The organism is Streptomyces sp. NPDC021100 (assembly GCF_044333095.1).
Taxonomy (GTDB): domain Bacteria; phylum Actinomycetota; class Actinomycetes; order Streptomycetales; family Streptomycetaceae; genus Streptomyces.
The window spans coordinates 548154-605824 of sequence record NZ_JBIRQH010000001.1; the positions used below are offsets into that span (position 1 = coordinate 548154).

Consider the following 57671-nt stretch of genomic DNA (forward strand, 5'->3'; position numbering starts at 1 on the left):
GCTCCCGGAGGGCCGGGCGGACGCGTTGGTGGAGCGGTTGTCCCGGGCCGGGGTGCTGGACGACGCGCGCGGCGGGGGCCGGGGAGGCGCCGCGCTGCGGAGCCGCGGCCCCGCCCTGGAGCGGCTGCGGCCCGACCTGGCCTCCCTGTCCGTACTGCATCCGGCGCCGGGGGCGGCGATGGGGCTGATGGCCGCGCGGCAGGCGAGACGGGTGCAGGTGCGGGGCGCGGGCCGGGTGGGTGCCGCGGTGGCCGCCCTGCTGTCGGCGTGCGGGGTGGGGCAGGTGGACGTGCTCGACGGCGGGTACGTCGAGCCCTGGGACGTGGGCCCCTGCGGGGTGGGCGCGGAGCGGACGGGCGAGCGGCGGGACGCGGCGGCCCGGCGGGCGGTGCGGGAGGCGGCGCCGGTACCCCGGCCGAGGACGCGGGCGCGGGCCGAAGGGGCTGAGGCCGGGGAGTTCGCGCCTCCACTGGCCCTGACGGTGTTCGCGCCCCGGGACGGGGTCGCGGTGTGGGCGCCCGATCCGGCGGGGGCCCGGGAGGCGATGGCGGCGGGGACGCCCCATCTGTACGCGGGGGTGGCGGAGGCCACGGGAGTGGTCGGTCCGTTGGTGCTGCCGGGGCGGTCGGCGTGCGCCGAGTGCCTGGCGCTGGGCCGGGCGGAGCGGGACGCGGCCTGGCCCCGGATGGTCGCCCAGTGGAAGTCCGGCCGACGGGCGGAGGTACCGTCTTGCGACATGGCACTGGCCACGGTCGTGGCGGGACTGACCGTGTCGTGGGCGCTCGCGTTCCTCGACGGTGGGTCCGCGGCGGGTGCGGGGGCGCGCCTGGAGCTGGCTCTGCCGGGTCCGGACTGGTCACCGCGTCCGATCGAGCCGCATCCGCGGTGTCCGTGCGGCGCGGCGCGGTCCCCCGAAGGGGGTGGCGCCCGGGCGGCGGGGGCCCCGCACGGGACAATGCCCGGGTAACCGCCGTCCGCGGCCTGGCCGTTCAGCTAGTTGGAGGGGCGCATGTCTGATCTACCGCGCAAGGCGGTCGCTCGTACCGCCAAGTTGGCCGCGCTGCCCTTGGGGTTCGCCGGACGCACCGCGCTCGGGCTCGGCAAACGCATCGGCGGGCGGCCGGCGGAGATGATCGCCGCGGAGTTGCAGCAGCGCACCGCCGAGCAGTTGTTCGCCACGCTGGGCCAGCTCAAGGGCGGGGCGATGAAGCTCGGCCAGGCGTTGTCCGTCTTCGAGTCGGCGCTTCCGGAGCAGGTCGCGGGCCCGTACCGGGCGGCGCTGACCAAGCTTCAGGAGGCGGCGCCCCCGATGCCGGTGAAGTCGGTGCACGCGGCCCTGGCGGAGCGGCTGGGCGATGACTGGCGCGACCTGTTCGAGGAGTTCGACGACAAGCCGGCCGCCGCGGCGTCGATCGGGCAGGTGCACCGGGCGGTCTGGCACGACGGGCGTGAGGTCGCGGTCAAGGTGCAGTACCCGGGGGCCGGGGAGGCGCTGCTGTCCGACCTCACCCAACTGGGCCGGTTCGCCCGGCTGCTGGGGCCGCTGGTCCCGGGCATGGACATCAAGCCCTTGATCACCGAGTTGCGGGACCGGGTCTCCGAGGAGCTGGACTACGGGCTGGAGGCGCGCGCCCAGGCCGCCCACGCCCGGGAGTTCACCGGGGACGCGGACGTCGTCGTCCCGGACGTGGTGCACCACACCGACCAAGTCCTGGTGACGGAGTGGCTGGAGGGGGTGCCGTTGTCCGAGGTGATAGCGGACGGCACCCGGGAGCAGCGTGACCGGGCCGGGCAGTTGCTGGCGCGCTTCCTGTTCTCCGGAGCGGCCCGTACCGGACTGCTGCACGCCGATCCGCACCCGGGGAACTTCCGGCTGCTGACCGGAGGCGCGCCCGGCGGTCCGGCCGAGAAGTGGCGGCTGGGCGTGCTGGACTTCGGCACGGTGGACCGGCTGCCGCAGGGGCTGCCGCCGGAGATCGGGACGGCGCTGCGGCTGACGCTGGAGGGCGACGCGGAGGCGGTCCACGAGCTGCTGCGGGACGAGGGGTTCGTCAAGCCGGGGATCGACCTCGACCCGGGCGCGGTGCTCGACTATCTGCTGCCGATCATCGAGCCGGCCCAGCTGGAGGAGTTCACCTTCACGCGGGACTGGATGCGCGCGCAGGCGACGCGGATCGCCGACCCGCGCTCCCCCGCCTACCAGTTGGCCCGTCAGCTCAATCTGCCGCCGGCGTATCTGCTGATCCACCGGGTCACCACCAGCACCATAGGAGTGCTCTGCCAACTGGGCGCGACCGTGCGGCTGCGTGACGAGATGGAGGCGTGGGTCCCGGGGTTCGCGGCCGGGAGCCGGAGCCAGGAGGCCCCCGCCTGATCGTACGAATCGGGGCGGGACGCCGGGGCCCGTGCGGCGCGGGCCCCGGGGTCACCACCAGGAGGAGTCGAGGCGGCCCTCGATCGCCCTGATGTTGGCCCGGGCGCAGTCGTCGCAGAAATAGCGGCGGGCGCCGTTCTCGACGGAGCAGGTCCAGGTCGGCGGGGGGCCGTCGGCGGTGGTGCCACAGCGGGCACACATGATGGGGCCGGGGTTCTCGGGGTCCAACTGCGCTGCGTCAGGCGTCTTCTGGTCCACTCCCAGACGATATCCCCGTGAACGGCCGGTGACCGTCCGACGCACCCCGACGCACCGAGGGGCCGGTCCGTTCGGACCGGCCCCTCGGCTCACCAAGCGTTGCCCGGCCGCCTACTGCATGACGGCCATGGCCAAGGCCCTGCGGGCACGCAGCGAGGCGCGCTCGGCACGGCGCTGCATCCGGCGGGCCGTGGCGAGCCGGACGGCGGTGCGTTCCGACTCGGCCTCGCGGAGACGCTCGTGCATATGCGCGCGGGCCAGGATTTCTGGGATGAGTTGCATTTCGAGGTTCCTGTTCTGACGCGAGACGATCGCGCCGGAGGTATCACGGACGGAGAGGGCGGAGCCGGCCGGCTCGGGGGACGGGCGCTGCATCGTCGGGTCCTGCTTCTTGGGGTCGTGCGTCACGGGGCGATCGATGGTGCCGTGGAGGTTCATGCGGCGACCGGGTTCTTGCGCGGGCGACCACGGGGACGCTTGCGGGCCACGACGACGCCCTGGACGAAGAGCTCTCCACCCCAGACGCCCCACGGCTCGCGGCGGTCCTTCGCCCCGGCGAGGCAGGCCTCACGCAGCGGGCAGGTCTGGCAGAGCGACTTGGCGTACTCGACGTCGGCCGGGGACTCGGCGAAGAAGACCTCGGGGTCGTAGGTGCGGCACGGCACGGGGGTGCCGAGGTTCTCGATCGCGTCGTCGAGGTCGGTGAGCGCGGTGAGCGGAGCGAGGGGGGTCAAGGAGTCCTCCGTGGGGACGGGCGGGGGGATCAGGTCGGTGGCTACTGACGGGGTGTGTGCCTTGATGTGCACGGTGTGTGTTCCTCGTCTGTGTTGTTCCGGCTGGTGGCCGGGCTGGTTCCCCCTGCCGGGGGGCAAACAAAAGGGCCGCGGATCCCGGTGTGGGTTCCGCGGCCCTGGAAGGTGCCGACCTGATCTGCCGATCAGGCTGGATCTCTCCAGGGTTCGAGCCCACGGAAGGCCCACATCGTGTGGTGCTGGTACTGCTTGGTCCGGGATCCGGCGCCGTCGGTCTCCGCAGCGATGGCACGGACCCGTGCCACTGCTGCCGCTTCCGCCACCTCAGGCGCCTTGGTCGGTCGCTCATTGCCCAGCACCGACTCGGAGAGCGGCAGCTTGGCGAGGGACAGACCGGTGCCCTGGACGGAACCGAACGACGGCGCGGCGATGATGCCGGCCTCAATGCCGAGGGAACGCGTGGCGAAGACCGGGCGATCGGTCATTTTGTTGCTGGTGATGAAGCTGATCATGGGTCTCGCCTCCTCTCGGCGTCTCGGGACGGGCCGTAGCCCGTCATGTTCGGTTTGAGTACAGCAGTACAGCACGGAACCAACGAATCCCGCGAGGGGCCGTTGCTTTCCTGCTCGGAAGGCTATGGGTAGGCCGTCCACGCACGCAAACTATTTTTCCGGAGATTTCTCGAGGCCCTCGTGCCGCTCCGGCTCACGGCCGGCGCAGAGGGCCAGGACGTCGGCCCCGAACCGGCCCAGCTTGCGGGCTCCCACGCCCGAGATGGCGGCGAGCTCCCCCTCCGTCTCCGGCACGGCCTCGGCGATGGCCAGCAGCGTCTTGTCGGTGAAGACGCAGAAGGCGGGCTGGCCGAGCCGCCGGGCCTGGTCGGCCCGCCAGTCGCGGAGCCGCTCGTGCAGCCCCTCGTCGAGGTCGCTGGGGCAGTCCTCGCAGCGCAGCAGTTTGATCTCGCCCGCGTCGGTCAGCGTCCGGCCGCAGACCCGGCAGCGGGCCGGCCGGCGCGCCCGTGATGGGGCGCCGCCGCGCGATCCGGCGGCCGACCGGCCGCGGCCGTCCTCGGAACCGTCCTCCGGACCGGCACCGAAGCCAGTCCCGAACGAGACGTGGCCGCGGGCGGACGGCGAGCTCGCGGCGGCCGGACCCTGCGCCGGGGAGCCGGGCCGCAGGCCGTTGAGGAAGCGGCTGGGACGCCGGGAGGGCCGGCCGCCGGGCGAGCGGGAGAGGGCCCACGACAGGGTCAGGTGCCGGCGGGCCCGGGTGACGCCGACGTAGAGGAGGCGGCGCTCCTCCTCCAGCTGCTCGTCCGTCTTGGCGTAGGTGATCGGCATCATGCCCTCGGTGAGGCCGACCAGGAAGACGGCGTCCCACTCCAGGCCCTTGGCGGCGTGCAGTGAGGCGAGCGTCACACCCTCGACCGTGGGGGCGTGCTGGGCCTCCGTCCGCTCCTGGAGCTCGGTGACCAGGTCGGCGAGGCCGGCGCCCGGGCGGGCGGCGGCGAAGTCCTCGGCGAGCCGCACCAGGGCGGCGAGGGATTCCCAGCGGTCGCGGACGGCGCCCGAACCGGCGGGCGGTTCCGTGGTCCAGCCCCGGGTGGAGAGGACGGCCCGCACCTGGGCGGGCAGGTCCTCGGCGCCGGCCAGCTGCGGATCGGTGCCGCCGCCCGCCCGGGCGGCGCCGCGCAGCAGGATCTGCGCCTCGCGCACCTCGGGCCGTTCGAAGAACCGCTCGGCGCCGCGCAGCTGGTAGGGCACGCCGACGTCCGCGAGGGCCTGCTCGTAGACCTCGGACTGGGCGTTGATCCGGTACAGCACGGCGATCTCGCTCGCGGGCACCCCGGAGGCGATGAGGTCGCGGACCCGGCGGGCGACGCCCTCCGCCTCGGCCGGCTCGTCGGCGTACTCGGCGTAGGCGGGCTCGGGGCCGCGCTCGCGCTGGGAGACGAGCTCCAGGCGGTGCTCCGCGGCCTTCCCGCGGGCCTGAGCGAGCAGCCCGTTGGCCAGGTGCACCACCTGCGGTGTGGACCGGTAGTCGCGGACGAGCCGGACGACCGTGGCCCGGGGGTGGCGGGAGCGGAAGTTCAGCAGGTGGTCCGGGGTGGCGCCGGTGAAGGAGTAGATGGTCTGGCTGGCGTCGCCGACCACGCAGAGGCTGTCCCTGTCCCCCAGCCACAGGTCCAGCAGGCGCTGCTGGAGGGGGCTGACGTCCTGGTACTCGTCGACCACGAAGTGCTGGTACTGCCGGCGGACGGTCTCGGCGATGTCCTGCCGGTCCTGGAGGACGGCCACGGTGAGCAGCAGGACGTCCTCGAAGTCGATCACGCCGCGCTCGCGTTTGAGCTGCTCGTAGATCCCGTAGATCTTGGCGGTCTCCCCCGGGTCGCGGGGGGCGTCGCGGCCGGCCTTGACGAGGGCGGCCGGATAGTCCTCGGGGACGGTCTGGGTGACCTTGGACCATTCGATCTCGGACGTCACGTCCCGCAGCTCGTTGCGGTCCAGCCGGATCCGGCAGCGGGCCGCCGCCTCCGCGACGATCTGCACCTTGCGCTCGGCCAGCCGGGGCAGCTCGCCGCCCACGGCCTTGGGCCAGAAGTACTGGAGCTGGCGCAGCGCGGCCGAGTGGAACGTCCTGGCCTGCACCCCCGCCGCGCCGAGCTGCCGCAGCCGGCCGCGCATCTCGCCGGCCGCCCGGTTGGTGAAGGTGACGGCGAGCACGCTCGTGGGCTGGAACACCCCGGCCCGCACGCCGTACGCGATCCGGTGGGTGATCGCGCGCGTCTTGCCCGTACCGGCACCCGCCAGCACGCACACCGGCCCGTCCAGCGCCGTCGCCACCGCGCGCTGCTCCGGGTCGAGCCCGTCGAGCACGGCGTCGGCGGTCTCCGGCACCTGGGGGAAGAGAGGGGAGTGCGTTGCTGCTGTCACGCAGCCATGCTGCCAGGTCCGCGGAGGTGACCGGGAACGTTGTCCACAGGTGAGGCCCTGCGGTCATACCATCACTCCGGTGACAGCCCGGTGCGGGCGCGCGGGCGGGGCGGGAATGGTAGGAGAGGGGCGCACGTTCTACCACCGGAGCTTCGCTCCCCCAGCTCGCCTGCAGAAGGAGTCCCGATGTCCGCCGTGACGATGTACAGCACCACCTGGTGCGGCTACTGCCGCCGTCTGAAGAGCCAGATGGACCGCGAGGGAATCGCGTACACCGAGGTGAACATCGAGCTCGACCCCGAGTCGGCCGCCTTCGTGGAGAAGGCCAACGACGGCAACCAGACGGTCCCGACCGTCCTGTTCTCCGACGGCTCGACGCTGACCAACCCCTCGCTGGCCCAGGTCAAGGCCAAGATCGGCGCCTGACGGCGGCCGGCTCGGTCCATGGGAAGGCCCCCGCCGCGGCGGGGGCCTTCCCATGCTCCGGACCGGTCCTACGGAAGCGGTTCGCCGTACCAGAGTTCGACGAGGCGGGCGGCGATGGAGATGCCGGTGGGGGGCAGGACCTCGCCGGAGGCGAAGGCGGCGCGGAGATCGTCGCGGGAGAACCAGCGGGCCTCGTGGATCTCCTCGCCGTCGACCTGGATCTCCGGGGAGGTGGCGCGGGCGAGGAAGCCGAGCATGAGGCTGGAGGGGAAGGGCCAGGGCTGGCTGGCGACGTACTCGACGTCGCCGACCACGACGCCGGCCTCCTCGGCGACCTCGCGGCGGACGGCCTGCTCGATGGACTCGCCCGGCTCGACGAAGCCGGCGAGGGTGGAGAAGCGGCCCTCCGGCCAGTGCATCTGGCGGCCGAGCAGGGCGCGGTCCTGGTCGTCGGTGACCAGCATGATGACCGCGGGGTCGGTGCGCGGGTAGTGCTCGGCGCCACAGGCCGGGCAGCGGCGGATGTGGCCGGCGGCGGCGATGACCGTGCGCTCGCCGCAGCGCGAGCAGAAGCGGTGGAGGCGCTGCCAGTTCTCCAGGGCGACGGCGTGGACCAGCAGCCCGGCGTCGCGCGGGGAGAGCAGCAGGCCCGCCTCGCGGAGTCCGGCGGGCCGTGCGGACTGGTCCATGCGGCCGGGCAGGCTGTCCTTCTGGAGGGCGAAGTAGGCCACCCCGTCCTCGTCCTGGCCGAGGAAGTAGCGGTGCGTCTCGGTGGGCGGCGCGTCGAACGCCGGCGTCATCACCAGTTCCGTACGGCCGTCCGGGGTGTCGTCGATCAGTGCCTGGCCGCCGGAGACCACGAACACGCGGGTCGACGGGTGACTCCACGCCGCCGACAGCCACGCCTCGTCCAGCCGGTGGTGCGCGGCGCGGTCGATGCCGCTCGATCCGCTGAGCGTGATGCGGTCGGCGGCGAATTCGGTCCTGGTGGTCACGGCTGCTTCCAACTCCCCCTGGTGGTGATGGCGGTGGTGCGTGTGGTGCGTCATGGGCCCGGGCCGGTTCAGCCGGCGCGGCGGGTCCAGGACGTGTCCCCCGTGGCGAGGTCGTCCCAGAGGTGGGCGGCGGTCTCCACGCCCTTCATGAGGAGGTCGAGCTCGACCTTCTCGTTCGGCGCGTGCCAGCCGTCGGAGGGCACGGAGATGCCGAGGAAGAGGACGGGGACGCCGAGGACGTCCTGGAGGTCGGCGGCCGGTCCGGAGCCGCCCTCGCGGGTGAAGCGGACCGGCTGCCCGAAGGCGCGGCCCATGGCGCGGGCGACGGCCTGGAGGGCGGGGTGGTCGAGCGGCGTCAGGCAGGGGCGGGTGGCGCCCGTGAACGTGAGCTCGTGGCGGACGCCGTCCGGGAGGCGGCCGGCGATCCACTCCCGGACGGCCCGCTGCACGCGGTCGGTGTCCTGGCCCGCGACCAGGCGGAAGGACAGCTTCAGCTGCGCGGAGGACGGGACGATCGTCTTGCCGCCGGCGCCCTGGTAGCCGCCGCCGATGCCGTTGACCTCGGCCGTCGGGCGGGCCCAGACGCGCTCCAGCGTGCTGTAGCCGGCCTCGCCGAGGGTGGCGTGCGAGTGCGCCCCGCGCGTCCAGCGCTTCTCGTCGAACGGCAGCTCCGCGAAGAGCTCGCGCTCGCGGTCGGTGAGCTCGACGATGCCGTCGTAGAAGCCGGGGATCGCGACGCGGCGGTCCTCGTCGTGCAGCGCGGCGGCCAGCCGGGCGGCCTCGGTGGCCGGGTTGGGCACAGCGCCGCCGAACGCGCCGGAGTGGATGTCCTGGTCCGGCCCGTACAGGTCGACCTGGCACTCGACCAGGCCGCGCAGGCCGGTGCAGACGGTCGGGGTGTCCTCGGCCCACATGCCGGTGTCGGAGACGATCACGGCGTCGCAGGCGAGGCGGTCCGCGTGCGCGCGGAGGAGGCCGGGGAAGTTCGGCGAGCCGAACTCCTCCTCGCCCTCGATGATCAGCTTGAGGTTGACGGCGGGGGCGGTCCGGCCGGTGGCCGCCAGGTGGGCACGGACGCCGAGGGTGTGGAAGAACACCTGGCCCTTGTCGTCGGCGGCGCCGCGGGCGTACATCCGGCCGTCCTTGACGACCGGCTCGAACGGCTCGGTGTGCCAGCCGTCCTCCCGGGCGGCCGGCTGGACGTCGTGGTGGCCGTAGACGAGGACCGTCGGCGCGCCCTCGTCGCCGGAGGGCCACTCGGCGAAGACGGCCGGGGCGCCGGCGGTCTCCCAGACCTCGGCGACCGGGAAGCCGGTCGCCCTGAGCCGGTCCGCCAGCCAGTCCGCGCTGCGGCGTACATCGGCCGCGTGGCCGGGGTCGGCCGACACGGAGGGGATGCGCAGCCACTCGGCGAGGTCGTCGAGAAAGGCGGCGCGGTGTTCCTGGATGTACGCGCGGACGGCACTGTCCGGGGTGTCGCTCATGACGTCGAGCCTAGCCGGACACGGGCCGTGACCGGGACCGGGTTTGTCTCACTCACCCTCCCCCATCAGGATCCTCTCCAGCCCCGCCCGGTCCGGCAGCCCCGTCGGGCGGACCACGCGGCCGTCGCGGACGTGGACGAAGGCGGCGGAGACGGCCGACGGCGGCAGGCCGTGCCGCTCGGCCCAGGCGAGGCGGTAGACGGCGAGCTGGAGGGGGTCGGCGGTGCCGTCCCGGCCGGTCTTCCAGTCGACGATCTCGTAGGCGCCGTCGGCTTCGTCCTCGGTCCGGTAGACCGCGTCGATCCGGCCGCGGATCACCCGGCCCGCGAGGGTGATCCGGAACGGCGCCTCCACCCGGTACGGCGTGCGGTGGGTGTACGGGGTGCGCTCGAACGCCGCCTTGAGCTCGGCGAGGTCCCGTTCGTCGGCGATCCCGGTCTCGTCGGGCCCGGCCGCCTCGTCGTCGTCCAGGCCCCCGGGCAGCTCGTCCGGCCCGAGGAGCGGCAGCGGCAGCGCCTCGAAGCGGGACTCGACCCAGGCGTGGAAGCGGGTGCCGCGGCGCGCGGCGGGCCGCGGCGGGCGGGGCATCGGCCGGGCCAGCTCGCTCGCGAACGCGTCGGGGTCGGCGGCGAGCCGGACGAGCTGCGACGCGGTCAGGGACGCCGGCAGCGGCACCTCGTGCACGCTCGCCCGCGCCCTGCGGAGCTCGCCCGCGAGCACGTTCAGGTCACGGTCCCAGGAGGCGGCCAGGCGGCTCTCCTCGGGGGTGAGGCCGGCGTGGGGCACCGCTTTCCGGGCGGGGGCTCCCGTGGCGGGGGCCTGGTCGGGGGCGCCGTCCAGGGCGAACGACGCGTCCGCGGCGGAAGCTCCGTTCGAGGCGGCGCGGCCGTTCTGAGCCGGAAGCCCGTCCGGGGCGGCCGGCTCAGCGGCGGAGGCGTCGTGCGGCCCGGCGCCACGCCGCTCGTGCCGGGGAGCCGGTACGGCGGGTTCGGGGCGCTGTGCCGGATCGGGCGCCGGAGTCGTGGGTGCCGTGGGCTCCTCGGGTGGCGTCGGGCGGGTGGTGGGCAGGGCGTCCCAGTCCGTCAGGGCGGCGTCGGCCTCGTGCGCGAGGTCTCCGTACGCCTCGTCGTACGCCTCCTCGTCCTCCTCCGGCGGAGGCGGCCACTCCGGGTCATGGGCGGGCACCGGCGCCGGGGCGGGGCCGGGGAGGCGGCCCAGGCGGGCGCGGACGGCCGCGGCGGCCTCGCGGCGTCGGGTGAGGGAGTCCGGGTCCAGGGGGAGCGGCCAGGCGCGGTCGGCCTCGGCCGCGTCCAGGGCGGGGTTGGTGGTGCCCTCCTCCGGGGGGTCGGCCCACGCCTCGGTCTCGCCGTGCCCGGCCTCGCAGTGCTCGCGCAGGGCGTGCAGGAAGGCGGACGGGCCGCGGGGCCGCTTCTGCTCGGGGCCCCACCAGTGGCCGGAGGCGAGGAGGAGGGAGCGGGGGCGGGTGAAGGTGACGTAGCCGAGACGCAGTTCCTCGGTGGCCTGGTGGTCCTTCATCGCGGCCTTGAAGGCGGCGATGCCCTTGCCGTCCCAGGCGGGGACCTCGGGGAGGGTGTCGGCGTCCCCGCGCAGGGCGTGCGGGAGGACGCGGGCCTGGGAGGTCCACGCGTCCCGCGCCTGCTCGCTCGGGAAGGTCTTGGCGACGAGCCCCGGGACGGCGACGACGTCCCACTCCAGGCCCTTGGACTTGTGGGCGGTCAGGACCTTGACCGTGTCCTCGGCGCCGGGGAGGGAGCTGTCGAGCCCCTTCTCGTACTGGACGGCCGTCCGCAGGAAGCCGAGGAAGGCGGGCAGGCCGGCGTCGCCGTCCAGGCCGGCGAAGCCGGCGGCGACGTCCAGGAACTGGTTCAGGGTCTCCCGGCGGCGGGCCGCCAGCGCGTGCGGCGAGGCGGAGAGCTCGACCTCCAGGCCGGTGGTGGCGAGCACCCGGTGCAGGACGTCCATCAGGGGGTCGGCCAGGCTCCGCCGCAGATCGCGGAGTTCGGTGGCGAGGCGGGCGAAGCGGACCCGGGCCTCGGCGGAGAAGGGCAGGCCGTCGTCGGACGCGTCACCGGTCAGGAAGGTGTCGAGGGCGTCGGCGAGGGAGATCACCTCGGCCGGGTCGCGGCCCTCCACGGCCTCGGCGAGCCGCCGCTCTGGGTCCGTACCGGCGCTGCCGTACGGCACCAGGGTGCGGGCGCGGCGGCCGAGGAGGGCGAGGTCGCGCGGCCCGATGCGCCAGCGGGGGCCGGTGAGGAGGCGGACGAGGGACGCGTTGGCGGTGGGGTCCTGGAGGACCTCGCAGACGGCGACCAGGTCGGCGATCTCGGGCAGGTGGAGCAGCCCGGAGAGGCCGACGACCTCGACCGGGACGTCCCGTTCGACCAGCGCGCCCTGGATCCGGGCGAAGTCGGCCGCCGTGCGGCACAGGACGGCGACGTCGCCGGGCCGGGTGCCGGTGCGCACCCGGTGGGCGATGGAGTCGGCGAGCCAGGCCAGCTCCTCGGCCTGGGTGGGCAGCAGCGCGCACCGCACGTACCCGTCCCGCTCGGCGCCGGGCGCGGGCCGCAGCGCCTCGACGCCCTCGTGGAGGGCGCGCAGGGGCGCGGCGAGGCCGTTGGCGAGACGGAGGAGCCGGCCGCCGCTGCGCCGGTTCTCGCTGAGGGCGTGGCGGGCGGCGGGGCGGCCGTCGGCGTGCGGGAAGTGGCGGGGGAACTCGTCCAGGTTGGCGACGGAGGCGCCGCGCCAGCCGTAGATGGCCTGGCAGGGGTCGCCGACGGCGGTGACCGCGTGGCCCGTGCCACCGCCGAACAGGCCGGCAAGCAGCAGGCGTTGGGCGACCGACGTGTCCTGGTACTCGTCGAGGAGGACGACGGAGAACTCCTCGCGGAGGATCCGGCCGACCTCCGGGCGGGTGCGGGCGAGCTCGGCGGAGAGGGCGATCTGGTCGCCGAAGTCGAGGAGGTCGCGGCGGCGCTTCTCCGCGCGGTACGCGGCGACCAGGCCGGTGAGTTCGCGCCGGGCGCGCGCGGTCTCGGGGACCTTGCGCAGGTCGGCGTTGGTGAGGCGGGCGCCGTCGAGGTCCTTGAGGAGGGCCTCGTCGTGAGCCAGCAGCTCCTCCGGCTCGACCAGGTGCTCGGCGAGCTCGGCGTCGAGGGCGAGGAGGTCGGCGACGAGGTCGGCGAACGGGCGGGTGAGGGCCGGGTGCGGACCCGGGGAGGTGCGCAGGACGCGGGCGGCGAGCTGGTAGCGGGTGGCGTCGGCGAGGAGGCGGGCGGTGGGCTCCAGGCCGATGCGCAGGCCGTGCTCCTTCAGGAGGCGGCCGGCGAACGCGTGGTACGTGGAGATCCGCGGCTCGCCGGGCCCTTCCTCCTCCGTGGCCTCCCCCGCCGTCACTCCTGCGGCGGCGAGCGCCTTGCGGACGCGCTCGGCGAGCTCACCGGCGGCCTTGTTGGTGAAGGTGAGGCCGAGGACGCGCTCGGGGGCGACCTGCCCGGTGCCCACCAGCCAGACGACGCGGGCGGCCATCACCGTCGTCTTGCCCGACCCGGCCCCGGCCACGATGACCTGCGGGGCGGGCGGCGCGGTGATGCAGGCCGTCTGCTCCGGGGTGAAGGGGATGCCGAGGAGCTCCTTGAGCTGCTCGGGGTCGGTCAGGCGCGGGGTCACGTCACAAACGGTAACCGGGGGCACTGACAAGCACCGCCGGCCGGCCTTACCGATCTTGTCCGGCCGGTCTTGTGTCCGGCCCGGCCTTGTTCAGCCCGGTCTTGTCCGGTCCGGTCTTGTCCGGTCCGGTCTTGTCCGGCCCGGTCTCGTCCGGGAACGCGTCGGCCGCTTGGCGCGGGCACTCGGGCGCCGGGCCGTCCGTGACCGGTGTCATGGGCGACTCGCCGTCCGTTCCCCGGACGCCGCGTCGCCCGTCCCCGCCGTTCCGTCCATGCCGGGCACCCGGGCCCTCACTCGACGATTTGGCGGCCCTCCGGGCGGGCCGAGCAGGAGGAGCGGAAGGCGCAGTGCGCGCAGTGTGTGCCGGGGCGCGGGGCGAACCGTTCGTCCAGAACGCGTCCGGCGGCGGTGGCGAGGAGGTCGCCGATCCAGTCGGCGCCCTCCTCGCCACCGTCGGACAGCGGTTCCTGGGCCTGCACCTTGGGCAGCGCGTCGCCGCCCTCCTTCTTGGTGGCGCCCTGCCGGAGCTGGACGAGTTCCGCGCCGCCGGGGCGCGGGCGTACGCCGTCGAAGACGTCGTCGACGGCGCCGTGCCGGACCGCGAGCTGGTAGACGGCGAGCTGGGGGTGGCGGGCCACCTCGGCGGCGGTCGCCGGGGTCTTGCCGGTCTTGAAGTCGACGATGTAGGCGTGGCCGGCGGCGTCCCGCTCCACGCGGTCCATGGAGCCGCGGACACGGACGAGCCGGCCGCCCGCGGTGAGGGTCACGTCGAAGGGGTGCTCGGTGGCGACGGGGGTGCGGCCGCGTTCCATGACGTGCCAGCGAAGAAAGCGCTCCAGGGCCGCCCGCGCGTTCTCCTTCTCCTGCCGGGACTTCCAGGGCGCGTCGAAGGCGAGCGCGTCCCAGACGGTCTCCAGGCGCTCCATGAGGACGGCGAGGTCGGCCGGGGTGCGGCCGGAGGCGACCTCGTCGGCGAGGACGTGCACGACGTTGCCGAATCCCTGGGCCGTTCCCGCGGGCGCCTCGGCGCGTACCTCGCGCCCCAGGAACCACTGGAGTGAGCAGGTGTCCACGAGCTGGCCGACGGCCGAGCCGGACAGGGCGACCGGCTGGTCCTTGTCGCGGAGCGGCACCTCGCTGTGCGTCGGCTCGTACAGGCCCCACCAGCGGTCGGGGTCGGCGGCCGGGACGAGCGGCCGGTCCTCGTCGTCGCGCAGGCCGGCGAGCCGGGCGAGCCGGTCGGCGGCGGCGGCCCGGAGGGCGTCCGAGGCGGCGGGGTCCACGGTGGTGGCCCGCAGCTCGGCGACGAGCGCGGCGACGGCGAGGGGGCGGCGGGGGCGCTGGGTGACATCGACCGGTTCGACGCCGAGTTCGGTGAGGAAGCGGGACGGCTGGTCGCCGTCCTCGGCGGCGGCCTTGACGGCCGTGACGACGAGGCGCTCGCGGGCGCGGGTCGCCGCCACGTAGAACAGCCGGCGCTCCTCGGCCAGCAGCGCGCCGGGCGGGAGGGGTGCGGCGAGGCCGTCGCGGCCGATACGGTCCGCTTCCAGCAGCGAGCCGCGGCGGCGCAGGTCGGGCCAGAGGCCCTCCTGCACCCCGGCGACGACGACGAGCCGCCACTCCAGGCCCTTGGAACGGTGCGCGGTCATCAGCCGGACGGCGTCCGGGCGCACGGCCCGGCGGGTGAGCGTGTCGGCGGCGATGTCCTGGGCCTCCAGCTCGTCCAGGAAGCCGAGGACGTCGCGGCCGCCGACGCGCTCCTCGGCGCGGGCCGCCGTCTCGAACAGGGCGCAGACGGCGTCGAGGTCGCGGTCGGCGTTGCGGCCGGCGGCGCCGCCGCGGTGCGCGGCGCGGCGCAGCCGGTCCGGCCAGGGCGCGGGGTGCCGGGGCGTGCCGTTCCACAGCGTCCACAGGGCGTCCTCGGCGGTGCCGCCGGCCCGGAGCCGGTCCCGGGCGGCGCTCAGCAGCGCGGCCAGGCGCTGCGCGCCCCGCGCGTACGCCGGATCGTGCGCCACCAGCCGCTCCGGCGCGGCGAGCGCCTCGGCGATGAGCACGTCCGAGGCCCGCGGCGCGGTACGGCCGGCGGACCGCTCCTCCTCCCGCAGGGCCCGCCCCAGGCGACGCAGGTCGGCGCCGTCCATGCCGCCGAGGGGGGAGGTGAGGAGCGTCAGGGCGGTCTCGGGGGTGAGCACGCCGGCTGCGGCGGGGGCGGGCGCGGCCGGGCGCTCGTCCGCCGCGCCCTCCTGGGCCGGGCCGGGCCCCGGCCGGCCGTCGGGCTCGGGCGCTGCGCCGGGCTCGCGCTCGGGCGTGGGGGCAGTGGCGGGAGCGGCGGCGGGCTCGGGCGACACGTCGATGCCAGACCGCGTGGCCGAGCCGGGCGCCGGGGCGGAAGCGGGTTCGGCGGCCGTGCCGGGACCGGAGCCGGCCTCCGGCACGGCGCCGGGCTCGCGCGCGGGCGTGGAAGCGCGCTCGCGCCCGGTCGCGGTGGGGTCACCCTCCGGGCCCGTCCCGGTGTCTTCGGCTCCGGCGAGGCCGTCCTCGTCCGACGCGGCCGCGGGGACGCGTCCCCGTCCGCCTGCGGGGACGGGAGCGTCATCCCCGGGCTCGGCAAGGGCACTCTCGGCTCCCGGAGCTTCGCCCCCGGGCTGGCCGGGGACGTCCCCGCTCAGGCCGGGCAGGGACGTCCGCTCGGACGCGGGGGCGCTTCCCCGCTCGCCTCCGGGCCCGGGGGCGTCGTCCCCCAGCTCGCCAAGGGCGCCCCCGGGCCCGTCCGCGGCGTCCCCGCCCGGCCCCGGCGCCGTCGTCGCCCACTCCGCCACCACCCGCAGTGCCGTCAGCAGCGGCGCGACCGCCGGTTCGTGGCGGAGGGGGATGTCGTCGCCGTCGACCTCCACCGGTACGCCCGCCGAGGTGAGGGCGCGGCGGAGGGTCGGTATGGAGCGGGAGCCGGCGCGGACGAGGACGGACATGGCGCCCCAGGGGACGCCGTCCTCCAGGTGGGCGCGGCGGAGGATGTCCGCGATGTTGTCGGTCTCGGCGCCCGGCGTCGGGTAGGTGTACGTCTCCACGTGGCCGCCGGGGCGGACGGCCGTCAGGTCGCGGTGGGCGCGGACGGCGTCGGACGGGAGGCGGCCGAGGGGCATCCGGCGGGTGAGGAGGCGGGTGGCGGCGAGGAGGGCGGCGCCCGAGCGGCGGGAGGTGGTCAGGACGCGGACCGGGGCGGGCGAGCCGTCGCGGCGCGGGAAGGCCGTCGGGAAGTCGAGGATGCCGCCCACGTCGGCGCCGCGGAAGGCGTAGATGGACTGGTCGGGGTCGCCGAACGCGACCAGGGTGCGGCCGCCGCCCGCCAGCGCGCGCAGCAGCCGCGCCTGGGCGGCGTCGGTGTCCTGGTACTCGTCGACGAACACCGCGTCGTACCGTCCGGCGAGGTCCGCCGCGACCTCCGGCCGCTCGGCCAGCAGCACCGCGCGGTGCACCAGTTCCGCGTAGTCGACGACGCCGCGCGCGTCGAGTACGTCCAGGTACTCGGCGAGGAAGGCCGCCGCGGCCGACCAGTCGCCGCGTCCCGTCCGCTCGGCGAAGGCCGCCAGTGACTCCGGGCTCAGGCCCAGTTCCCGGCTGCGGGCGAGGACCGCGCGCACCTCGTCGGCGAAGCCGCGGGTGGTGAGGCAGGCGCGCAGGTCGTCCGGCCAGCGCACGGTGGCGCGGCCCGCACGCTCCAGCTCGGTCTGGCCGGCGAGCAGCTCCCGGACGGCGACGTCCTGTTCCGGGCCGGACAGCAGCCGCAGCGGCTCGGCGAACAGGCCGGCCTCCTGGTGGGCGCGGACCAGGGCGTAGCAGTAGGAGTGGAAGGTGGTGGCCTGCGGCGCCCGCGCCGCCAGCCCGTGCTCCCCCAGCCGGGCCGCCACACGGTCGCGCAGCTCCGCCGCGGCCTTGCGGCTGAAGGTCAGGACGAGCATCCGGTCGGGGTCGGCGCCGCGCCGCACGCGTTCGGCGACGGCCTCCACGAGCGTCGTGGTCTTGCCGGTCCCCGGTCCGGCGAGGACCAGCAGCGGCCCCTGCCCGTGCTCAACCACCGCGCGCTGTGCCGCGTCCAGTTCCGGGGGGACCACGCGCCCCGGAGGCGTGCGCACCAGGCGGTACGCGCCCGGCGCGGGCCGGGGTGCCCGCCGGCGCTCCGGGTCCTCCGGGCGCGCCGGGGCGAGCGGGCCGGGGGCGCCGGAAGAGCCGGGGATGCCGGAAAGGGGGGTGGAACTCACGTGAGGTGCCGGTCCTGCGGGTCGGGTACGGATCTCCGCGCGCCGTCGGGGCGCGGGGGTGGGGCGGCCCTCGACGCTACGCCAGGAGGCGGGTGGGGCGCAGGGCGTTCCCGGGGGCGTGAGGGCCGTTCGGGCACCTCACCCGTTCGGGTTGCCCGGCGGACGAGCGGATCAGGTGGCGCGTTTCACACGCCACGCGCCGCCGCGCGCGCCCTTGGCACGGGAGCGCGGAGCACCCTCGGCGACCGGCGAGCCCCCGGGCTCCTCGTCCCCGGCGCCACCCTCGTCCCCCTCTTTCACGTCTTTCACGAGCGGCAGCCCGTCCCACCGCGCCCGCGCCATCGCGATCCGCGGTACGTGCCCGTCGGCGGCGGGCCCGGCCGTCCGGAGCGGTGTGCCCTCCTCGCGGTAGTGGCCGAGCGCCGCCCGTTCGCGGCCGGGGAGGAAGACGCCGTCCGCGCGGACGACGCGCCACCACGGCACGGCGCCGCCGTACAGTGCCATCACCCGGCCGACCTGGCGCGGCCCGCCCTCGCCGAGCCACTCGGCCACGTCGCCGTAGGTCATCACCCGGCCCGGCGGGATCGTCTCGGCGACGGTCAGGACGCGCTCCGCGTACGCGGGAAGCTCGGGAGCCCCGAGGGCCTCGGGGGCGGAGTCCGCGGGATCCTCCGGAAGCCGGTGCGGCCCGGGCGGCGGCGATGCGTCGGTCACCCGGTCCATACTGCCGCAGGCGCCGCGCGCTTCGGGGGCCACCGTCCGGAGGTCCGGGTTCCGGAAGATCACCCAGAGTGCGCGATCGGACTACAGGGCGTACGATCCGAGGTCCGCGCCCCCGAAATGCACCCTGATACACCCTTGCCCGGCAGGGCCATGCCACCATCTTCCGGGCGGTGACTGGTGATACGAGAACGAGAAGACCAGGAAGACACGGACGACGAGCAGGGCGCGGGACCTCCTGAGGAGGCCGGCGCCCGCCAGGCGCTGCCCGGGAGCGGCGCGGGAGGCGGGGAAGCCGAGCGGCCGCGCCCCAGCACCCCGGCCCGCCCGGCCGGCTCGTCGTACCCGTGCGACACGAAGGACGGCGAGGTCCACATCGACAAGGTCTCCGGCGACGAGCCCCTGCTCCCCGCCCGCGTCCACCGCCCCGCCGACCTGGTGCGCATGCTGCTGGGCATCATCGGCATCGCCGTCGTCCTCGCCCTGGCCGCGTTCGCGCACGGCACCACCACCGGCCTCGCCAGCGACATCAAGGAGAGCGCCGGGCACGCCCCGCAGACGCTGGCCAACATCGCCGGTCTCACGGCCAACGTCGCGATCTTCATCGTGCCGGTGGCGTTCGCCGTCGAACGGCTGGTCAAGCGGGACGGCCTGCGCATCGCCGACGGCGTCCTCGCGGCCGTCCTCGCGCACGGCGTCTCGCTCGGCGCCGCGCTCTGGGTCGCCGAGGCCGCCCCGGAGTCCATCAGGGAGGCGCTCACCCGGATCACGCCGACCCACGAACTGACCGATCCGGTCCACGGCTACCTCGCCCCCGTGATCGCCTATATGACGGCCGTCGGGATGTCGCGGCGCCCGCGCTGGCGGGTCGCGATGTGGGCGGTACTGCTGCTCGACGCGTTCGCGGTGCTGGTCAACGGCTACTCGACGCCGTTCTCGATCGCCACCACCGTGCTCATCGGCTGGACGGTCGCCTACGGCACCCTCTACGCGGTCGGCTCCCCCAACGTCCGCCCCACCGGCCAGCACCTCCTGCACGGCCTGCGCCGCGTCGGCTTCAAGCCGGTGAGCGCGCTGCGCACGGAGGAGACCCCGGACGCCGAGCCGGCCCAGGGCACCGCGCACGACCGGGGCCGCCGGTACGTCGTCACGCTGGAGGACGGCCCGCCGTTGGACGTCACGGTCGTCGACCGCGAGCAGCAGGCGCAGGGCTTCTTCTACCGGCTGTGGCAGCGGCTCGCGCTGCGCGGCATCACGCAGCGGCGCAGCCTCCAGTCGCTCCGCCAGGCACTGGAGCAGGAGGCGCTGCTCGCCTACGCGGCCATCGCCGCCGGAGCCAACGCCCCCAAGCTGATCGCCACCAGCGAGCTCGGCCCGGACGCCGTGATGCTGGTGTACGAGCACGTCGGCGGGCGGACGCTGGACACCCTGCCGGACCAGGAGATCACCGACGAGCTGGTGGACGGCGCCTGGCGGCAGGTGCGCGCCCTGCAGTCGCGCCGGATCGCGCACCGGCGCCTGGACGGCGACGCGCTCCTGGTGGATCGTTCCGGCAATGTCGTCCTGACCGATCTGCGCGGCGGTGAGATCGCCGCCGGCGATCTGGTGCTGCGGATGGACGTCGCCCAGCTCCTCACCACCCTGGGCCTGCGGGTCGGCGCCGAACGGGCGGTGGCCTCGGCCGTCGCCGTGCTCGGCCCGGACGCGGTCGCCGACAGCCTGCCGCTGCTCCAGCCCATCGCCCTGACCCGCGCCAGCCGCGCCACCCTGCGCCGGCTCGCGCGCGAGCGCGCCCAGCGCGAACGGGACGCGGTGCTGGAGGCGTCCCGGATCGCCAAGGAGGAGCGGGCCCGGGAGCGGGCGGAGAAGGGCTCGGGCCCGGCGGACGACCGCCGGGCGCTCAAGGCCGAGAAGAAGGCGGAGAAGCAGGCGCTGGACGTCGCGGCCGAGGAGGCCCGCGAGGAGGACCTGCTGGCGCAGATCCGCCGCCAGGTGCTGCTGATCCGGCCGCAGGCGCCGATAGAGCCGGTCCGGCTGGAGCGCATCCGGCCGCGCACGCTGATCAGCTCCATCGCGGGCGCGATCGCCGCCTACTTCCTGCTCTCGCAGCTGTCGCACGTCGAGCTCGACAAGATCATCGACCATGCCAACTGGGGCTGGGTGGCGGTCGCCGCGGCCTTCTCCGCGCTCTCCTACTTCGCCGCGGCCATGCGGCTGCTGGGCTTCGTCCCGGAGAAGGTGCCGTACCTGCGGACGGTCATGGCGCAGGTGGCCGGCTCGTTCGTCAAGCTCGTGGCCCCGGCGGCGGTCGGCGGCGTGGCCCTGAACAGCCGCTTCCTGCAGCGGGCCGGGATCCGCCCGGGGCTGGCCGTGGCCAGCGTCGGCGCGTCGGAGCTGTTCGGCCTGGCCGCGCACATCCTGCTGCTGCTGACCTTCGGTTACATCACCGGCACCGAGCGGACGGAGTCGCCGCTCCCGCCGTCCCGTACGGTCATCGGCGGGCTGCTGACGGCCGCGGTGCTGGTGCTGGTCGTGACGGCCATCCCGTTCCTGCGGAAGTTCGTCTCGACGCGGGTGCGCTCGCTGTTCGCGGGCGTCGTGCCGCGCATGCTGGACCTGCTCCAGCGGCCGCGGAAGCTGGTCAACGGCATCGGCGGCATGCTGCTGCTGACCGCCGCCTTCGTGTTCTGCCTCGACACGTCGATCCGGGCGTTCGGCGGCGACATGAGCTTCGCCAGCGTCGCGGTGATCTTCCTGGCCGGCAACGCGCTGGGGTCGGCGGCGCCGACGCCCGGCGGCGTCGGGGCCGTGGAAGGCGTCCTCATCGGCGCGTTGACGCTGGCCGGGCTGCCGGCGGAGATCGCGACGCCTTCGGTGCTGCTGTACCGGCTGCTGACGTTCTGGCTGCCGGTGCTGCCGGGGTGGCTGTGCTTCAACCAGTTGACGCGGAAGGGTGCCATCTGAGGGGAGGGTACGGAAGTGGGGCGCCCTTCCGGGCCGTTGTCCCCTTCCGGACCGCTGCCCCCTTGCGGGCCGTTGTCCCCTTCCGGACCGCTGCCCCCTTCCCGTCAACGCCGCCCTTTCCCGTCACGCCGTCCGCTCCCGCCGCAGCAGCCACACCGTGAGCGCCGTCGTCAGGCACAGCAGGCCCCCGGCGGCGTACAAGCTCTCCCGCATGCCCGCGAGCGAGATGCCCGCCCCCGCGCCCCCGTCCGCTATCAGGGCGCCGGACACGGCGACGGCCAGTGCGCCGCCCGTCTGACGGACCGCGTTGAACAGGCCCGAGGCCGTACCCGCCCGGTGCCCCGGGACGGCGTCCATCAGCAGGGCCGTCAGCGCGGGGACCGCCAGCGCGCCGCCCAGACCGGTGGGCACGAGCAGGAGCAGCACCAGCCACAGCGGAGTGTCCGCCGACAGCGGCAGCAGCACGGCCATCGCCAGCGCCAGGACCGCCTGCCCCAGGACGATGACGGCGCGGCGGCCGATCCGCTCCGCCAGCCGCGGGGAGACCAGGTTGGCGGCGGTGATGACGACCGACAGCGGCACGAACATCAGCCCCGCCTCCGTCGCCGACATGCCGCGCGCTTGCTGGTAGTAGAGGCCGAGCAGGAAGACGAGGCCGTAGAAGGCCGCGTTGGCGGCGAAACCGGCCGTCAGGGAGACGGCGACCCGGCGTTCGCGCAGCATGCCCAGCGGCACCATGGGCGCGCGGTGCCGCTTCTCCACGGCGAGGAAGGCGGCGGTGGAACCGGCCGCGACGGCCAGTGCGGCGAGCACCGGCACGGACGTCCAGCCGCGGTGGCCGCCCTCGATCACCGCGTACGTCAGGCCGGCGAGGGCCAGGACGGCGGTGGCCTGCCCCGCCGGGTCGAGCGGCGCCGGCCGGCGCGCGGACGGCGCGGTACGGGCCAGCAGCGCCAGGATCACGGCGCCCACCGGGAGGTTGAGCAGGAACACGGCGCGCCAGCCCGCGTGTTCGGCGAGGATGCCGCCGAGCACCGGCCCGGCCGCCATGGACACCGAACCGCCCACCGTCCACAGCGCGATGGCCCGCGCCCGGCGCGCCGGATCGTCGTACGCCTGCCGGATCAGCGTGAGCGAGGCGGGCATCACGACGGCCGCCGCCGCGCCCTGCGCCAGCCGCGCCGCGATGAGCACGCCGATCCCGGGCGCGAGGGCGCAGCCGAGGGAGGCGAGGGTGAACAGGGCGGTCCCCCAGGCGTACGCCCGGCGCGCCCCGGACCGGTCCGCGAGCGCCCCGGCGGACATCATCAGCGCGGCGAACATCAGCGTGTACGCGTCGACGACCCACTGGAGGCCGGACATCCCGCCGTGCAGCGACGAACGGATGGCGGGCAGCGCGATGTTGACGGCCGAGACGTCGATGGTGATGACGGCGAAGCCGAGGAGGGAGGCGATCAGCGCGACAGGGGAGGCGGGGGCCGGGGACGGAGAAGCCGGGGAGGCAGGGGAGGCAGGGGCCGGGGAAAGGGCCGGGCGGGTATGGAAGACGGGTGGGCGGCGGGCGGTGATCCTGGGCATGTGAGGGGCACTTCCGGGAGGGAGGGGACGGAGGAAGGGGAGGGAAGGAGAAGGAGGACGGAACGGCGAGTGGGCGAGGGGCGTTGCGGTCGCTTCCGGGCGGGAGGGGACGGAACGGCGAGTGGGCGGGGGGTCGTCGGGGTCGCTTCCGGCGGGGCTGGACCTGCCGGGCGGGGCCGGACCTGCCGGCGTGGGGGCACCGCCGCGGGCGGTCCCCGCCGGAACGGCCGGCCGGGAGCCGCCCGGCGGCCGTCGTGCGGGCGGCTCCCACCGCGTCGGGGCACGACGTCGTACGCCTCCCCGCACCACGGCCGTCGGCCGCCCGCAACAGGACCAGCTTGGCGCGGCGTTCCGCCCGGCGGGAGGCCGCGGCGTTCCTGGCCCTGACACGGCCCCCCACCGCGCACGGCCTCCGGCGACAATGGCGGGATGACCGACAGCGGCACCGAACTGGGCAGATACCTGAAGGCGCGACGGGCGCGGATCACCCCCGAGGACGTCGGGCTGCCCCCGGGCACCGGACTGCGCCGGACGCCGGGCCTGCGCCGGGAGGAGCTGGCGACGCTCGCCGGCGTGAGCGTCGACTATTACACCCGCCTGGAGCGCGGCCGCGAGCGGAACCCCTCACCGGCCGTGGTCGACGCCCTCGCCCGCGCGCTGCGGCTGAACGGGGACGCCCACCAGCGCCTCCACGACCTGGCCGAACTCGCCTCCGGCCGGGTCCCCGAGCCGCGTACGCCCGCCGGGCCGGGGACCGGCGGGGAGACCGTGCGCGCGTCCGTCCTGCGGATGCTGGAGACCGTGCGGCCGCTGCCGGCGTACGTGGTGAGCCGGTACAGCGACATGCTGGCCGCGAACCTCCCGGGACGGCGGCTCATGCCCGGCCTCTGGGACTGGCCGCGGGAGGAGCGCAACATGAACCGGTACCTGTTCCTGCACCCGGTGGGGCGCACCCTTTACAACCCCTGGGAGGAGACCGTCGCCAAGTCCGTGGCCCACCTCCGCGCGATCGCCGGTGTCGACCCGGACTCGCCCCGCCTGGCCGCGCTGGTCGGCGAACTGCTGCTGAAGTCGCCCGAGTTCGCCAAGCTGTGGGAGCGGTACGACGTGAAGGAGCGCGTCGGCGGCACCAAGACGTTCAGTCATCCGAAGGTGGGGGCGATGACTCTCGTCTACGAGGTCATGCCGCTGTCCGGGACAGACGGTCAGCGCCTCGTCGTCTACCAGGCCGAGCCCGGCGGCGCGGACGAGGCGGCCATGCTGCTCCTGGATCCGGAGCGGGCCGCGGCATAAGGCGCTCCCCTCGCATCTGCCCGGACCGGAAGCCGTTCTCCCTTGCACTTGCCGGGTGAACGGCTCTACCGTGCCGCACATGCGCTCCTACACCATCGGCCGCGCGGCCCGGCTGCTCGGCGTCAGCCCCGACACCGTCCGCCGCTGGGCGGACGCCGGGCGCATCCCCACCCGGCGGGACGAGCACGGCAAGCGGGAGATCGACGGGGCGGACCTCGCCGCGTTCTCCGTCACGCTCGCCGCCGAGGCGAACGAGGACGGCGAGGAGGCGTACTCCAGCGCCCGCAACGCCTTCCCCGGGATCATCACCGCGGTGAAGCTCGGGGACGTCGCCGCCCAGGTGGAGGTGCAGGCCGGGCCGCACCGCCTCGTCTCCCTGCTGACGCGCGAGGCCGTGGAGGAGCTGGGGCTGGCCGTGGGCATGGAGGCCGTGGCCCGGGTCAAGGCCACCAACGTGCACGTCGACCTCGTCTGACTCCGCGTCCGATCCACCCACCCGGTACCCCCGCCCGGCACCCTACGGAGAACCCATGCGCCGTACGTCCGTCCGTCTCGCCGCCCTCGCCACCGCCCTGCTCCTGCCCCTGGCCGCCGCCTGCGGCGACGACGCCTCGGACGGCGGGTCCGCCGACGGCGGTGGCGGTGACGGCGCGAAGGGCAAGGGCACCACGCTCACCGTGCTGGCGGCCGCGTCCCTCACCGACGTCTTCAAGCGGGCCGGGGACGCCTACGAGAAGGCGCATCCGGGGACGACGGTGAAGTTCTCGTTCGCGGGCTCCCAGGAGCTGGCCTCGCAGGTCCGGCAGGGCGTTCCGGCGGACGCCCTGGTGACGGCCGACACCAAGACGATGGACGGGCTCTCGGGGGAGACGGGCAAGCCCGTCGTCATCGCGCGGAACCGGCTGACGATCGCCACCGCGCAGGGCAACCCGAAGCACGTCAAGGACCTCGCCGACCTGGCGCGGAAGGACCTCAAGGTGGTGCTGGCGGCGCCGGAGGTGCCGGTCGGCCGGTACAGCAGGAAGGTCCTGGACCAGCAGCACGTGGACGTGAAGCCCGTCTCCCAGGAGCCGAACGTGCGGGCCGTCCTGAGCAAGGTTTCCCTCGGGGAGGCGGACGCCGGGATCGTGTACGTCACGGACGCGACGGCCGCCAAGGGGAAGGTGGCCACGGTCGCCGTCCCGGACGCGCAGAACGCGGTCGCCGCCTACCCGGCCGCCACGCTCAAGGGCTCGAAGCACGCGGACGAGGCGGGCGCGTTCGTGCGCTGGCTGTCGTCCTCCGAGGCGCAGGGGCTGCTGGGCGCGGCCGGCTTCCAGCGGCCGTAAGGCGGGCGCGCCGATGAGGAAGAGTGCGGCGCGCCGGGAGCGCACGCCCCTGGCGCTCGGTGTGCCCGCCGGGCTCGCGGTGGTGTTCCTGCTGGTGCCGCTGGCGGGCGTGCTCGCCCGGACGCCGTGGGGCTCGCTCCCGTCCCGCGTCGGCTCGCACGAGGTCCGGCAGGCGCTGGCCCTCTCCCTGACCGTCTCCGGCTGGGCCCTGCTGCTCTCCCTCGTCCTCGGCGTCCCGCTGGCCTGGCTGCTCGCCCGCGTCGACTTCCCGGGCAAGGCGCTGGTGCGCTGCCTGGTGATGCTGCCGATGGTGCTGCCGCCGACGGTCGCCGGGGTGGCGCTGCTCCAGGGGTACGGGCGGCGGGGCGTCGCCGGGCCCTGGCTGGAGGAGTGGTGCGGGGTCACCCTGCCGTTCTCGACGGCGGGCGCGGTCGTCGCGTCGGCGTTCGTGGCGATGCCGTTCCTCGTCATCAGCCTGGAGGGGGCGCTCGCGGGGCTGCACCCCCGGTACGAGGAGACGGCCGTCTCGCTCGGCGCGTCCCCCCTGCGCGTCTTCCGCACCGTCACCCTGCCCATGGTCGCCCCGGGGCTGCTCGCGGGCGCGGCACTGTGCTGGGCGCGGGCGCTGGGCGAGTTCGGGGCCACGATCACGTTCGCGGGCAATCTGCCGGGCGAGACGCAGACCCTGCCGCTCCAGGTCTACCTGCTGCTCCAGGACGACCCGGAGGGCGCGACGGCCGTGTCGCTGCTGCTCCTCGCGATCGCTGCGGCCGTGCTGCTCGCGTTGCGGGGGCGGTGGACGGCCACGCCAAAGGCGGCGGGGGCACGCACGGGCGCGGGCCCCTGCCCGCCCCCCGGCGCGCGGAACCGGACCCGCGAGGAGGGGACCGGCGGGGAAGGGGCCCGTGGGCAAGCGCCCGCCGGGACGGCCCCGGCGCGTACCCCCGTCCCGTACCCGCTGCGCGCCTCCGTCACCGGCGCCACCCGCGCCGTCCTCGACGTGCCGCCCGGCACCACCGTGGCCGTCGTCGGCCCCAACGGCGCCGGCAAGACCACGCTCCTGCGTGCCCTGCTCGGACTCACCCGGCGGGCCGCGGCGAGCCCGCTCGACCTCGGCGGCGGGGACCTGTCGGCCGCGCCCGCGCACCGGCGGCGGATCGCGTGGGTGCCGCAGGACGGCGCCCTCTTCCCGCATCTGACCGCGCTCGCCAACACGGCCTACGGCCTGCGCGCCCAGGGCGTGCCCCGGGCCGAGGCCCGCCGTGAGGCCCGGGCCGGGCTGGACGAACTCGGCATCGGCCACCTGGCGCACCGCAGGCCGCACGAGCTCAGCGGCGGGCAGGCCCAGCGCGTGGCCCTGGCACGCGCCCTGGCCGCGCGCCCCCGGCTGCTGCTGATGGACGAACCACTGGCCGCGCTCGACCAGTCGGCCAAGGCGTCCGTACGGCAGGCCCTGCGCCGCCGGCTCGCCGGCTTCGGCGGCGTCTGCCTGCTGGTGACGCACGACCCGGTGGAGGCCGTGTCGCTCGCCGACCGCGTCCTGGTCCTGGAGGACGGCGAGGTGGTGCAGTACGCGGCGCCGGACGAGCTGGCCCGCCTCCCGCGCTCGCCGTGGGTCGCCCGGATGCTGGGCCACAACGCCTGGCCCGGCAAGGTCACCGCCGAGGGCACGCTGCGGCTGGACGACGGCACGGAGCTGACCGCCGCCGCTCCCCCGCCGGACGGCGCGACGGCCGCCCTGGCGGTCGCCGGCCCGGAGGCCGTCACCCTCTCCGCGTCCCGCCCGCCGGAGGGCGGACCGGAATGCGGGAACGTCTGGCCCGGCACGGTACGGGAGGTCTCCGCGCAGGGCGGGCGGCTGCGCGTCCTGGTCGCGGGCGGCGCCGACGGGCCCGACGCCGTCGCCGAACTCCCGCCGTGGGCAGCGGCGGAGCTCCGCCCGGTGGAGGGCGCCCGGGTGTGGGTGGGCGTACGGGCGGCGGCGGTCACGTTCGTCCTGCTCTGACGTCCCGCTCCGGCGGGCGCGAGACGCCCCCGCTCACACCGGGCCCGTCGGCTGTCGGACCACACCGCCTCGCCGGCCCGCCAGCCCACCAGCCCACCAGCCCACCGGCTCACCGGCCCACCGCGGCACCGCACCCGCCCGAGCCCCCGCCGGCAGCCCCCAGAAGCACTCCACGATCAGCCCCCTCCCGTACCCCTCCCCCACCCCCTCGACGCACCCCGCCGCCCGCGCGCCCCTCTTTCCACCCGTACGCCCCGCACCGCGCGCGCACTCCCGTCCACCGCCCGGACGATGAGGACTGTCCGTCCCTCCGACTCCGACCCCGGGAGCAGCGGTGTCCAGACGCATACGGGCCGGGTGCCTGCTCGCCGCCGGCATGCTGGCCGTCGCGGGGTGCACCGGCGGGGAGAAGGGGGCCGCCGCGGAGGGCGCGCCCGGGTCGGCGGGGCCGTCCCGGCCGTCCCTGGACTGGAAGTCGTGTCCCGCGCCCAGCAGCAAGGAGGGCGTGCCGGCCCGGGCGCCGGGCGACGAGTGGGAGTGCGCGACCCTGCGCGTCCCGCTCGACCACGCGCACCCGGACGGCGACACCCTGGGCATCGCCCTGATCCGGGCGCGCGCCACGGACCCCGCCCACCGCATCGGCTCGCTCGTCTTCAACTTCGGCGGCCCGGGCGGCTCGGGCGTGGCGACGCTGCCGGCGTTCGCCGAGGACTACCGGGACCTGCGCCGCCGCTACGACCTGGTGAGCTTCGACCCGCGCGGGGTCGGCCGCAGCGGCGGCGTGACCTGCCTGGACGACAAGGAGCTGGACGCGTACTACGCGGCCGGTTCGATGCCGCGTACCACCGAGGAGCAGAAGGACCTGGTCGGGCGGGTGGAGAAGTACGCGGAAGGGTGCCGGCAGCACTCCGGGAAGGTGCTGCCGTACGTGGGGACGGCCAACGCCGCCCGGGACATGGACCTGATGCGCCAGGCCCTGGGGGACGACAAGCTCCACTACTTCGGCGTCTCGTACGGCACCGAACTGGGCGGCGTGTACGCCCACTTGTTCCCGAAGAAGGTGGGACGGGCCCTGTTCGACGCCGTCGTCGACCCCACGACCGACCCGGTGGAGAGCGCCCTCGCGCAGGCCCGCGGCTTCGAACTCGCCCTCGGCAACTACCTCACCGCCTGCGCCGCCACGCACGACAACTGCCCGACCGAGCGGCAGATCGTGTCCCTGCTGGACCGCCTGGGCGAGACGCCCGTGCCCGGCGCCGAGGGCCGGCGGCTCACCCAGTCCCTCGCCACCACCGGCATCGCCCAGTCGCTGTACTCCAAAGAGTTCTGGGACTACCTCACCGAGGGACTGGAGGACGCCGAGAACGGTGACGGCAAGATCCTGATGGCGCTCGGCGACGCCATGAACGGCCGTGGCCAGGACGGGCATTACAGCTCCCTCCAGGCGTCGCTGGCGGCGATCACCTGCGCGGACTTCTCCCAGCGGTACACGGCCGCCGAGATCGCCGGGCAGGTGCCCCGGTTCCGCAAGGCGTCCCCGGTGTTCGGCGCGTTCATGGCGTGGGGGCTGACCCAGTGCACCGGCTGGCCGGTGAAGGGTGAGTGGCGGACGCCCGACGTGACCGCCAAGGGCGCGGCGCCCATCCTCGTGGTCGGCAACACCGGTGATCCGGCCACCCCTTATGAGGGAGCGCAGAGGATGGCGCGAGCGCTGGGCGACGGGGTCGGCGTCGAGATGACGTACCGGGGTCAGGGCCACGGGGCCTACGACAGTGGCAATTCCTGTGTCAAGAAGGCCGTCGACGCCTATCTCCTGGACGGTACTGTGCCGGGGCGCGGCACGGTGTGCTCATAGCACCCATAGCAGATCACACCGTACGGCGAATTCCGCTCTCTCGAATGTCAGTGGCCCGCACTACGATCGCTCGCACACGGGTCGGTTGTCGGGGTGCTGCGCCGAGGGACGGCACGGGCCGTCCGTACGGGCGGTCCGTTTCAGGGGCGAGAGGAGGGGTGAGATGCGGGACGAATCCGCAGGGCCGGGGCCGGGCTCGGGAACAGGACCGGGGCCAGGACCGGATCCGGAGTCCGGCCGGCACGCGCGGCGGTTCACCGGCGCCCTGGCCGTCACGGCCTTACTGGCCGCGCTGGTGGCGCTCTGGCAGACGCAGTCGGCCCCGATGGTCGGGCCGGACGGCACGCCCGTACCGCCGACCCCGGCGACGCCACGGCCCTCGGGGGACGCGTCGGCGCCGGCGCGGGACGGGTTCGGGCCGGGGTACGGGCCCGGCGCGGAGCGCCCGGTGCGCGCGATACCCCCGGAGGCCGCGCCCCGGAGGCCGTGAGGCGCACGGCGCGGCCCGGCGGCGTACGACGCGTGCCCGGACGCGCGCGGTACGGGCTCTCGGACGCCCCCGGAGGCCCCCGGAGGCCCGGAGCGTTCCCCCGCCGAGTGTCCGACCCCCACCGTAGAGTCGTGGCATGAGTCCATCACGGCCGAGGGCCCTCGCCCTCGCAGGCGCCGCCCTCGCGCTCGTCCTCACCGCCGCCGGCTGCGGATCCGGGGACGGGGGCGGTTCCGGCACCGACGGCGGTACCGGCGGCGGCGACAGCGGAAAGGACAGGGCGGCCCAGAAGGGAGCCCTCGGCGCCTGGAAGCCGTGTGCCGCGCCCACGGCGGCCCAGGGTGGCGGCAAGGCCCCCGGCAAGGGCTGGGAGTGCGCGACGCTGCCGGTCCCGCTGGACTACGCGAAACCGGACGGCCCGACGATCGACCTCGCCCTGATCCGCGCCCGGGCCACGGACTCCGCCCATCGCATCGGCTCGCTCGTCTTCAACTTCGGCGGCCCGGGCGGCTCGGGCGTGGCGACGCTGCCCGAGCTCGCCAAGAGCTACGCCGGGCTGCGCGCCCGCTACGACCTGGTGAGCTTCGACCCGCGCGGCGTCGGCGAGAGCGCGGGCGTGCGCTGCCTGGACGACCGCGAGCTGGACGCCGCCGAGTCGACGGACGCGACGCCCGACGACGCCGACGAGCTCACCGCCGCCGTCGCCCAGAACAAGCGCTACATCCAGGCGTGCGCCCAGCACTCCGGCAAGGTGCTCCCGCACGTCGGCACCACCGACGCCGCCCGCGACCTCGACCGGCTGCGCGCCGCGCTCGGCGACGAGAAGCTGAACTACTTCGGCATCTCGTACGGGACGGAACTGGGCGGCGTCTACGCCCACTTGTTCCCGAAGCGGGTGGGACGCGCCGTCCTGGACGCCGTCGTCGATCCCTCCCAGGACCCCGCCGAGGGCTCCCTGGCACAGGCGAAGGGCTTCCAACTGGCCCTCGGCGACTACCTCAAGGACTGCGCCAAGGGAGCGGCGGCCAACACCTGCCCCACCGAGGAGAGCATCACCACCCTCCTCAAGCGCCTGGACGCCCACCCCCTCCCCACCACCCAGAAGGACCGCCCCCTCACCCAGGACCAGGCGGTGAACGGCATCGCCGCCGCCCTCTACTCCGAGGACACCTGGAAGTACCTGACCGCTGCCCTCCGCGAGGCCGGCACCAAGGGCACCGGCACCACCCTCCAGCTCCTCTCCGACTCCCTGGCCGGCCGCTCCCCCGACGGCCACTACAGCAACCTCCAGCCCGCCAACCGCGCCATCTCCTGCGCGGACGCGGAACAGCGCTACACCCCCGACGACATCGCGTCCCGCCTCCCCGCCTTCCGCGCCGCCTCACCCGTCTTCGGCGAGTCCGCCGCCTGGGCCCTCCTCCAGTGCACCGACTGGCCCGTCAAGGGCGCCTGGAAGACCCCCGACGTCCGCGCCGACGGCTCGGCCCCCATCATCGTCATCGGCAACACCGGTGACCCCGCCACCCCCTTCGAGGGCGCCCGCACCATGACCGAACGCCTCGGCAAGGGCGTCGGCGTCGGGGTGACGTACCGGGGCGAGGGCCACGGCGCGTACAACAGCGGCAACCGCTGCATGACGCGGCTGGTCGACGCCTACCTCCTCGACGGCAAGGTCCCGAAGGAGGGCACGACCTGCTCGTAGCGCCGCCACGCGCGGCGCCCCCCCGCCCGGCGGCGAGGACCATGCCCGCCGGGTGACGCGGTCGGTCGCGAAGCCATGAGCTCCCGCACCGTCGCGTCCACGGCCTTCGCCTTCCGCGCCCTGCCGACCGCCGTGGGCGCGGGCCGGCATCCGGCCCGGGCCGGCGGCCTGGGCGGCGGCCTCCTCTCCCCGGCGATCGGCAACGGCTGCGCCGCCCACTCCAATGCCTCCGCCCGGGGCTCCGCGGCCGCCGCCCCCGGCACGGCCGACGGCAACCATGTCGGCACCCCCCTCGGCAACACCGCCTCGTTCGTCCGCAGCTGAAACAGCTGATCAGGAGGGCGTCTCGGGCATTCATTGACATGCAGGCATCTGCCTGCATAATCGAGGTGTGAGCAGTGAGATGGACCGGGTCTTCAAGGCCCTGGCCGATCCGACCAGGCGGTTCGTGCTGGACAGACTGCGCGAGAACAACGGCCGGACACTGGGCGAACTGTGCGAGAGCGTGCGGATGACCCGGCAATCCCTGACCCAGCACCTCGGCGTGCTGGAGGCCGCCCGACTCGTCCGCACCGTCCGCAAGGGCCGCGAGAAGTTGCACTACCTCGACCCCGTGCCGCTCCACGAGATCCAGGAGCGATGGATCAGCGCCTTCGACCAGCCCCGGCTGGACGCGCTGAGCGCACTGAAACAGAAAGCAGAGTCCCTCATGAGCACCGAGAACGAACCGCGCCCCGAGTTCGTCCACACCACCTACATCGCCGCCACCCCGGAAAAGGTCTGGGAGTGCCTCATGGACCCCACGGCGACCGCGGCGTACTGGCACCACCACAACGTCTCCGACTGGCAGCCCGGCTCCTCATGGGCCCACCGCCGCCTGGACGAGTCCGGCACCGACGACGTCATCGGCACCGTGGTCGAGATCGAGGCCCCGCGCCGCCTGATCCTCACCTGGACCGGCCCCGACGAGGAGCGCCCCCACGGCCCGTCCCGGGTCACCTTCGACCTCAAGCCGTACGGCGAGACCGTCCAGCTCACCGTGACCCACGTCAACCTGCGCGATGAGCAGGAGCTGCGCCAGATCTCGGGCGGCTGGAACTTCGTCCTGTCCAACCTCAAGACGTACGTCGAGACCGGCACGCCCCTGTCGGTCCCGGCCTGGCGCCCCTGATCCCGGCAGACGGTCAGCCCACCGGCAGCCGGTACTCCAGCTCGTACAGGTGCCCTGCCTTGATCATGACGGTCACCTCGATGGGCCGCCCGTGGTCCGAACGGACCACACGGAAAGTCCGCAACACCGGCACTTCGCCGGGGAGTTCGAGGGCGACGAACTCCTCGGCGGTGGGCGGCCGCACGGATACCCGGTCGGTGAACTCACGCGTCGGGTAGCCGAGCGCCGCGAGGAGCGTCGGACTGCCGCCGGGGATGCGACGCCGGTCGGTGAGCCGGGTGCCCCGCGCGAGCTCCGCCGGATAGTACGAGTGGACGAGCTCGGCGGGCTCGTCGTCCAGCAGCATGACGCGCTTGCGGACGACGGCCGTCGCACCCTCCGCGAGCCCGAGCGCTGCCGCGACGTCCTTGGGCGGCGCGACCTCCGCCACCTCCAGGATGCGTGCCGTTCCCTTCCTCGCCCGAGCGGCGGCGTGCCGCGTCCACCAGTACGGAGCCCCGGGGACGGAGGGCGGCATGGAGGTCGCGGGCTCGATGACGTGGTTCGGCTGCTCGCGGACGAACACACCCTTGCCGGGCCGGCCGACGACGATCCCCTCGGCCTTGAGCAGCTGCAGCGCCTTCTGCACGGTGGTGCCGACCACGCCGTACTCGTCCATCAGCTGCTGCGTGGACGGCAGCTTGCTCCCGGGGTCCAGGTGCCCCGACATGATCTGGTCCCGAATGCGCGCCGCGATCTGCTGATGGGCGGGGCGAGGGTCCTTCCAGCGCGCCACGGTCAGCCCATCCGCATCCGGTAACGCACGGTCCTGTCCCGCGCGTTCATGACCATCTCGCAGACTTCCATCGGCACGTCGTCATCAGCAAGCACGAGCCGCGAGACGACGAGCACGGGCTCGTTCTCGCCGAGGCGCAGCAACTCTCGCTCGTCGGCCGTGGGCATCCGACAACTGACGCCCTCCTCGACCCTCTTCGCGAGAAATCCGAGCCCGGCCAGAAAGGTGACCGCGCCACCGGGGATCTTTCCGGACTCGACCAGGGGCGTCCCCTCCGCGATACGGCCGGGGTAGTGGGACGTCACGATCTCGACGGGCGCGTCGTCCAGCAGGACGAGCCGCCGCCGGAGCACCGCGCGCTCGCCGTCGGCGAGTTCAAGGGCCCGAGTCACTTCATCAGCCGGCTCGACGACCCCGGCCTCCAGCAGCCGCTGCCCGCCCCGCCCCTTCCACCCGGCGGCCTCCTCGGCCCACGCGTCGGGCCGCCCGTGCCCCTGCGGAACCAGATACCTGGCGGACTCGCTCTCCCACTGCTGGCTTGGCACCGTCTCACCCCTCTCCCGGAGAGGCCCACGGTACCGCGCACGCTTTGATCACCCATCACCAGCCTTGCCACCTTAATGCGGTTCGCCTTAAGGTGAGCACCCTCACTTGGACCTCTCGCGTCTCGTGGACGCGGGAGCACCCACTCACGTTCCCCGCCCTCATGTCACCGCAAGGAACCCGCGGTTCGCGCGGCCAGGGTGGCGGAGCACCGAGGAAAGAGACGCGACCATGCGCATGCACCTCGCACCCACGACCGCCCACCCGACCGTGGCCGTCTACGTGTCCGGCCCTGCCGGGACCGATCTCGAACCGTTCCTCGCCGCGTGCCGCGATTACGCCTCAGAACGTGACTGGAGAGTCTCCGCAGAGCTGACCGACGAGCGAGAAGCTACCCCCCGGGCGCCCCGGCCGGGATGGCGTGCCGCCAAGCGATTCGTGGTCACCGGCCTGGCCCGAGGCATCGTCACCTACGCGCCGCCGATGGTGGTCAGCAGAGGAACCGAGAGCTACTCGGACGTCCTCGACTGGGTCGAAGGACGCGCCGCGTTCCTGGCCACGGTCTGGCGCCCTTACGAAAAGGCTGTGGTCCGCGACTCGGTCGCGGAACGGACCGGCACCGTGATCGCCGTCGACTCCGTCGGAGGCGTGGCCTGGCTGCGAGCCACCGGTGGCGGACGCTACTGGACGACGGTTCCCGAAGCACTCGAACCGGTCGGAGCGACGGGACATCCCTGACCACCGTACGCCGGTGTCGGCCGACGCCCGTATACAACGCAGGCGCTGGACGGCCGAGTCGCCCGTCCAGCGCCTGCGAGAGACTTGCGCCCGCGCTCAGTACACCGGCTTGTTCGGTTCGATCTGGTTGACCCAGCCGATGACGCCGCCGCCCACGTGGACCGCGTCCGCGAAGCCGGCCGACTTCAGGACGGCGAGGACTTCCGCTGAGCGGACACCCGTCTTGCAATGCAGGACGATGCGCTTGTTCTGGGGAAGGTCCTGGAGGGCGGTGCCCATGAGGAACTCGTTCTTGGGGACGAGGCGCGCGCCGGGGATGGAGACGATCTCGTACTCGTTGGGCTCGCGGACGTCGATGATGTCGATGTTCTCGCCGTCGTCGATCCACTCCTTGAGCTGCTTGGGAGTGATCGTGGAGCCGGCGGCGGCCTCCTGGGCCTCCTCCGAGACGACGCCGCAGAACGCCTCGTAGTCGATGAGCTCGGTGACCGTGGGGTTCTCGCCGCAGACCGCGCAGTCGGGGTCCTTGCGGACCTTGACCTGGCGGTACGACATCTCCAGGGCGTCGTAGATCATCAGGCGGCCGACCAGCGGCTCGCCGATCCCGGCCAGCAGCTTGATCGCCTCGGTGACCTGGATGGAGCCGATCGACGCGCAGAGCACGCCGAGGACGCCGCCCTCGGCGCAGGAGGGGACCATGCCGGGCGGCGGGGGCTCGGGGTAGAGGCAGCGGTAGCAGGGGCCGTGCTCGCTCCAGAAGACGGACGCCTGGCCGTCGAAGCGGTAGATCGAGCCCCAGACGTACGGCTTGTTCAGCAGCACGCAGGCGTCGTTGACCAGGTAGCGCGTGGCGAAGTTGTCCGTGCCGTCGACGATCAGGTCGTACTGGGAGAAGATCTCCTTGACGTTCTCCGCCTCCAGGCGCTCCTGGTGGAGGACGACGTTCACGTACGGGTTGATGCCGAGCACCGAGTCCCGCGCGGACTCGGCCTTCGAGCGGCCGATGTCGGACTGGCTGTGGATGATCTGCCGCTGGAGGTTGGACTCGTCGACCTCGTCGAACTCCACGATGCCGAGGGTGCCCACGCCCGCGGCGGCCAGGTACATCAGGGCGGGGGAACCGAGGCCGCCGGCGCCCACGCAGAGCACCTTCGCGTTCTTCAGGCGCTTCTGCCCGTCCATCCCGACGTCCGGGATGATCAGGTGGCGCGAGTACCGACGGACCTCGTCGACGGTGAGCTCGGCAGCCGGCTCGACCAGGGGTGGCAGCGACACGGGGTCTCCAGGGTCATCCCCACGGGAGCGGGGAACGTAGAGGCAGCGTTCTGTACTTCCCCGGTAACACTGCCACGCCCCGGCTCATTCCGAGACACCCGGTCCGATGTTCGAGATGAAGTCGTCCCAGTACCCGGGCATGGACTCCCAGGGGTCCAGTCCGTCACGGTCGGTGCGGTCGGTCATGTAGACCGTGCCGGCGCCCTGCCGGCGGGTGATGAGAAGGGCTTCCTCCAGGTGGGCGCGGGGGACGCTGTGGACGAGGTGGCAGAAGCGGCCGGGCGGATGGTCGGCCGTCCAGTCGGCGGGACGGGACCAGCGGTAGCGGTTCCAGGGGCCGGTGAAGGTCACCAACTGGTCGGCGAGCGCCGCGTATCCGGCGACCGGGTGGCTGCCGTGCAGGAGCACGAGGTACGCCCGGTCGTGGAGGGTGCGCAGGGCGCCGGTGACGCGACGGACGTCGGCGAGCGCGCCGGTGTCGGCCGGGCAGCGGGCCACCGCGAAGCCGTCCACCTTGTACCAGTTGAGGAACCGCTGCGCGTCGGAGAGGAGTTCGCCGAACGGCCTGGCCCCGAAGGCGGCGTCGAGGTGGCCGAGGACGCGGACGCCGGCCTCGCGCAGCGGCGCCGCGGCGGCCGTGCAGTACGGGTCCGGGCGGCTGCCGGGGCCGCCGGAGGCACTGCCGAGCACCGTCCAGTCCAGCGGGAGGTCCGCGCGGCACAGCCGCCCCCACTCCACGGGCGCGACGAGCGGGTGGGCGAACCCGGGGACGCCGAGCCGCAGCGGCGTCTTGGCCGCGGGGAGCGGGCGGCGGTTGCCGGACGACGTCAGATACGACACGCGGCCTCCATCCAGATGTCGGCCAGCGACTCCTCCAGGCCGATCCGGGGCCGCCAGCCGAGCCGGTCACGGGCGGTGCGCACGTCGGCCTGCTGCCAGGCGCCGCAGCCGTCCGGGTACGGGTAGACGGGCGTGGCGCCCATGTGTGGATCGTCGAGTTCGTGCAGGGCGCCCCCGAAGCCGGCCACGCGGGCGAGCAGCGAGGCGGCCTCGCGCAGCCGGGTGGCCCTGCCGGTACCGATGTTGACGGCACCCTGGGCGGCGGAGAGCGACGCGGCGTGCACGGCCCGCGCGATGTCGCGGACGTCCACGAAGTCGCGCTGGACGCCGAGCCCGGTGAGCTTGAGCTCGTTGTCGCCGTTCTGCATCGCCCGCCGCATCGCCTCCGCGAGGCGGCCCAGCGGCGAACCGGCCGGGGTGCCCGGGCCGACCGGCGAGAACACGCGCAGCACGATCGCGTCCAGGCCGGAGCCCAGGACGAGTTCGGTGGCGGCGAGCTTGCTGACGCCGTACGGGCCGCCGGGGCGCGGCACCGCGTCCTCGGCCGTGGACGAGCCGGGCTGCGAGGGCCCGTACTCCGAGGAGCAGCCCACCTGGACGAGGCGCGCCCCGCAGCCGCTGCGGCGCAGCGACTCGCAGACCGTGGCGACGGCCACGGTGTTGTGCCGGGTCAGGTCGCGGGCGCCGCCGCGGGTGGCGCCCGCGCAGTTGATGACGACGCCCGGGTGGACGGCGTTGAGGAACCGGGTGAGCGCGCCGGGGCTGCCGGTGGCCAGGTCGAAGCGGACGTCGGCGTCGTCGCCCCGGCCGAGGGCGGTGAGCTGGACGGCGGGGTCGGCGAGCAGGCGGTCGGCGACGAAGCGGCCGAGGTAGCCGTTGGCACCGAGCAACAGGACCCTCATCGTTCTCCTCCTCGCTCTCGTCCGCCGCGGCCGGCGACGTTGCCGGTCTCGCTGCCGGTTTCGATACCGGTCTCGCTGCCGATGCCGGTTTCGGCCCGACTGCCGGGGCCGGGGCCGAGGCCGGCCGGATCAACGGTCATGGTGGGTGCTCCTCTGACGGGGGTGTGCGGAGGGCTCGGCCCCGCCGGGACGGAGGGAGGGGCCGGAGAGGCCGGGCGAGGGATCGGGGCGGCCGGACGACGGGCCGGGACAGCCGGGCGGCGTGCCGGGGGTGTCGAACCGGCTGCGGTGGCCGAACGACGGGCCGGGGCGGCTGAGCGGCGTGCCGGGGTGGTCGGCCGACGGGCTGGGGGTATCGGGCGGACCGGGGGTGTCGGACGGGCCGGGGTGGCGGGACGACGCGTCGGCACGGCCCGGCGTCGGATCGAAGGCGTCGGACGGCCCGCGGAAGCCCGCCGCCGGGTCGGAGGCGTCGGACGGCCCGCGCAGACCGGCCGACAGGCCTGGGTGACCGGCCGACGGACCAGGGTGGCTCCACGACGCTTGGGCCGCCCCCGCCGCGTACGGCCCGCCGAGCCCGTGGACGGCGGCGTGCGGCAGGACCGCGAAGGCCCGGACGGCCAGGACGAGGGCCGCCCCCGCGCAGGCGACGAGGCCCGACGCGGACGGCCCGAGGGTGCCGGGCAGCCGGGTGACCGGCCAGCCCAGGGCGGCGCAACCGGGCAGCCGCGCGGCGAGCAGCAGCACCGGCGGGAGCGCCTCGGCCGCGCAGGCGGCGAGGACGGCCGCGGCGGCCGGCCGGGCCAGGCCGTGGGCGGCGCAGAGTCGGTCGAGGAAGAGCAGGAAGCCGAGGGCGAGGGCGGCGAGCGCGGGGACGGAGGTGGGGTGCCCGAGCCCGGGCAGGGCGGACCGGGCCGTCCACACGGACAGGAAGAGGGCGCCGAGGACGACGGCGAGCACCGCGGGCAGGGCGCACCGGGCCCGTACGCGGAACGCGGTCAGCGAGCGGCTGTCGGCCAGCCGCCGCCGGGCGTACCCGGCGAAGGCGTGCGCGCACCACGCGGCGGGCGCGACGGCGCAGGCCAGCCCGAGGGCGGTGGGCGCCGCCGCGGTGGCGAGGGCCCGGGGGCCGATCCGCGCGTGGCCGTGCAGCAGCGCGGACAGCAGCCGGTCGCCGACGCACCCGTAGGCGAGCAGCCAGGCCCAGGCCAGCGCACCGGCGACGGTCCGACGGGTCCGGCCGGGGCGGGCGGGGCACAGGCCGTAGGCGTCGGGGTCGTGCGAGGCGCAGGAGGCTCGCGCGACGCGGGAGCCGGCCGCGGCCTCGGGAGCTTCAGGGGCTCCGGTGGGCCGGGAAGCCCTGAACCCCCTTGGGTTTCCGGAGACTTCGGAGGCCCCCGGGGCTCCCGGGAGTCCCAAGGCTCCGATGGCGTGGACATCGCGCGGAGCACCGGGGTGATCGGCAGCGCGCGAGGATCGTCCGGCGGCGCCGGAGCCGAGGTTCACTCCCCCGCCGAGCGCCGGCGCCTCCTCCGCGCCGGAGGCGCCGGGCGTCCCGTAACGCCCCCAGTCCCGCGTCCGGAACTGCGGCCACTCGACCTCGTCGGGCCTCCGCCTCCCGTCCTCGGCCGTTCTGACGGACCCGGCAGCCCTGACGGCCCCCGCCGCCCGCAGCCCGCGCGCCCCGGCCCTCCGCACTCCGGCCGTCGCGCCCGTACCCGCCTCCGTACCGCTCCCGGATCCCCCGCCGACGCGCGCGTACAGCTCTTCCGCGAGCGAGAAGACGTCCCGGTGCCCGCAGACCGCCGCCGCGCGGTCGGTGACGCCCCGCGCCTCCAGCCGCGCGGCGAGTTCCCAGGGGTCGACGGCGTCGGCGCACACCGCGTGGTGCCGGAGCAGCAGGGCGCGGACCGGGTCGGGAGCCGGCCCGGGGCGCCCCGGAGCGGCGGGTATGCCGACGGCCGGCGCGGGCCCCGCCTGTCCCGGACCCGCCTGTGCCGGACCCGCCTGCGCGGGGATCGCGGGCCCGCCGAAGACGGGGGCGGCCGGCGCCGCGGCCCGCGTCACCGGCGGCCCGCCCAGGACGGCGAGGCGGGACGGGCGGACCAGGCGAGGCCGCGCGGGCGCCCGGCGGCCGCGGCGAGGGACGCCGCGTCGCGCGGGGCGGCGACGTCCTGCCGCGCCGGGGCGGCCGACAGCAACTCCAGATAGATGCCGCCGAAGGTGGCGATGTTCTGTTCCACGGTGAAGAGTTCCAGGGCGCGGGCCCGGGCGGCGGCGCCGAGCCGGTCCGCGCGGGCGGGGTCGTCGAGCAGCGTGAGGCAGCCCTCGGCGAGGGCGTGCGGGTCGTGCGCGGGCACCACCAGGCCGGTGCCGCCCACGACTTCGCGGGCCGTGGCCGTGTCGGGGACGACGGTGGCGCGGCCGCAGAACATGGCCTCGGCCAGCGGGACGGGGAAGCCGTCGCCGGAGGGGGCGACGACGATGACGTCCGCGTCGGCGTAGTCCTCGGGACCGCACACGGCGACCCGGGTGACGCCCTCGGGCAGCGGCCCGCCCTCCGGGACGCCGGTGACGCGCAGCCGGACGTCCGGCCGGGTCAGGGTGAGGACGGTGGTCGCCTCCCAGAGCCAGGGTTCGGGCGGGCCCCCGGCGAGGAGCAGCACCGGCCCCTCCCCGCGCCGCTCGGGCCGCGCCTCGCCGACGGCCTCGTACAGGCTCGCGTCCACCCCCGGCGGGACGGTGCGCAGCCGGCCGCGGTCGGCGCCGCAGCGCTCCTGCCAGCGGCGGACCTGCGCGTCGCCGGGGGTGATCAGCGAGGCGCGGGCGTACGTCTCGCCGGCCAGCAGCCGGTGGAAGGCGGACAGCAGGGTGCGGACGGGCACGGAGAGGCCCGTCGGCTCGGTGAGGTAGTGCTCGCGCAGCCGCACGCCGTACTCGGTGACGAGCAGGGGGGTGCCGAAGAAGCGCCGGGCGAGCAGCCCGGGCAGGGCGGCCGGGCCGGCGGACGCGGCGTGGCACAGGTCGACGCCGGCCAGGCCGAGGTCGCCGTCCGGGGCGCCGTACCAGTCGAGGGAGAGCGGGCGCAGGGCCCGTTCGAGGAGGCCGGCGACGACGAGGAGGTCGGCGACGCGGACGCCCTGCGCGCCGGGATGCGCGTCGGGGGCGCGGCAGGCCGACTCCAGGGCGCGGAGGGCGAGTTCGGAGCGGAGCGCGGCGACGAGGCCGCCCTCGTCGCGGGCGAGGCCGGCGAGGCCGTAGAGGCCCTCGGCGAAACGGTACGCCTGGTCGCCCGGTGTGGTGAGGGCGGCGGCCAGGTCGCCGAAGTGGGCGGTGAAGCGCTGCCGTTCGCGCCGGCCGTACGCGCCGTGGGCGCGCGCCGCCCCGCCGGGCGCGGGTCCGCCCCACAGCGGGGCGGCTCTGATCCGGCGGACGTTGCCGGGCAACCCGTACCAACCGCCGTCCTCCTGGCGGGCGCTGCGGCTCAGCGCGTACACCTCGAACTCGTGCCGGGGCAGTCCGCGGACGAGCCGGTCGCACCACTCCCCGCCCTCACCAGCGGCGTACGGGTACCCACCCTCGGTCAGCAGTCCCACGCGCACGAGCGCACCCCCGATCCCTCAGTCGTCCGGCAGCCGGGAGCACGCTATGGGGGCGCGGAGGTGGTGCGACGGACGGTTGTCCGTCGCACCACCGGAAGGGGTGAACGGGCGTGACCTTCCCCTTTGAGGTGCGTTATGGGCGCTTGCCCTGGCTCGGACGAATCCCGGCCGTCGGCGCGGGGGGCCGGCCCGGACACGGGCCGGCCCGGGCGCCGCCGCGTGACGCGGGCCGCCGCGCCGGACGCCCGCAGCGGGCTTTCCTGCGGAGCTGTGCCCCTGCCCCGCCCCTTCGCCGTTTCCAGCGGGGCCCCGCCCCCGCGCGCCCCCGCTTGTCGCGGCTGCGCCGCTCGGCCTCAAACGCCGGCCGGGCTGAGATCGGCCACTGCTTCCCGCGCCGCTCGGCGGCCTCAAACGCCGGCCGGGCTGGTATGGCCCACTGCCCCCACCCGCGGCACCGCCGCCAGCAGTCCGCGCGTGTACGGATGCTCCGGCCGCTCGTAGACGGCGTCCGCCGGGCCTTCCTCCACCACGCGCCCCTGCCGCATCACCACCAGCCGGTCGCTGACCTGCCGGACGACGGCGAGGTCGTGGGCGATGAAGACGAGGGCGATGCCCAGTTCGCGCTGCAGCTCGCCCAGGAGGGCGACCACCTGTGCCTGGGTGGTGACGTCCAGCGCCGAGACCGGCTCGTCGCAGACGATCAGCCGGGGCTCGGGCGCCAGCGCCCGGGCGATGCCCACGCGCTGCCGCTGGCCGCCGCTGAACTCGTGCGGGTAGCGGTGGTAGGCGTCCGGGTCGAGGCCCACCCGGTCGAGCAGGTCCCGTACCCGGGCGACGATCCGCGCGTCCGTCAGCCGGCCGGCCGCGCGCAGCGGGTCGGCGATGGACTCGCCGATGCCGCGACGGGGGTTGAGGGAGGAGACGGGGTCCTGGAAGACCATCTGGAGTTCGCTGCGGAACGGCCGCAAGGCGCGCTCCCCCAGCCGGCCGATGTCCCGCCCCTGGTAGCGGATCTCGCCGGCGGTGGGGGTGAGCAGCCGGACCAGCGCCCGGCCGAGCGTCGTCTTGCCGCTGCCGGACTCGCCGACCACGCCGACGGTCTCCCCCGGCCGGACGGTCAGCGACACGCCGTCGAGAGCGGTGACGGCCCGCCGCCCGCGCCCGAACTCCTGTCGCAGTCCGACCGCTTCGAGCAGCGCGGAGTCGTCCCCCGGCGACGCCGTGCGCAGCACCGGCGCACGCCGTGCGTCCACGCGCGGCACGGCGTCCAGCAGGGCGCGCGTGTACGGCTCGGCCGGCGCGTCGAGGACGGCGCGCACCGGCCCGTGCTCGACCGCGCGCCCGTCCTTCATCACCAGCAGTTCGTCGACGCTGCCCGCCGCCACCCCCAGGTCGTGGGTGACGAGGACGAGCCCCATGCCCGTCTCCTCGCGCAACTCCCGCAGCAGGGCGAGGATCTGCGCCTGGACGGTGACGTCGAGGGCGGTCGTCGGCTCGTCGGCGACCAGCAGCCGGGGCGCGCAGGCCACGGCCATGGCGATCAGGGCGCGCTGCCGCTGGCCGCCGCTGAACTCGTGCGGCCGGGAGCGCGCGCGGCGGGCGGCGTCGGGGATGCCCACCCGGTCGAGCACCTCCACGGCCCGCGCCCGCGCGGCCCGCCGGGAGGCGTCCCGGTGGTGGACGCGGTACACCTCGGCGATCTGGTCGCCGACGGCCTGGTAGGGGTCGAGGGAGGAGAGCGGGTCCTGGAAGACCATGGCGGCCGTGGCGCCGCGCAGCCGCCGCAGTTCCGCCTCGCCGGCCGCCGTGACGTCGTGCCCGGCGACGCGCACCGAGCCGGTGAGCCGGGCGCCCGTCCCGTGGTGCAGCCCGAGGAGGGCGTACGCGGCGGTGCTCTTGCCGGAGCCGGACTCGCCGACGATGCCCAGCGCGCCGCCGGGCGGGAGCGTGAAGGACAGCTCCCGCACGGCGCGCACGGGTCCCCGCTCGGCGGGGAACTCCACGGACAGGCGGTCCACGGACACCAGTGGTGCGGTCATCGCAGGGCCACCCTCCGGTCGGCGACGGCGTAGAGCAGGTCGGCCACGACGTTGGCCAGCGCGACGGCGGCGCCGGTGACCATCACCAGACCGACGACGACCGGCAGGTCGATCGCCTTGGTGGCGTCCACCAGCAGCTTGCCGATCCCGGGCAGCCCGAACATCGCCTCGGTCAGCATCGCGTTGCCGAACATCGAACCGAAGTCGGCGGCCGTGAGCGCGATGACGGGCGCCAGCGCGCCGCGCAGCGCGTGCCGTCCGACGATCGCCCGCTCGGCGACGCCATAGGCGCGGAAGGTGCGGACGTGGTCCTCGGCCAGCGTCTCCAGCATGGAACTCCTGGTCATCCGCGCGTACTTGGCGGACTCCAGCAGCGCCAGCGAGAACCAGGGCAGCAGCAGGTTCCAGGCCCACTGCTCGGGGTCGTCGGTCAGCGGCACGTAGGAGGGGAACGGCAGCCACTCCAGGTAGGCGCAGAACAGCATCAGCAGCCCGAGGCCGGTGATGAAGACCGGCGTCGCGGTCCCGGCCAGCGTCAGCCAGGTCAGCAGCCGTTCGACGACGCCGCCGCGGCGGACGACGGACAGCAGCCCGGTGCCGACGCCGATCAGCAGCCACAGCACCATGGCGCCGGTGGCGAGGGAGGCCGTGGCGGGCAGACCGCGGGCGATGAGGTCGGTGACCTGCTGGTCGCTCTGGTACGACAGCCCCAGGCAGGGCGCGTCGCAGTGCAGCACGCCGGTGCCGGTGGAGTAGTCGTGGCCGGTGACGAGGCCCTGGAGGAAGTGCCAGTACTGGGTGTACACGGGTGCGTCGAGCCCGAGTTGCTCCCGTACCTGCCGCACCTGCGCCGGGTCGCAGCGGGGGCCGCAGGCGAGCTGGGCGGGGTCGCCGGGCGCGAGGTAGAAGGTCGCGTAGACGACGGCGGAGAGCGCGAGGAGGACGACGAGCACGCCGAGGGCGCGCCGCAGGACGAACGCGGTCACGCGGCACCGCCCGTCCGGGTGTCCGCCTGGGAGCCCGTTTGGAATCCCGCCCGGAAGCCCGCCCGAGAGCCCGTCCGGAAGCCCGTCCGGGAGGCGCGCCCCCGCCGGCCGACGCGCAGCCGGGACGCCTCGCGCGGGTCGAGCGCGCCGCGCAGGGCGTCGCCGAGCACGGTGAACGCGAAGGTGGTGACGAAGAGCATCAGGGCCGGAAGGATCACGTAGAGGGGGTCGGCGCGGAACCAGGTCTGCGCGGAGGACAGCATCTGCCCCCACGAGGGGGTCGGCGGGGTGATGCCGACGCCGAGGAAGGACATGCCCGCTTCCAGGATCATGTTGGCCGGCAGCAGGATCGCCGCGTAGGTGATGACGGGCGCGGCCAGCGCGGGCAGCAGTTCCCGCCGGGCGATCCGCCACTCCGACGCACCGGTCAGCCGGGCGGCGGCGACGTGGTCGAGCTTCTTCAGGGCCAGCGCCTGGGCGCGGACGACCCGGGCCAGCCCGCCCCAGGCGATCAGCCCGATGACGACGACGAGCAGCGCGGGCCGGGGGAAGCCGGCCGGGACGACGGCCGTCAGCGCGATGGCGAACACCAGCATCGGCAACGCGACCATCACGTCGGTGAGGTGGCCGAGGATCCCGTCGACGACGCGGTTGCCGAGCGCGGCCGTCAGCCCGACGGCGACGCCGACGAGGATCTGCACCAGCGTGGCGCCGACGGCGACGGCCAGCGAGACGCGGGCGCCGTAGAGGATCCGGACGAACAGGTCGCGGCCGGTGCCGGGTTCGACGCCGAGCCAGTGGTCGGCGCTGATGCCGCCGAAAGAACCGAGCGGCACACCGCCGCGCGCGGAGTCGACGAGGCCGTCGTGGTACGTGGTGGCGTCCTGGCCCTCCAGCGCGGCGAACAGCGGCGCGCCGAGGGCGAGGAGGACGAGCAGGCCGAGCACGGCGGCGGCGGGCAGCGCGGCCCGGCGGGCCCGCAGCCGCCGCCGGACCCGGTGGGCGCCGGCCGGTGGGGCGGTGGTGAGGAGCTCGGTCACTTGACCGCGACCTGGGAGATGTCGAGGACGCCGGTCCAGTCGCTGATGACGACGTTCTTCACGTCCTTGCCGTAGAGGCGCTTGTAGACGGGGTGGAACAGCGGGACGGTGAGGGCCCGTTCGCCGATCGTCCGGTCCAGGGCGCCCCAGCGCGCGGCGGCGGCGGAGTGGTCCGTGATCTTGTTGATGGCGTCGATCTCGTCGTTGACCTTGGCGTCGTCCAGGCGGCCGGAGTTGAAGTTGTAGCCGTCCTTGACGATCTGCCGGCCGTCGAAGACCGGCGCGAGGAACGGTCCGCCGGACGGCCAGTCGGCTCCCCAGTGGCCGAGGAAGAGGGCGGGCTGCTTGTCGACGCTGTGGGTGCGGTCCTCGTAGTCGTTGTCCTCCAGGCCCTCCAGCTTGACCTTGATGCCGGCCTTGCCCAGGGCCTCCTGGACGGCCGTGGCGATCTCCGGGCCGCTCTCGCCGCCCTGGGCGGTGGAGTGGGTGAGGGTGATCTCCAGGCCGTCCTCGTGCCCGGCCTCCTTGAGCAGGGCCTTCGCCTTCTCGGGAGCACCGGTGGCGCCGGCCGGGAAGGGGTCGCTCGGGGTGTACCCGAAGGACTTCTGGTTCGGCAGGAAGGTGGTGGCCGGCTCAGCGAGCGAGGAGCCGCCCGCCGCGTTGACGACGCTCGTCCGGTTGACGGCGTACGCGACGGCCTGGCGCACCTTGGGGTCGTCGAAGGGCTTGGCCTCGGGGTTGAAGGCCAGGTAGTTCGTGTAGCCGAAGTGGCCGGTGCCGACCCGGCCGGCGAGCGCCTTGTCGCCGCTCACCCGGGCGAGTTCGGCCGGGCCGAGGTTGGTGTCGGTGGTGACGGCGGCGGAGTCGGCGCCCGAGCCGGTCGCCAGCCGCTGGTTGATCACCGCAGGGGCGAGCCCGGCCTGGACGTCGATGGCGTCCGGGTAGGCGTGCCGCTCCTTGTCGGTGGCCTCGGACCAGTGGGGGTTGCGCTCCAGCCGCAGCCGCTGCCCGTCGTTGGTGTTGCTCACGACCTTGTACGGGCCGGAGGAGACGGGGTGTTCGGCGTACTTGGTGCCGGTGTCCTTGGCCTTGGGGACGGGTGCGAACTGGGTGGAGGTGGCCAGGTAGGGGAAGTCGCCCTCGGACTTGCGGAGGTGGAAGACGATCGTCCTGGCGTCGGGCGTCTCGATGGAGTCGAGGCCCGCCCCCTTCTTTCCATCCGGCGCAGCCTTGTACGGGCCCTGGTAGCGGTCGCCGCCGACCAGCCAGTCGCGCAAGTACGGTCCGCCGCCGGAGAGTTCGGCGGCGAACGAGCGCTCGACGCCGTACTTGACGTCGGCGCTGGTGATCGGCGTGCCGTCCTCGTACGTCAGCCCGTCCTTCAGCGTGAACGTCCACACCTTGGCGTCGTCGCTGGGCTTGCCGGTGTCGGTGGCGAGGTCGGGGACGACCTTGGTGCCCTCGGCGCCGTCGGCCCGGTGGCGGGTGGTGAGGGTGCGGAAGACGAGGGACGGGACGTTGCCGCCGCCGGAGGTGTAGAGCCGGGCCGGGTCGAACTGCTTCTGCGGCTGCCGGTTGAGGACGGTGAGCGTGCCGCCCTTGCGCGGCGCGCCGTCGGCGCCCCCGGCCTCGTCCTTCTTCTCGGGGCCGCAGGCCGCCGCCCCGGTGACGACGGCCACGACGAGGGCGGCCACGGCGGCGCGGCGGCGGGGTACGGAGGATGGGCGCATGGCAGACGGGGCCTTTCACGGGGACGATCGGAAAGAGGCCGATCGGGAAAAAGGGGAAAAGGGCGGAACCCAGGACCGGAGGCACCCGTGGAAGGCGGTGGTGAACGACGCGCGGCGACGCGGAACCGCCCCCGGCGGGCGCGACGCGGCCTGCGTCGCGCGGAATGCGCGGGGAGAGGGGGACGGTGTCAGCGACAGCTGATGTCGGCGACCGCGTGCACGGCCACACCGATCAGCGCCAGCTCGAAAGCGGCGCTCGCGGAGGTGTGGTGGTGCGGCATGCGCAGAAGACTGGACGAATTTTCGACTACGGGCAAAGGTGTCTCACCAGCAGAGACGGAACGTCCCGGATGCCGAGAAGTCGATCATTAGGGGAACGGCCAGGCGTTGGGCTTGCAGGTCACCCCGTCCGTGGTGAGGAACTTGGTCTGCTGCATCATCACCGGCGCCGGCGCGCCCGCCTTGCCGCAGGACGCGTGGTTGTGGCCGAGCCGGTGGCCGACCTCGTGGTTGATGAGCATCTGCCGGTACTCGTACATCCGGTCGCCGTAGGTCTCGGCACCCTGCGCCCACCGGTAGGCGTTGATCATCACGCGGTCGGTGGCGGCGGAGTCGCAGGAGACGTTGTCCACGGTGATGTCCAGATCCGACTTGGCACACCACTTGGCGGTGGTCGCCGGGCCGGCCAGGGTCACCACGAAGTCGGCGTGCCCGGAGGAGACCCGCTCGAAGGTGCGGGTGCCGCCGTGGCCCCAGCTGCGGTCGTCGTTGAGGGTCCGGTGCACGGCCGTGGCGAAGAGGCCGCCGTCAAGCGGCAGCCCCTTCTCGACGTCAACGCGGTAACGGAGAACTTCACCCTTACCGGGGGCTTTGTCGTGCCCGCCGACGGTCATGAATTCACCCGAGGCCGGCATCCGCTGGTCCAGGGGGTACTTCTTCGCCATCTTCTGCTCGTACGTCACCGGCGCCACGGGGGGCCGGGGTGTCGGCCGGCTGTCGGACCGCGAGGCGGCACCCGCGCCGTTCCGCGCGTCCGGGGTCTGCGCCTGCGCCCGGCTCTCCGTACCGTCCTCGACCTGCCCCGCTACGAAGACGGCCAGCACCGCCGTCACCACCGCCGCGGCCACCCCGGTGACCGCGCGGCCCCTGCCGCCGACGGCCCGGTGCGCGCCGCCGCCGGGCGCGTCCCCGCGTCCGCCGCTCCCCCGGCGCGGTTCCGGCACCCGCGCCGCCTTCGGCCGCGTGCCGTCCGGCCGGGGCCGCCCGGACGAGCGGGAGGAAGCCGCGGGGCCGCCCTGCCGCCCGATGACACCCCAGCCGATGGCCGGGCCCCGCGGAGCGGACCGCACGACCGGCTCCGGCCGGCCGGACGGCCCGTCGTCCTCCGCGCCGAGCGGCCGCTCGGCGGTCCGGACGGCCTCCCGGGCGGCGGGGGCCTCCGGCGTCTCCTCCGTACGCCCCCCGGGGGCGGCCTGAGGGGCCTGGGGGGCACGTGCGCTGTGTTTACCCACGGGGCGTGGCGCTCCGTTCCGACGTCGTGAGGGTGTCCGTGAGGAGTTCGCGGAAGGCACGGGCCACCGCGTCCGGATCCTCCATCATCGCCACATGGCCGGTGCCCAGCAGCGTCAGCAGCCGCGCGTCGCGGAACGCCTTGCTCGCCCGGCGGGCCATGCGGTACGAGACGAGCCGGTCGCTCGTTCCGTACACCAGCAGGGTAGGGGCAAGGACGCGCTCGGCCTGACGCCACAGCGAATGCTGTCCGCCGAGGGTGTACGCGTCCACGACGCCACGGGTCGACCGCGCCATCACGTCCCAGAAGTAGGGGAGCTCCAGTCGGCGCTCGAACTCCTCGACCGCCATGGCGAACCCCTCCGGCGACACCCGCCCGGGATCCCCGTAACAGAGGGCGAGCATCCCGCGCGTACGGTCCTCCGCGGTCCAGTCCCTGGTCAGGCGGGAGAAGAGGGAGACGGCACCCGGCACGGCCAGCAGCCCGGTGGGCAGCGCGGTGCGCTGCGGACGCAGCTCCGGCAGGGCGGGCGAGACGAGCGTCAGGGTCCGGACGAGGTCGGGGCGGACCGCCGCGACGCGGGTGACGATCGCGCCGCCCAGCGAGTTGCCGAACAGGTGCACGGGGCCGCGGGCGCGGGTGTCGAGGTAGCGGATCACCACCCGGGCGCAGGCCGTGACCGAGTGGTCGCCGTCGTCGGGCGGCGGCGAGTCGCCGAAGCCGGGGAGGTCCAGCGCCTCCCCGTCGACGGCGTCCGCGAGCAGGGCCATCAGCGGGGACCAGTTCCGCGACGAGCCGCCGAGGCCGTGCACGAAGAGGGCGGGTGGCGGAGCAGGCCCGTCCGAGGCGGCGGGCGGCCGGGAACGCACCGTCAGCGTCGCTCCGGGCAGGGTCACCGTGCGCAGCCGCTCCCCCGCGCCGAACGGCGGAAGGGGCGAGGGCGGCACCACGGGAACGGCGGGGGCACCCGGTGCCACCGGCGACTCGGTCTCCGACATGCGGGCAATGTTACGAGAGCATCACGCCGGAAACGTCTGTGGCAGCCGTCACAGATCGCCTGGCGGCGGGCGGCCGCGTCTCCTACGCTCGGAGGAAGGGACTTGCGACGGCTCCCACGGGAAGGAGTTCCGGTACACCGGCGAGGGCCGGGCCCGGGCGGACCGCCCGGAGGACGAGGACGAAGGAGACCTTCCGCATGCCTGTCGACCCGACGAACCCGGACACCTTCGAGGACTTCGACGACACCGAGGACGGCTCGGCCGTGGCGACCGAGATCGGCGTCGAGGCCCCGGAGGCGGACGCCGCCGAGCAGCTCGCCGACCTCGCCCCCGCGCACGACGACCCGCTGACCGAGATCGACCCGGGCGCCGCGAACGAGGCGGACCGCGCGGAGCAGGCCCGCGTCGTGGAGCTGGACGAGGACGACTACCGGTGAGCCGAGGACGAGCACCGGCGAGCCCGGGGCCGGTCCGCGGGACCCCGCGCGGCCCCGGCCGCACCGCGAGACGGACGCGCACCACGGCCGCAACACATGATTTGTCGGACATTTGTGGGCTTCCCACAGCGTCCGTCCGGTGAAATTCTCCCCTCCGGCCACGCACGGCGCGGTTACCCAAAAGTACGATGGCGGGCGCGGTGCACACCGTGCAGGAACAACCATGGGAGGCGGCGTGACAGCCATCGAGCAGACCGAGGCGCGCCCGCGAGGCACGCGCCTGCCGCGCCGAGCCCGACGCAACCAGCTCCTGGGCGCCGCCCAGGAGGTCTTCGTGGCCCAGGGCTACCACGCCGCGGCCATGGACGACATCGCCGAGCGCGCGGGCGTCAGCAAGCCGGTGCTCTACCAGCACTTCCCCGGCAAGCTGGACCTCTACCTGGCCCTGCTGGACCAGCACTGCGACAACCTGCACCAGGCGGTGCGCACGGCGCTGGCGTCCACGTCCGACAACAAGCAGCGGGTGGCGGCCACCATGGACGCCTACTTCGCCTACGTCGAGGACGAGGGCGGCGCCTTCCGGCTGGTCTTCGAGTCCGACCTCACCAACGAGCCCGCGGTGCGCGAGCGCGTCGACCGGGTCTCGCTGGCCTGCGCCGAGGCCATCAGCGAGGTCATCGCCGAGGACACCGGCCTCGCCAAGGAGGAGGCGATGCTGCTGGCCGTCGGCCTCGGCGGCGTCTCCCAGGTGGTCGCCCGCTACTGGCTCTCCAGCGGCAGCACGGTCCCGCGCGGTACGGCGGTCCAGCTGCTGACCTCGCTGGCGTGGCGCGGCATCGCCGGATTCCCCAAGAACGAGCACTGACCTCCGCGTCGTCGCCGGGGCGCGTGTTCGCTGCCAGCGTGCGGGCGCGGGCCCGGCGCGCCCCCGGGCCGGGCTAATGTGTGGACCGTACGGCGCGGCGCGTCCGCGCACCCCTCCCCTGGGGCTACGCCGTGGGGGAAGCACACCTTCGGAGGGACAGTAGCCGTGGAGGTCAAGATCGGCGTGCAGCACGCGCCCCGCGAGATCGTTCTGGAGAGCGGTCAGTCCGCCGAGGAGGTCGAGCGCGCGGTGGCCGACGCGCTGGCCGGAAAGGCACAGCTGCTCAGCCTGACGGACGAGCACGGCCGCAAGGTCCTGATTCCGTCCGACCGGCTGGCCTACGTGGAGATCGGTCAGCCCGCCACCCGGCGGGTCGGCTTCACCACCATCTGATTCACCGGACGCGGGCGGGGTCCCGGTGCGCGGGCACCGGGGTCCCGCCCGTCGTCGTACCCGCGGTCCCGCCCGTGTCGTACCCGGCGGCCCGCCGCTTTCGAGGCGTGTCGGGAACCGCTTCGCGCGCTCCGGGGGAGAACCATGGGAGATCCGCCCCGAGGGTTGCCGCGGGCGGCCCCGGGGTAGGACCGCTACGACCGATTTGCACCTGCCGCCCCGCGGCACGGGAGGGGTAACGACGATGATCCTCTGGGAAGCGCTCGGCTCGGTCCTCATCGGCCTCGCCGTCTCCCTCGGGGCCCTGCGCTGGCTGCCCGCCCGCTTCGGGCGGTTCCGCTCGCGCACCCTGACGCTGGGCACCGGACCGGTGGCCGGCCTGTTCGGCGGGCTGCTGGCCCGTTCGGTGCTGGGCCCCGGTCACGCCCTCGCGATCCTGGCGGCCTCGCTCGTCGTGGCGGTCGCGCTGCTGTCCCTGCTGCTGCGTCCCGCCGGGCCGCCCCGCCGGTCAGCCACGGCCTGAGCCGGGCCGCCGGACGGAGCCCCCGGTGTCACGGGACGGTGGGCCGTGTACCGGCCCGGCCGGCCGTACCGGCCGCCTCGCCTAGGCGGCCAGCCCCAGCGCGGCCATCCGCTTGGTGTGCGCCTCGGTGATCCGGGAGAACATCTTCCCGACCTCCGCGAGGTCGAAGCCGTCGGCCACCCCGCCGACCAGCATCGTCGACAGGGCGTCACGGTCGGCGACGACCCGCTGCGCCTGCGACAGCGCCTCGCCCATCAGCCGCCGCGCCCACAGCGCCAGCCGGCCGCCGACCCGCGGCTCGGCCTCGATCGCGGCCCGCACCTTCTCGACCGCGAACGTGGCGTGCCCGGTGTCGTCGAGGACGGTCAGCACCAGCGCCCGGGTGTCGGAGTCAAGACGGGCCGCGACCTCCCGGTAGAAGTCACTGGCGATCGAGTCGCCCACATACGCCTTGACCAGGCCCTCCAGCCAGTCCGAGGGGGCCGTCTGGCCATGGAACTCGTCCAGCGCCGCGGCGAAGGGTTCCATCGCCGCGGTCGGCTCGACGTCGATCGCCGCGAGCCGGTCGCGCAGCCGCTGGAAGTGCTGGAACTCGGCGGCGGCCATCTTGGCCAGTTCCGCCTTGTCACCCAGCGTGGGCGCCAGCTTGGCGTCCTCCGCCAGCCGCTCGAAGGCGGCCAGCTCGCCGTAGGCGAGCGCGCCGAGCAGGTCCACGACCGCGGCGCGGTAACGGGGGTCGGCGGACGCCTGGGCCCAGTCCTGGGCGGCGATTCCGGTGAGTTCCTCGGCGGGGCCCGTGGCCGCCGCTGCCTTGTCGGACGTCTCCATGAACGGAACCTTAGCCCGCTCCGCCGAAGACGGAAGCCCCTGGTCAGCCAGGCGTCCACGAGGTCAGGGACGAATGGCCCGGGCGCGTATGCGCGGTTCCGGGGTAGAGTGCTATACGGCCCGCCGAGTACGCCGAGCATGGTGTGCGTTCGACTGGCCGTCTCCATGCAGGTTCCTCCGGGAGTGAGTCCCCGGAGCGCCAGCGGATGCCCGGTCGGTGGCCCGATCGGCTTCCACCCGACCGACCGCCCTCCGCGCGGTGCGAACGAGTCGTCCGCACACCAGGAGGGATCCGCTCGCAGCACGTGTGCTCGCGCGAAGGCAGTGGTCCCGCGCCATCCGGCTCCCGCCGGAACGAGTACGACGGCGCGGTACGTACGGACTCCTCGTACGACCCCCTTCGCCGCCGCGTGCCGCGTCTCACAGAAGAGGCAGCACCCTGAATACCCCTGACACCCAGAAGACCACGTTCCGAGAACTCGGGATCCTCCCCGAGACCGCCGAGGCGCTCGAGGCCGTCGGCATCCTCCACCCCTTCCCGATCCAGGAGATGACGCTCCCGGTCGCCCTCTCCGGCTCCGACGTCATCGGCCAGGCCAAGACCGGCACGGGCAAGACCCTCGGTTTCGGCCTCCCCCTGCTGGAGCGCGTCATCGTCCCCGCCGACGTCGAGGCGGGCCGGGCCAAGCCCGAGCAGCTGACCGACGCGCCGCAGGCCCTCATCGTCGTCCCCACCCGTGAGCTCTGCCAGCAGGTCACCAACGACCTGCTCACCGCCGGCAAGGTGCGCAACGTGCGCGTCCAGGCGATCTACGGCGGCCGGGCGTACGAGCCGCAGGTCGAGGCGCTCAAGGCCGGCTGCGACGTCGTCGTCGGCACCCCCGGCCGGCTGCTCGACCTCGCCGGCCAGAAGAAGCTGGACCTGAGCAACGTCAAGGCGCTGGTGCTGGACGAGGCCGACGAGATGCTCGACCTGGGCTTCCTGCCCGACGTCGAGCGCATCATCACCCTGCTGCCGGCCAAGCGGCAGACCATGCTGTTCTCGGCGACCATGCCGGGCGCGGTCATCTCGCTGGCTCGCCGCTACATGTCGCAGCCGACGCACATCCGCGCCACCTCGCCGGACGGCGAGGGCCAGACGGTCGCCAACATCGCGCAGCACGTCTTCCGCGCCCACAACATGGACAAGCCGGAGATGGTCGCCCGCATCCTCCAGGCGGAGGGCCGCGACCGCGCGATGATCTTCTGCCGGACCAAGCGGACCGCCGCCGACATCTCCGAGCAGCTCATCCGCCGCGGCTTCGCCGCCGGCGCGGTCCACGGCGACCTCGGCCAGGGCGCCCGCGAGCAGGCGCTGCGCGCGTTCCGCAACGGCAAGGTCGACGTGCTGGTCTGCACCGACGTCGCCGCGCGCGGCATCGACGTCGACAACGTCACCCACGTCGTCAACTACCAGACGCCCGAGGACGAGAAGACCTACCTGCACCGCATCGGCCGCACCGGCCGGGCGGGCAAGTCCGGTACGGCCGTGACGCTGGTCGACTGGGACGACGTCCCGCGCTGGAAGCTCATCAACAAGGCGCTGGAACTGGCCTTCGACGACCCGGAGGAGACGTACTCCACCTCCGCGCACCTCTACGAGGCGCTGGGCATCCCCGCCGGCACCAAGGGCATCCTGCCCCGGTCGCAGCGGACCCTGGCCGGTCTGGAGGCCGAGGAGATCGAGGACCTCGGCGAGACCGGCGGCCGCGGGGCGGGCCGGGGCCGCGGCTCCAAGGACGCCCGGGGCGACCGTGACGGCCGCAGCGGCCGGGACGGTCGTGGCGAGCGGAGCGACCGTGGCGAGCGGGAGGCCGCCGGCGAGCGCGCGGAGCGCACCCGTACGCCGCGGCAGCGCCGGCGGACGCGCTCGGGCGCGGCGCTGGAGGCCGCGGCGACGACCGCCGCGCCGACGTTCGTCGCTCCGGAGGCCGCAGAGACTGCCGTGACGGCCGCAGCGGCCGAGGCGGCCGTGACGGAGAGCGCCGCCCCCGCGGCGGCTCCGGCCACGACGGCTCCCGAGACGCCCGCCCGTCCGCGCCGCCGTCGCCGTACGCGCGGCACGGCCCCGTCGGCGGCGGTGCCGGCGGCGCAGGCCGCCCAGCCGGAGGCTCCCGCCGCGTCGCCCGCCGCCGCTCCGGCGGCCGAGGCGACCGCGACGTCCACGGCGCCCGCGGCGTCCGCGGACAGGACCGCCCGGGCCGCCACGGCCCCGAAGACGTCCGTGGTCACGGCGCAGGCCCCCGAGCCGGAGGCCCCGGCCCGTCCGCGCCGCCGCGCCCGGACCGCCGCGCCCCGGCAGGGGAGCACGTCGCTGCCGTCGCAGGCCGTGTCGGCGGGTAGCGGCCGTACCGCGCGTCCGCGGTACGCGGCTCCGGCCACGGCCGTGCCGGAAGGCGAGTTCGAGACCGTCGAGACCGCTCTCCTGCGCGTGCAGGCGGCCGCCCGGGCCGCCGCCGAGGCGAAGGCCGCGGCCGCGGCTTCCGCGGCCCCGGCCGAGGTGCCGGTGGCTCCGGCCGCCGATGCCGAGACCGCTCCGGTGAAGCGGGCGCGTCGGGCCGCCACGCGTACGGTGACCTCGCTCGGCGCGGACACCGCGCCGACGGCCGAGCCGGCCGCCGAGGCACCGGCCGCGCCGGCGAAGCGGACGCGACGCGTCGCCACGCGTACGGTCACTTCTCTGGGCGCGGACACCGCGCCGACGGCCGAGCCCGCTGCCGAGCCGATCGCCGAGGCACCTGCCGAGCCCGCCGCCCCGGCGAAGCGGACCCGACGCGTCGCCACGCGAGCCGTCACCACGCTCGGTGCGGACGCCGCCCCGGCGGCGCCCGTCGTCGAGACGGCGCCGGCCGAGCCGGTGGCCGCCGAGCCGGTGAAGCGCACCCGACGGGTCGCCAAGCGGACCGTCACCACCCTGGGAACGGACACGCCGGAGGCACCGGCCGCCGAGGCGGCCGAGGTCGCCGAAGCCGCCACGCCCGTGAAGCGGACCCGCCGGACGGTCAAGCGTGCGGAGGCGGCTCCGGCCGCTGAGGCTGTGGAGACCGCTGAGGCTGTCGAGGCCGCCGAGCCCGTGAAGCGCACGCGTCGGACCGTCAAGCGCGCCGAAGCGGCTCCGGCCGTCGAGGCCGCCGAGACTGCCGAGGCCCCCGCGCCCGCGAAGCGCACGCGCGCGGCCAAGAAGACCGCCGCCGCGCCGGTGGAGGACGAGGCGACCGCCACGCCGGTCAAGCGGACGCGCAAGCGCGTGACCAAGGCTGCCGACACCGCGGCCGCCGAGCCGGAGCAGGCCGCCGTGGCGGAGGAACCGGCCAAGCCGAAGCGGACGCGGGTGGCCAAGAAGGCCGCTGCCGCGCCGGTCGCCGAGGGCGAGGCCTCCGAGGCGAAGCCGAAGCGGGCTCGGGCGGCCAAGAAGGCTGCTGGGACGCCGGTTGCCGAGGGCGAGACCGAGGTCAAGCCGAAGCGGGTTCGCGCGACCAAGAAGGTTGCCGACGCGTCCGTGGCGGAGGAACCGGCCAAGCCGAAGCGCACCCGGGCGGCCAAGAAGGCCGTCGCCGAGGCGGAGGTCGTGGCCTAAGGGGGTTGAGCCCCGGCCCCACCCTTTCACCGTTTCCCGGGGCTTCGCCCCGGACCCCGCAAGCGGCTTCGCCGCTTGTCCTCAAACGCCGGACGGGCTGGTTTTCCAGCCCGTCCGGCGTTTGAGCACAACCGCGCGGAGCGCGGTTTCGGGGTCCGGGGCGTCAGCCCCGGGAATCGGCGAAGGGGTGGGGCCGGGGCACCCTCCCCCTACGCGGCCAGCCCCCCGTCCACGGCCACCGAAGCCCCCGTCACATACCCGGCGGCGGGCGCCGCCAGATGCGCCACCATCCCCGCGACCTCCTCCGGCCGCGCGTACCGCCCGACCGCCGTCGCCCCCGCCTGTGCCTCCGCGAACGGCCCGTCCGCCGGGTTCATGTCCGTGTCGACGGGACCGGGGTGGACGATGTTGACGGTGACCCCGGCAGGGCCGAGCTCACGGGCGAGGGACTTGGTGAGGCCGATGAGAGCCGCCTTGCTGGTGGCGTAGAGCGTGCCGCCGGCGAACGGCACGTGCTGGGTCATACAACTGCCGATCATGATGATGCGCCCGTCCGCGCCGAGGTGCCGCACGGCCGCCTGGGTGGCCAGGTAGACCCCGCGGACGTTCACGGCCAGGACCCGGTCGACGTCCTCCTCGGTCAGCTCGCCGATCGGGCCGAGAGCGCCCACGCCCGCGTTGTTGACGAGGACGTCGAGGCGTCCGAACTCCGAGACGGCCGCGTCCACCGCGCCGCGTACGGCCGTGGCGTCCGCCGCGTCGGCGCGGAGGGCGAGGGCGCGCCGGCCGAGTGCCTTCACCTCGGCGACGACGTCCGCCGCGGCCCGCTCGTCGGACCGGTAGGTGAAGGCGACGTCCGCGCCACCCGCCGCGAGGCGGAGGACGACGGCGCGGCCGATGCCCCGGCTGCCGCCGGTGACGAGGGCGGCGCGGCCGTCGAACTCGGCGGGGACCACTGCGTTGTTCACTGTGTTCTGCATGCTTCGATCTTCTTCGTCCGGGATGCCCGGGACCGGCGGCCATCGGACGTCGCGTTAGCCTCGGACCATGAGCAGGCCGCCGTTCCTCACCTTGCCCTCCTGTGCCCGCGCGTACCGGCTCGCCACCGCGCGCGGGGAGTTCGCCGTCCACGACGCCCGGCCGGTGGGCGCGCACCGCGGCACGGTGCTGCTGGTGCCGGGGTTCACGGGCAGCAAGGAGGACTTCATCGCCCTGCTGGAGCCCCTGGCCGAGGGCGGGTTCCGGGCCGTGGCGGTGGACGGGCGGGGGCAGTTCGAGACGCCCGGGTCCGACGACGCGTCGGCGTACGGGCGGGAGGAGCTGGCCCTCGACGTGCTGGCGCAGGCCGCCGCGCTCGGCGACGGCCCGGTGCATCTGCTCGGCCACTCCCTCGGCGGGCTGATCGCCCGGGCGGCCGCGCTGCGCGACCCGCGCCCGTTCCGGTCGCTCACGCTGATGAGCAGCGGGCGGGGGCCGGTCTCCGCCGGGCAGCAGGAGCGCATCCGGCTGCTGATCCACGCCCTTGAGGTGGTGCGGATGAGCATGGAGGAGGTGTGGCGGGAGATGCGGCGGCTGGACGCCGAGCAGGACGGCGGTCCGGAGGAGAGCATCCTGCCGACGGAGCACAGCGCGTTCCTGCACCGTCGCTGGCTGGCCACCCACCCCGTACAACTCATCACGACCGCGCGGCAGTTGGCAGCGGAGCCGGACAGGGTGGCGGAGCTGGCGCGGCTGCCGCTCCCGCTGTGCGTGGTCTC

Annotated in this window: 49 protein-coding genes (2 of these 49 cut by a window edge); 20 read left to right on the plus strand and 29 right to left on the minus strand. The window is 74.9% G+C overall.

What is annotated here, in order from left to right; translation table 11 throughout:
- Both ACH4PU_RS02525 and ACH4PU_RS02530 read left to right on the plus strand, forming a co-directional pair.
- Window positions 1-967, plus strand: the 3' portion of a protein-coding gene (locus ACH4PU_RS02525) for a ThiF family adenylyltransferase (protein WP_398264747.1). Its footprint begins 317 nt before the window's first position; 967 of the gene's 1284 nt are visible here — the last part of the coding sequence; its start codon lies beyond the left edge, outside the window; its stop codon occupies window positions 965-967.
- A 42-nt stretch (window positions 968-1009) separates the two neighbouring features.
- A complete protein-coding gene (locus ACH4PU_RS02530) occupies window positions 1010-2374 on the plus strand; it encodes an ABC1 kinase family protein (RefSeq protein WP_398264749.1) in 1365 nt (454 codons plus the stop codon).
- Window positions 2375-2425: 51 nt separating this feature from the next.
- Here ACH4PU_RS02530 and ACH4PU_RS02535 read toward each other — a convergent pair whose 3' ends face one another.
- The 5 genes from ACH4PU_RS02535 to ACH4PU_RS02555 all read right to left on the minus strand — a co-directional run bounded on the left by ACH4PU_RS02535 (window position 2426) and on the right by ACH4PU_RS02555 (window position 6317).
- Complete coding sequence (locus tag ACH4PU_RS02535; protein WP_398264751.1) at window positions 2426-2632, minus strand: hypothetical protein; 207 nt, start codon at window positions 2630-2632, stop codon at window positions 2426-2428.
- Between the two features lie 111 nt (window positions 2633-2743).
- The gene (locus ACH4PU_RS02540) at window positions 2744-3070 is read right to left on the minus strand and encodes a hypothetical protein (RefSeq protein WP_185941690.1); all 327 of its coding nucleotides are present in this window, start codon (window positions 3068-3070) and stop codon (window positions 2744-2746) included.
- A complete protein-coding gene (locus ACH4PU_RS02545) occupies window positions 3067-3438 on the minus strand; it encodes a WhiB family transcriptional regulator (RefSeq protein ID WP_004937453.1) in 372 nt (123 codons plus the stop codon). The genes ACH4PU_RS02540 and ACH4PU_RS02545 overlap by 4 nt, the downstream gene beginning before the upstream one ends.
- A gap of 131 nt (window positions 3439-3569) precedes the next feature.
- Complete coding sequence (locus tag ACH4PU_RS02550) at window positions 3570-3896, minus strand: hypothetical protein (RefSeq protein ID WP_185941691.1); 327 nt, start codon at window positions 3894-3896, stop codon at window positions 3570-3572.
- Window positions 3897-4046: 150 nt separating this feature from the next.
- Window positions 4047-6317 carry an ATP-dependent DNA helicase UvrD2 gene (locus tag ACH4PU_RS02555; protein ID WP_398264754.1) on the minus strand — a complete coding sequence of 757 codons (2271 nt, stop codon included), beginning with the start codon at window positions 6315-6317 and terminating at the stop codon, window positions 4047-4049.
- Between the two features lie 186 nt (window positions 6318-6503).
- On the opposite strand from ACH4PU_RS02555, the gene ACH4PU_RS02560 reads away from it, so the two are divergent.
- Complete coding sequence (locus tag ACH4PU_RS02560; RefSeq protein WP_398264757.1) at window positions 6504-6743, plus strand: mycoredoxin; 240 nt, start codon at window positions 6504-6506, stop codon at window positions 6741-6743.
- 68 nt (window positions 6744-6811) lie between these two features.
- On the opposite strand, the gene nudC is transcribed toward ACH4PU_RS02560, so the two are convergent.
- The 6 genes from nudC to ACH4PU_RS02590 all read right to left on the minus strand — a co-directional run bounded on the left by nudC (window position 6812) and on the right by ACH4PU_RS02590 (window position 17891).
- The gene (nudC, locus tag ACH4PU_RS02565) at window positions 6812-7738 is read right to left on the minus strand and encodes an NAD(+) diphosphatase (protein ID WP_398264759.1); all 927 of its coding nucleotides are present in this window, start codon (window positions 7736-7738) and stop codon (window positions 6812-6814) included.
- Window positions 7739-7806: 68 nt separating this feature from the next.
- The gene (locus ACH4PU_RS02570; protein WP_398264761.1) at window positions 7807-9222 is read right to left on the minus strand and encodes a dipeptidase; all 1416 of its coding nucleotides are present in this window, start codon (window positions 9220-9222) and stop codon (window positions 7807-7809) included.
- 48 nt (window positions 9223-9270) lie between these two features.
- Entirely contained in the window at window positions 9271-12909 is a 3639-nt protein-coding gene (locus ACH4PU_RS02575; protein WP_398264763.1) for an ATP-dependent DNA helicase, read from the minus strand.
- A 46-nt stretch (window positions 12910-12955) separates the two neighbouring features.
- Window positions 12956-13123 carry a hypothetical protein gene (locus ACH4PU_RS02580; protein WP_398264765.1) on the minus strand — a complete coding sequence of 56 codons (168 nt, stop codon included), beginning with the start codon at window positions 13121-13123 and terminating at the stop codon, window positions 12956-12958.
- 76 nt (window positions 13124-13199) lie between these two features.
- A complete protein-coding gene (locus ACH4PU_RS02585; RefSeq protein ID WP_398265347.1) occupies window positions 13200-17021 on the minus strand; it encodes a UvrD-helicase domain-containing protein in 3822 nt (1273 codons plus the stop codon).
- Window positions 17022-17339: 318 nt separating this feature from the next.
- Window positions 17340-17891 carry an MGMT family protein gene (locus ACH4PU_RS02590; RefSeq protein WP_398265350.1) on the minus strand — a complete coding sequence of 184 codons (552 nt, stop codon included), beginning with the start codon at window positions 17889-17891 and terminating at the stop codon, window positions 17340-17342.
- A 177-nt stretch (window positions 17892-18068) separates the two neighbouring features.
- Between ACH4PU_RS02590 and ACH4PU_RS02595 the strand changes: the two genes are divergently transcribed.
- Window positions 18069-20852 (plus strand): flippase-like domain-containing protein, encoded by a 2784-nt coding sequence (locus ACH4PU_RS02595; protein ID WP_398264767.1) that lies wholly within the window; start codon window positions 18069-18071, stop codon window positions 20850-20852.
- A 123-nt stretch (window positions 20853-20975) separates the two neighbouring features.
- On the opposite strand, the gene ACH4PU_RS02600 is transcribed toward ACH4PU_RS02595, so the two are convergent.
- Window positions 20976-22430, minus strand: coding sequence for an MFS transporter (locus ACH4PU_RS02600; RefSeq protein WP_398264769.1), 1455 nt, complete (start codon window positions 22428-22430; stop codon window positions 20976-20978).
- A gap of 429 nt (window positions 22431-22859) precedes the next feature.
- On the opposite strand from ACH4PU_RS02600, the gene ACH4PU_RS02605 reads away from it, so the two are divergent.
- The 9 genes from ACH4PU_RS02605 to ACH4PU_RS02645 all read left to right on the plus strand — a co-directional run bounded on the left by ACH4PU_RS02605 (window position 22860) and on the right by ACH4PU_RS02645 (window position 32274).
- Window positions 22860-23723, plus strand: a complete 864-nt coding sequence (locus tag ACH4PU_RS02605; protein WP_398264771.1) for a helix-turn-helix domain-containing protein — start codon at window positions 22860-22862, stop codon at window positions 23721-23723.
- A 79-nt stretch (window positions 23724-23802) separates the two neighbouring features.
- On the plus strand, window positions 23803-24198 hold the full coding sequence (locus ACH4PU_RS02610; RefSeq protein ID WP_398264773.1) for a molybdopterin-binding protein: 396 nt from the start codon (window positions 23803-23805) through the stop codon (window positions 24196-24198).
- A 55-nt stretch (window positions 24199-24253) separates the two neighbouring features.
- Window positions 24254-25051: a molybdate ABC transporter substrate-binding protein gene (modA, locus tag ACH4PU_RS02615; RefSeq protein WP_398264775.1), complete on the plus strand. Its 798-nt coding sequence runs from the start codon at window positions 24254-24256 to the stop codon at window positions 25049-25051.
- A 13-nt stretch (window positions 25052-25064) separates the two neighbouring features.
- Entirely contained in the window at window positions 25065-27056 is a 1992-nt protein-coding gene (locus ACH4PU_RS02620) for an ABC transporter permease (protein ID WP_398264777.1), read from the plus strand.
- A gap of 334 nt (window positions 27057-27390) precedes the next feature.
- Window positions 27391-28911 (plus strand): alpha/beta hydrolase, encoded by a 1521-nt coding sequence (locus ACH4PU_RS02625; RefSeq protein ID WP_398264779.1) that lies wholly within the window; start codon window positions 27391-27393, stop codon window positions 28909-28911.
- Between the two features lie 163 nt (window positions 28912-29074).
- Window positions 29075-29401, plus strand: coding sequence for a hypothetical protein (locus ACH4PU_RS02630; protein ID WP_398264781.1), 327 nt, complete (start codon window positions 29075-29077; stop codon window positions 29399-29401).
- Between the two features lie 136 nt (window positions 29402-29537).
- Window positions 29538-31103, plus strand: a complete 1566-nt coding sequence (locus ACH4PU_RS02635; RefSeq protein ID WP_398264783.1) for an alpha/beta hydrolase — start codon at window positions 29538-29540, stop codon at window positions 31101-31103.
- Window positions 31104-31178: 75 nt separating this feature from the next.
- Window positions 31179-31427, plus strand: coding sequence for a hypothetical protein (locus ACH4PU_RS02640; protein WP_398264785.1), 249 nt, complete (start codon window positions 31179-31181; stop codon window positions 31425-31427).
- A gap of 79 nt (window positions 31428-31506) precedes the next feature.
- Window positions 31507-32274 (plus strand): ArsR/SmtB family transcription factor, encoded by a 768-nt coding sequence (locus ACH4PU_RS02645; protein ID WP_398265353.1) that lies wholly within the window; start codon window positions 31507-31509, stop codon window positions 32272-32274.
- 13 nt (window positions 32275-32287) lie between these two features.
- On the opposite strand, the gene ACH4PU_RS02650 is transcribed toward ACH4PU_RS02645, so the two are convergent.
- Together ACH4PU_RS02650 and ACH4PU_RS02655 are read right to left on the minus strand one after the other, a co-directional pair.
- Window positions 32288-33049, minus strand: coding sequence for a GntR family transcriptional regulator (locus ACH4PU_RS02650; RefSeq protein ID WP_398264787.1), 762 nt, complete (start codon window positions 33047-33049; stop codon window positions 32288-32290).
- 2 nt (window positions 33050-33051) lie between these two features.
- Window positions 33052-33594 (minus strand): UTRA domain-containing protein, encoded by a 543-nt coding sequence (locus ACH4PU_RS02655; protein ID WP_398264789.1) that lies wholly within the window; start codon window positions 33592-33594, stop codon window positions 33052-33054.
- A 229-nt stretch (window positions 33595-33823) separates the two neighbouring features.
- Here ACH4PU_RS02655 and ACH4PU_RS02660 point away from each other — a divergent pair, with 229 nt between their 5' ends.
- Window positions 33824-34330, plus strand: coding sequence for a hypothetical protein (locus tag ACH4PU_RS02660; RefSeq protein ID WP_398264791.1), 507 nt, complete (start codon window positions 33824-33826; stop codon window positions 34328-34330).
- Window positions 34331-34426: 96 nt separating this feature from the next.
- Here ACH4PU_RS02660 and moeZ read toward each other — a convergent pair whose 3' ends face one another.
- The 13 genes from moeZ to ACH4PU_RS02725 form a co-directional block, all read right to left on the minus strand.
- Window positions 34427-35605 (minus strand): adenylyltransferase/sulfurtransferase MoeZ, encoded by a 1179-nt coding sequence (gene moeZ, locus ACH4PU_RS02665; protein WP_398264793.1) that lies wholly within the window; start codon window positions 35603-35605, stop codon window positions 34427-34429.
- Between the two features lie 84 nt (window positions 35606-35689).
- Window positions 35690-36445 (minus strand): spherulation-specific family 4 protein, encoded by a 756-nt coding sequence (locus tag ACH4PU_RS02670; protein ID WP_398264795.1) that lies wholly within the window; start codon window positions 36443-36445, stop codon window positions 35690-35692.
- Entirely contained in the window at window positions 36433-37347 is a 915-nt protein-coding gene (locus ACH4PU_RS02675) for an NAD-dependent epimerase/dehydratase family protein (protein WP_398264797.1), read from the minus strand. The genes ACH4PU_RS02670 and ACH4PU_RS02675 overlap by 13 nt, the downstream gene beginning before the upstream one ends.
- A complete protein-coding gene (locus ACH4PU_RS02680) occupies window positions 37344-37487 on the minus strand; it encodes a hypothetical protein (RefSeq protein WP_398264799.1) in 144 nt (47 codons plus the stop codon). The genes ACH4PU_RS02675 and ACH4PU_RS02680 overlap by 4 nt, the downstream gene beginning before the upstream one ends.
- Window positions 37477-39414, minus strand: a complete 1938-nt coding sequence (locus ACH4PU_RS02685) for a hypothetical protein (protein ID WP_398264801.1) — start codon at window positions 39412-39414, stop codon at window positions 37477-37479. Before ACH4PU_RS02685 ends, ACH4PU_RS02680 begins: the two co-directional genes overlap by 11 nt.
- Window positions 39411-40943, minus strand: coding sequence for a DUF3492 domain-containing protein (locus ACH4PU_RS02690; protein WP_398264803.1), 1533 nt, complete (start codon window positions 40941-40943; stop codon window positions 39411-39413). Before ACH4PU_RS02690 ends, ACH4PU_RS02685 begins: the two co-directional genes overlap by 4 nt.
- A 413-nt stretch (window positions 40944-41356) precedes the next feature.
- A complete protein-coding gene (locus ACH4PU_RS02695) occupies window positions 41357-42988 on the minus strand; it encodes a dipeptide ABC transporter ATP-binding protein (protein ID WP_398264805.1) in 1632 nt (543 codons plus the stop codon).
- The gene (locus ACH4PU_RS02700) at window positions 42985-43974 is read right to left on the minus strand and encodes an ABC transporter permease (protein WP_398264807.1); all 990 of its coding nucleotides are present in this window, start codon (window positions 43972-43974) and stop codon (window positions 42985-42987) included. Before ACH4PU_RS02700 ends, ACH4PU_RS02695 begins: the two co-directional genes overlap by 4 nt.
- Entirely contained in the window at window positions 43971-45014 is a 1044-nt protein-coding gene (locus tag ACH4PU_RS02705; RefSeq protein ID WP_398264809.1) for an ABC transporter permease, read from the minus strand. Before ACH4PU_RS02705 ends, ACH4PU_RS02700 begins: the two co-directional genes overlap by 4 nt.
- Window positions 45011-46744, minus strand: a complete 1734-nt coding sequence (locus ACH4PU_RS02710; RefSeq protein ID WP_398264811.1) for an ABC transporter substrate-binding protein — start codon at window positions 46742-46744, stop codon at window positions 45011-45013. The genes ACH4PU_RS02705 and ACH4PU_RS02710 overlap by 4 nt, the downstream gene beginning before the upstream one ends.
- A 188-nt stretch (window positions 46745-46932) precedes the next feature.
- Window positions 46933-47025: an Ms4533A family Cys-rich leader peptide gene (locus ACH4PU_RS02715; protein ID WP_313772143.1), complete on the minus strand. Its 93-nt coding sequence runs from the start codon at window positions 47023-47025 to the stop codon at window positions 46933-46935.
- Window positions 47026-47112: 87 nt separating this feature from the next.
- Entirely contained in the window at window positions 47113-48255 is a 1143-nt protein-coding gene (locus tag ACH4PU_RS02720; RefSeq protein ID WP_398264813.1) for a DUF3152 domain-containing protein, read from the minus strand.
- Window positions 48248-49252 carry an alpha/beta fold hydrolase gene (locus tag ACH4PU_RS02725; RefSeq protein ID WP_398264815.1) on the minus strand — a complete coding sequence of 335 codons (1005 nt, stop codon included), beginning with the start codon at window positions 49250-49252 and terminating at the stop codon, window positions 48248-48250. Before ACH4PU_RS02725 ends, ACH4PU_RS02720 begins: the two co-directional genes overlap by 8 nt.
- Window positions 49253-49449: 197 nt before the next feature.
- Here ACH4PU_RS02725 and ACH4PU_RS02730 point away from each other — a divergent pair, with 197 nt between their 5' ends.
- The 4 genes from ACH4PU_RS02730 (at window position 49450) to ACH4PU_RS02745 (ending at window position 51470) form a co-directional block, all read left to right on the plus strand.
- Window positions 49450-49689: a hypothetical protein gene (locus ACH4PU_RS02730; protein WP_398264817.1), complete on the plus strand. Its 240-nt coding sequence runs from the start codon at window positions 49450-49452 to the stop codon at window positions 49687-49689.
- Between the two features lie 235 nt (window positions 49690-49924).
- Complete coding sequence (locus tag ACH4PU_RS02735) at window positions 49925-50554, plus strand: TetR/AcrR family transcriptional regulator (RefSeq protein ID WP_185941722.1); 630 nt, start codon at window positions 49925-49927, stop codon at window positions 50552-50554.
- 165 nt (window positions 50555-50719) lie between these two features.
- A complete protein-coding gene (locus ACH4PU_RS02740) occupies window positions 50720-50947 on the plus strand; it encodes a DUF3107 domain-containing protein (RefSeq protein WP_185941723.1) in 228 nt (75 codons plus the stop codon).
- A gap of 244 nt (window positions 50948-51191) precedes the next feature.
- The gene (locus tag ACH4PU_RS02745) at window positions 51192-51470 is read left to right on the plus strand and encodes a hypothetical protein (protein WP_185941724.1); all 279 of its coding nucleotides are present in this window, start codon (window positions 51192-51194) and stop codon (window positions 51468-51470) included.
- An 81-nt stretch (window positions 51471-51551) separates the two neighbouring features.
- Here the strand turns inward: ACH4PU_RS02745 and ACH4PU_RS02750 are convergent, their stop codons facing one another.
- Complete coding sequence (locus ACH4PU_RS02750) at window positions 51552-52298, minus strand: ferritin-like fold-containing protein (RefSeq protein WP_152262320.1); 747 nt, start codon at window positions 52296-52298, stop codon at window positions 51552-51554.
- Window positions 52299-52848: 550 nt separating this feature from the next.
- Between ACH4PU_RS02750 and ACH4PU_RS02755 the strand changes: the two genes are divergently transcribed.
- The gene (locus ACH4PU_RS02755; protein WP_398264821.1) at window positions 52849-55914 is read left to right on the plus strand and encodes a DEAD/DEAH box helicase; all 3066 of its coding nucleotides are present in this window, start codon (window positions 52849-52851) and stop codon (window positions 55912-55914) included.
- 209 nt (window positions 55915-56123) lie between these two features.
- Here the strand turns inward: ACH4PU_RS02755 and ACH4PU_RS02760 are convergent, their stop codons facing one another.
- On the minus strand, window positions 56124-56894 hold the full coding sequence (locus tag ACH4PU_RS02760; protein ID WP_398264823.1) for a 3-oxoacyl-ACP reductase family protein: 771 nt from the start codon (window positions 56892-56894) through the stop codon (window positions 56124-56126).
- A gap of 67 nt (window positions 56895-56961) precedes the next feature.
- Here ACH4PU_RS02760 and ACH4PU_RS02765 point away from each other — a divergent pair, with 67 nt between their 5' ends.
- Window positions 56962-57671, plus strand: the 5' portion of a protein-coding gene (locus ACH4PU_RS02765; RefSeq protein ID WP_398264825.1) for an alpha/beta fold hydrolase. It continues 220 nt past the right edge of the window; the window shows 710 of its 930 coding nt (coding positions 1-710); it begins with the start codon at window positions 56962-56964; the stop codon falls past the right edge of the window.

Coding starts and splice junctions, on each gene's coding strand:
- ACH4PU_RS02530 (WP_398264749.1), top strand. CDS start 1,010: ATGTCTGATCTACCGCGCAAGGCGGTCGCTCGTACCGCCAAGTTGGCC.
- ACH4PU_RS02725 (WP_398264815.1), bottom strand. CDS start 49,252: ATGTCGGAGACCGAGTCGCCGGTGGCACCGGGTGCCCCCGCCGTTCCC.
- ACH4PU_RS02710 (WP_398264811.1), bottom strand. CDS start 46,744: ATGCGCCCATCCTCCGTACCCCGCCGCCGCGCCGCCGTGGCCGCCCTC.
- ACH4PU_RS02760 (WP_398264823.1), bottom strand. CDS start 56,894: ATGCAGAACACAGTGAACAACGCAGTGGTCCCCGCCGAGTTCGACGGC.
- ACH4PU_RS02750 (WP_152262320.1), bottom strand. CDS start 52,298: ATGGAGACGTCCGACAAGGCAGCGGCGGCCACGGGCCCCGCCGAGGAA.
- ACH4PU_RS02675 (WP_398264797.1), bottom strand. CDS start 37,347: ATGAGGGTCCTGTTGCTCGGTGCCAACGGCTACCTCGGCCGCTTCGTC.
- ACH4PU_RS02755 (WP_398264821.1), top strand. CDS start 52,849: ATGACGCTCCCGGTCGCCCTCTCCGGCTCCGACGTCATCGGCCAGGCC.
- ACH4PU_RS02680 (WP_398264799.1), bottom strand. CDS start 37,487: ATGACCGTTGATCCGGCCGGCCTCGGCCCCGGCCCCGGCAGTCGGGCC.
- ACH4PU_RS02605 (WP_398264771.1), top strand. CDS start 22,860: ATGACCGACAGCGGCACCGAACTGGGCAGATACCTGAAGGCGCGACGG.
- ACH4PU_RS02715 (WP_313772143.1), bottom strand. CDS start 47,025: ATGCCGCACCACCACACCTCCGCGAGCGCCGCTTTCGAGCTGGCGCTG.
- ACH4PU_RS02630 (WP_398264781.1), top strand. CDS start 29,075: ATGCGGGACGAATCCGCAGGGCCGGGGCCGGGCTCGGGAACAGGACCG.
- ACH4PU_RS02610 (WP_398264773.1), top strand. CDS start 23,803: ATGCGCTCCTACACCATCGGCCGCGCGGCCCGGCTGCTCGGCGTCAGC.
- ACH4PU_RS02640 (WP_398264785.1), top strand. CDS start 31,179: ATGAGCTCCCGCACCGTCGCGTCCACGGCCTTCGCCTTCCGCGCCCTG.
- ACH4PU_RS02660 (WP_398264791.1), top strand. CDS start 33,824: ATGCGCATGCACCTCGCACCCACGACCGCCCACCCGACCGTGGCCGTC.
- ACH4PU_RS02560 (WP_398264757.1), top strand. CDS start 6,504: ATGTCCGCCGTGACGATGTACAGCACCACCTGGTGCGGCTACTGCCGC.
- ACH4PU_RS02645 (WP_398265353.1), top strand. CDS start 31,507: ATGGACCGGGTCTTCAAGGCCCTGGCCGATCCGACCAGGCGGTTCGTG.
- ACH4PU_RS02590 (WP_398265350.1), bottom strand. CDS start 17,891: ATGGACCGGGTGACCGACGCATCGCCGCCGCCCGGGCCGCACCGGCTT.
- ACH4PU_RS02745 (WP_185941724.1), top strand. CDS start 51,192: ATGATCCTCTGGGAAGCGCTCGGCTCGGTCCTCATCGGCCTCGCCGTC.
- ACH4PU_RS02695 (WP_398264805.1), bottom strand. CDS start 42,988: ATGACCGCACCACTGGTGTCCGTGGACCGCCTGTCCGTGGAGTTCCCC.
- ACH4PU_RS02600 (WP_398264769.1), bottom strand. CDS start 22,430: ATGCCCAGGATCACCGCCCGCCGCCCACCCGTCTTCCATACCCGCCCG.
- ACH4PU_RS02540 (WP_185941690.1), bottom strand. CDS start 3,070: ATGAACCTCCACGGCACCATCGATCGCCCCGTGACGCACGACCCCAAG.
- ACH4PU_RS02580 (WP_398264765.1), bottom strand. CDS start 13,123: ATGACACCGGTCACGGACGGCCCGGCGCCCGAGTGCCCGCGCCAAGCG.
- ACH4PU_RS02620 (WP_398264777.1), top strand. CDS start 25,065: ATGAGGAAGAGTGCGGCGCGCCGGGAGCGCACGCCCCTGGCGCTCGGT.
- ACH4PU_RS02570 (WP_398264761.1), bottom strand. CDS start 9,222: ATGAGCGACACCCCGGACAGTGCCGTCCGCGCGTACATCCAGGAACAC.
- ACH4PU_RS02550 (WP_185941691.1), bottom strand. CDS start 3,896: ATGATCAGCTTCATCACCAGCAACAAAATGACCGATCGCCCGGTCTTC.
- modA (WP_398264775.1), top strand. CDS start 24,254: ATGCGCCGTACGTCCGTCCGTCTCGCCGCCCTCGCCACCGCCCTGCTC.
- ACH4PU_RS02635 (WP_398264783.1), top strand. CDS start 29,538: ATGAGTCCATCACGGCCGAGGGCCCTCGCCCTCGCAGGCGCCGCCCTC.
- ACH4PU_RS02730 (WP_398264817.1), top strand. CDS start 49,450: ATGCCTGTCGACCCGACGAACCCGGACACCTTCGAGGACTTCGACGAC.